58 protein-coding genes and 1 pseudogene (2 of these 59 running past the window's edge) are annotated in these 56,066 nt (G+C 57.5%); 27 read left to right on the top strand and 32 right to left on the bottom strand.

Features of this window, described 5'->3' with window-relative positions; all coding sequences use genetic code 11:
• The 3 genes in view from QPM17_RS11230 to QPM17_RS11240 are tightly spaced (at most 1 nt apart) and all read right to left on the bottom strand, a layout consistent with a single transcriptional unit that may run on beyond the window.
• Positions 1 to 670, bottom strand: the 5' portion of a protein-coding gene (locus QPM17_RS11230; protein ID WP_285390827.1) for a branched-chain amino acid ABC transporter permease. Its footprint begins 374 nt before the window's first position; 670 of the gene's 1,044 nt are visible here — the first part of the coding sequence; it begins with the start codon at positions 668 to 670; its stop codon lies off the left edge, out of view.
• 1 nt (position 671) lies between these two features.
• Positions 672 to 1,550 (bottom strand): branched-chain amino acid ABC transporter permease, encoded by an 879-nt coding sequence (locus tag QPM17_RS11235; RefSeq protein WP_285390828.1) that lies wholly within the window; start codon positions 1,548 to 1,550, stop codon positions 672 to 674.
• Positions 1,550 to 2,365 (bottom strand): ABC transporter ATP-binding protein, encoded by an 816-nt coding sequence (locus tag QPM17_RS11240; RefSeq protein ID WP_285390829.1) that lies wholly within the window; start codon positions 2,363 to 2,365, stop codon positions 1,550 to 1,552. Before QPM17_RS11240 ends, QPM17_RS11235 begins: the two co-directional genes overlap by 1 nt.
• A 248-nt stretch (positions 2,366 to 2,613) precedes the next feature.
• Here QPM17_RS11240 and QPM17_RS11245 point away from each other — a divergent pair, with 248 nt between their 5' ends.
• Positions 2,614 to 3,408 carry an enoyl-CoA hydratase/isomerase family protein gene (locus tag QPM17_RS11245; protein ID WP_285390831.1) on the top strand — a complete coding sequence of 265 codons (795 nt, stop codon included), beginning with the start codon at positions 2,614 to 2,616 and terminating at the stop codon, positions 3,406 to 3,408.
• Between the two features lie 43 nt (positions 3,409 to 3,451).
• Here QPM17_RS11245 and QPM17_RS11250 read toward each other — a convergent pair whose 3' ends face one another.
• The 16 genes from QPM17_RS11250 to QPM17_RS11325 form a co-directional block, all read right to left on the bottom strand.
• Entirely contained in the window at positions 3,452 to 4,675 is a 1,224-nt protein-coding gene (locus tag QPM17_RS11250; protein WP_285390832.1) for a CaiB/BaiF CoA transferase family protein, read from the bottom strand.
• A gap of 24 nt (positions 4,676 to 4,699) precedes the next feature.
• The gene (locus tag QPM17_RS11255; RefSeq protein ID WP_285390833.1) at positions 4,700 to 6,169 is read right to left on the bottom strand and encodes an NAD-dependent succinate-semialdehyde dehydrogenase; all 1,470 of its coding nucleotides are present in this window, start codon (positions 6,167 to 6,169) and stop codon (positions 4,700 to 4,702) included.
• Positions 6,170 to 6,208: 39 nt separating this feature from the next.
• On the bottom strand, positions 6,209 to 6,892 hold the full coding sequence (locus QPM17_RS11260; protein ID WP_285390834.1) for a TetR/AcrR family transcriptional regulator: 684 nt from the start codon (positions 6,890 to 6,892) through the stop codon (positions 6,209 to 6,211).
• 45 nt (positions 6,893 to 6,937) lie between these two features.
• Positions 6,938 to 7,642 carry an ABC transporter ATP-binding protein gene (locus QPM17_RS11265; protein ID WP_285390836.1) on the bottom strand — a complete coding sequence of 235 codons (705 nt, stop codon included), beginning with the start codon at positions 7,640 to 7,642 and terminating at the stop codon, positions 6,938 to 6,940.
• Positions 7,639 to 8,421, bottom strand: coding sequence for an ABC transporter ATP-binding protein (locus tag QPM17_RS11270; RefSeq protein WP_285390837.1), 783 nt, complete (start codon positions 8,419 to 8,421; stop codon positions 7,639 to 7,641). Before QPM17_RS11270 ends, QPM17_RS11265 begins: the two co-directional genes overlap by 4 nt.
• Entirely contained in the window at positions 8,418 to 9,365 is a 948-nt protein-coding gene (locus QPM17_RS11275; RefSeq protein WP_285390838.1) for a branched-chain amino acid ABC transporter permease, read from the bottom strand. Before QPM17_RS11275 ends, QPM17_RS11270 begins: the two co-directional genes overlap by 4 nt.
• The gene (locus QPM17_RS11280; RefSeq protein WP_285390839.1) at positions 9,362 to 10,231 is read right to left on the bottom strand and encodes a branched-chain amino acid ABC transporter permease; all 870 of its coding nucleotides are present in this window, start codon (positions 10,229 to 10,231) and stop codon (positions 9,362 to 9,364) included. Before QPM17_RS11280 ends, QPM17_RS11275 begins: the two co-directional genes overlap by 4 nt.
• Before the next feature lie 77 nt (positions 10,232 to 10,308).
• On the bottom strand, positions 10,309 to 11,547 hold the full coding sequence (locus QPM17_RS11285; protein WP_285390840.1) for an ABC transporter substrate-binding protein: 1,239 nt from the start codon (positions 11,545 to 11,547) through the stop codon (positions 10,309 to 10,311).
• A gap of 149 nt (positions 11,548 to 11,696) precedes the next feature.
• The gene (locus tag QPM17_RS11290; RefSeq protein ID WP_285390841.1) at positions 11,697 to 13,307 is read right to left on the bottom strand and encodes an AMP-binding protein; all 1,611 of its coding nucleotides are present in this window, start codon (positions 13,305 to 13,307) and stop codon (positions 11,697 to 11,699) included.
• A gap of 3 nt (positions 13,308 to 13,310) precedes the next feature.
• The gene (locus QPM17_RS11295; RefSeq protein WP_285390842.1) at positions 13,311 to 13,676 is read right to left on the bottom strand and encodes a DUF6285 domain-containing protein; all 366 of its coding nucleotides are present in this window, start codon (positions 13,674 to 13,676) and stop codon (positions 13,311 to 13,313) included.
• Entirely contained in the window at positions 13,673 to 14,698 is a 1,026-nt protein-coding gene (locus tag QPM17_RS11300) for a phosphotransferase family protein (protein WP_285390843.1), read from the bottom strand. Before QPM17_RS11300 ends, QPM17_RS11295 begins: the two co-directional genes overlap by 4 nt.
• Positions 14,698 to 15,903, bottom strand: coding sequence for an acyl-CoA dehydrogenase family protein (locus tag QPM17_RS11305; protein WP_285390844.1), 1,206 nt, complete (start codon positions 15,901 to 15,903; stop codon positions 14,698 to 14,700). Before QPM17_RS11305 ends, QPM17_RS11300 begins: the two co-directional genes overlap by 1 nt.
• A gap of 10 nt (positions 15,904 to 15,913) precedes the next feature.
• The gene (locus QPM17_RS11310) at positions 15,914 to 16,714 is read right to left on the bottom strand and encodes an SDR family NAD(P)-dependent oxidoreductase (RefSeq protein ID WP_285390845.1); all 801 of its coding nucleotides are present in this window, start codon (positions 16,712 to 16,714) and stop codon (positions 15,914 to 15,916) included.
• A 159-nt stretch (positions 16,715 to 16,873) separates the two neighbouring features.
• Positions 16,874 to 17,512 (bottom strand): hypothetical protein, encoded by a 639-nt coding sequence (locus QPM17_RS11315; protein WP_285390847.1) that lies wholly within the window; start codon positions 17,510 to 17,512, stop codon positions 16,874 to 16,876.
• Positions 17,513 to 17,524: 12 nt separating this feature from the next.
• Positions 17,525 to 18,199, bottom strand: a complete 675-nt coding sequence (locus QPM17_RS11320) for an NAD-dependent epimerase/dehydratase family protein (RefSeq protein ID WP_285390848.1) — start codon at positions 18,197 to 18,199, stop codon at positions 17,525 to 17,527.
• Positions 18,196 to 19,038, bottom strand: a complete 843-nt coding sequence (locus tag QPM17_RS11325) for an Nmad3 family putative nucleotide modification protein (protein ID WP_285390849.1) — start codon at positions 19,036 to 19,038, stop codon at positions 18,196 to 18,198. The genes QPM17_RS11320 and QPM17_RS11325 overlap by 4 nt, the downstream gene beginning before the upstream one ends.
• Positions 19,039 to 19,151: 113 nt before the next feature.
• Between QPM17_RS11325 and QPM17_RS11330 the strand changes: the two genes are divergently transcribed.
• Positions 19,152 to 20,225, top strand: coding sequence for a mechanosensitive ion channel family protein (locus QPM17_RS11330; protein WP_285390850.1), 1,074 nt, complete (start codon positions 19,152 to 19,154; stop codon positions 20,223 to 20,225).
• On the opposite strand, the gene QPM17_RS11335 is transcribed toward QPM17_RS11330, so the two are convergent.
• Positions 20,219 to 23,023, bottom strand: a complete 2,805-nt coding sequence (locus QPM17_RS11335; protein ID WP_285390851.1) for an FAD-binding and (Fe-S)-binding domain-containing protein — start codon at positions 23,021 to 23,023, stop codon at positions 20,219 to 20,221. The genes QPM17_RS11330 and QPM17_RS11335 overlap by 7 nt on opposite strands.
• Positions 23,024 to 23,170: 147 nt before the next feature.
• Between QPM17_RS11335 and QPM17_RS11340 the strand changes: the two genes are divergently transcribed.
• Complete coding sequence (locus QPM17_RS11340; protein ID WP_285390852.1) at positions 23,171 to 23,977, top strand: GntR family transcriptional regulator; 807 nt, start codon at positions 23,171 to 23,173, stop codon at positions 23,975 to 23,977.
• Between the two features lie 3 nt (positions 23,978 to 23,980).
• Here QPM17_RS11340 and QPM17_RS11345 read toward each other — a convergent pair whose 3' ends face one another.
• Positions 23,981 to 24,865, bottom strand: a complete 885-nt coding sequence (locus QPM17_RS11345; protein ID WP_285390853.1) for a chemotaxis protein — start codon at positions 24,863 to 24,865, stop codon at positions 23,981 to 23,983.
• 116 nt (positions 24,866 to 24,981) lie between these two features.
• Between QPM17_RS11345 and QPM17_RS11350 the strand changes: the two genes are divergently transcribed.
• Positions 24,982 to 25,986: an AraC family transcriptional regulator gene (locus tag QPM17_RS11350; protein ID WP_285390854.1), complete on the top strand. Its 1,005-nt coding sequence runs from the start codon at positions 24,982 to 24,984 to the stop codon at positions 25,984 to 25,986.
• Positions 25,987 to 25,998: 12 nt separating this feature from the next.
• Here QPM17_RS11350 and QPM17_RS11355 read toward each other — a convergent pair whose 3' ends face one another.
• From QPM17_RS11355 to QPM17_RS11370, 4 genes are all read right to left on the bottom strand, one after another.
• On the bottom strand, positions 25,999 to 27,180 hold the full coding sequence (locus QPM17_RS11355; RefSeq protein WP_285390855.1) for a thiolase family protein: 1,182 nt from the start codon (positions 27,178 to 27,180) through the stop codon (positions 25,999 to 26,001).
• A gap of 167 nt (positions 27,181 to 27,347) precedes the next feature.
• Positions 27,348 to 28,499: an acyl-CoA dehydrogenase family protein gene (locus QPM17_RS11360; protein ID WP_285390856.1), complete on the bottom strand. Its 1,152-nt coding sequence runs from the start codon at positions 28,497 to 28,499 to the stop codon at positions 27,348 to 27,350.
• Between the two features lie 31 nt (positions 28,500 to 28,530).
• Positions 28,531 to 29,292: an SDR family NAD(P)-dependent oxidoreductase gene (locus tag QPM17_RS11365; protein ID WP_285390858.1), complete on the bottom strand. Its 762-nt coding sequence runs from the start codon at positions 29,290 to 29,292 to the stop codon at positions 28,531 to 28,533.
• A gap of 187 nt (positions 29,293 to 29,479) precedes the next feature.
• Entirely contained in the window at positions 29,480 to 31,108 is a 1,629-nt protein-coding gene (locus QPM17_RS11370; protein WP_285390859.1) for an acyl-CoA synthetase, read from the bottom strand.
• A gap of 185 nt (positions 31,109 to 31,293) precedes the next feature.
• Between QPM17_RS11370 and QPM17_RS11375 the strand changes: the two genes are divergently transcribed.
• The 15 genes and pseudogenes from QPM17_RS11375 to QPM17_RS11445 all read left to right on the top strand — a co-directional run bounded on the left by QPM17_RS11375 (position 31,294) and on the right by QPM17_RS11445 (position 47,056).
• A complete protein-coding gene (locus tag QPM17_RS11375) occupies positions 31,294 to 31,740 on the top strand; it encodes a MerR family transcriptional regulator (protein ID WP_285390860.1) in 447 nt (148 codons plus the stop codon).
• Between the two features lie 164 nt (positions 31,741 to 31,904).
• On the top strand, positions 31,905 to 33,071 hold the full coding sequence (locus QPM17_RS11380; RefSeq protein WP_285390861.1) for an isovaleryl-CoA dehydrogenase: 1,167 nt from the start codon (positions 31,905 to 31,907) through the stop codon (positions 33,069 to 33,071).
• Between the two features lie 177 nt (positions 33,072 to 33,248).
• The gene (locus QPM17_RS11385) at positions 33,249 to 34,856 is read left to right on the top strand and encodes a carboxyl transferase domain-containing protein (RefSeq protein ID WP_285390862.1); all 1,608 of its coding nucleotides are present in this window, start codon (positions 33,249 to 33,251) and stop codon (positions 34,854 to 34,856) included.
• 14 nt (positions 34,857 to 34,870) lie between these two features.
• Positions 34,871 to 35,677 carry an enoyl-CoA hydratase-related protein gene (locus tag QPM17_RS11390; RefSeq protein ID WP_285390863.1) on the top strand — a complete coding sequence of 269 codons (807 nt, stop codon included), beginning with the start codon at positions 34,871 to 34,873 and terminating at the stop codon, positions 35,675 to 35,677.
• Complete coding sequence (locus tag QPM17_RS11395; protein WP_285390864.1) at positions 35,677 to 37,680, top strand: acetyl/propionyl/methylcrotonyl-CoA carboxylase subunit alpha; 2,004 nt, start codon at positions 35,677 to 35,679, stop codon at positions 37,678 to 37,680. The genes QPM17_RS11390 and QPM17_RS11395 overlap by 1 nt, the downstream gene beginning before the upstream one ends.
• On the top strand, positions 37,680 to 38,588 hold the full coding sequence (locus QPM17_RS11400; RefSeq protein ID WP_285390865.1) for a hydroxymethylglutaryl-CoA lyase: 909 nt from the start codon (positions 37,680 to 37,682) through the stop codon (positions 38,586 to 38,588). Before QPM17_RS11395 ends, QPM17_RS11400 begins: the two co-directional genes overlap by 1 nt.
• A gap of 142 nt (positions 38,589 to 38,730) precedes the next feature.
• Positions 38,731 to 39,306, top strand: coding sequence for a peroxidase-related enzyme (locus tag QPM17_RS11405; protein ID WP_285390866.1), 576 nt, complete (start codon positions 38,731 to 38,733; stop codon positions 39,304 to 39,306).
• A 57-nt stretch (positions 39,307 to 39,363) separates the two neighbouring features.
• Complete coding sequence (locus QPM17_RS11410) at positions 39,364 to 41,046, top strand: AMP-binding protein (protein WP_285391119.1); 1,683 nt, start codon at positions 39,364 to 39,366, stop codon at positions 41,044 to 41,046.
• A gap of 286 nt (positions 41,047 to 41,332) precedes the next feature.
• Positions 41,333 to 42,055, top strand: coding sequence for a hypothetical protein (locus QPM17_RS11415; protein ID WP_285390868.1), 723 nt, complete (start codon positions 41,333 to 41,335; stop codon positions 42,053 to 42,055).
• Positions 42,056 to 42,160: 105 nt separating this feature from the next.
• Complete coding sequence (locus tag QPM17_RS11420) at positions 42,161 to 42,580, top strand: hypothetical protein (protein WP_285390869.1); 420 nt, start codon at positions 42,161 to 42,163, stop codon at positions 42,578 to 42,580.
• An 81-nt stretch (positions 42,581 to 42,661) separates the two neighbouring features.
• Positions 42,662 to 43,744, top strand: coding sequence for a hypothetical protein (locus QPM17_RS11425; protein WP_285390870.1), 1,083 nt, complete (start codon positions 42,662 to 42,664; stop codon positions 43,742 to 43,744).
• 78 nt (positions 43,745 to 43,822) lie between these two features.
• Complete coding sequence (locus QPM17_RS11430; RefSeq protein ID WP_285390871.1) at positions 43,823 to 44,170, top strand: hypothetical protein; 348 nt, start codon at positions 43,823 to 43,825, stop codon at positions 44,168 to 44,170.
• 77 nt (positions 44,171 to 44,247) lie between these two features.
• Positions 44,248 to 44,667 (top strand): hypothetical protein, encoded by a 420-nt coding sequence (locus tag QPM17_RS11435; protein ID WP_285390872.1) that lies wholly within the window; start codon positions 44,248 to 44,250, stop codon positions 44,665 to 44,667.
• Positions 44,668 to 44,827: 160 nt separating this feature from the next.
• A pseudogene (locus QPM17_RS11440) lies at positions 44,828 to 46,398 on the top strand (transposase).
• A 349-nt stretch (positions 46,399 to 46,747) separates the two neighbouring features.
• Positions 46,748 to 47,056, top strand: coding sequence for an antibiotic biosynthesis monooxygenase family protein (locus QPM17_RS11445; protein WP_285391120.1), 309 nt, complete (start codon positions 46,748 to 46,750; stop codon positions 47,054 to 47,056).
• A gap of 39 nt (positions 47,057 to 47,095) precedes the next feature.
• On the opposite strand, the gene QPM17_RS11450 is transcribed toward QPM17_RS11445, so the two are convergent.
• Positions 47,096 to 47,938 (bottom strand): DUF2914 domain-containing protein, encoded by an 843-nt coding sequence (locus tag QPM17_RS11450; RefSeq protein ID WP_285391121.1) that lies wholly within the window; start codon positions 47,936 to 47,938, stop codon positions 47,096 to 47,098.
• Positions 47,939 to 48,009: 71 nt separating this feature from the next.
• Between QPM17_RS11450 and QPM17_RS11455 the strand changes: the two genes are divergently transcribed.
• The 6 genes from QPM17_RS11455 (at position 48,010) to QPM17_RS11480 (ending at position 51,303) form a co-directional block, all read left to right on the top strand.
• Positions 48,010 to 48,816: an amidohydrolase family protein gene (locus tag QPM17_RS11455; protein ID WP_285390874.1), complete on the top strand. Its 807-nt coding sequence runs from the start codon at positions 48,010 to 48,012 to the stop codon at positions 48,814 to 48,816.
• Between the two features lie 131 nt (positions 48,817 to 48,947).
• Positions 48,948 to 49,478, top strand: coding sequence for a GNAT family N-acetyltransferase (locus QPM17_RS11460; protein ID WP_285390875.1), 531 nt, complete (start codon positions 48,948 to 48,950; stop codon positions 49,476 to 49,478).
• Positions 49,475 to 49,999: a GNAT family N-acetyltransferase gene (locus tag QPM17_RS11465; RefSeq protein ID WP_285390876.1), complete on the top strand. Its 525-nt coding sequence runs from the start codon at positions 49,475 to 49,477 to the stop codon at positions 49,997 to 49,999. The genes QPM17_RS11460 and QPM17_RS11465 overlap by 4 nt, the downstream gene beginning before the upstream one ends.
• 49 nt (positions 50,000 to 50,048) lie before the next feature.
• The gene (locus QPM17_RS11470; protein ID WP_285390877.1) at positions 50,049 to 50,366 is read left to right on the top strand and encodes an antibiotic biosynthesis monooxygenase family protein; all 318 of its coding nucleotides are present in this window, start codon (positions 50,049 to 50,051) and stop codon (positions 50,364 to 50,366) included.
• Between the two features lie 79 nt (positions 50,367 to 50,445).
• A complete protein-coding gene (locus QPM17_RS11475; protein WP_285390878.1) occupies positions 50,446 to 50,736 on the top strand; it encodes a nucleotidyltransferase family protein in 291 nt (96 codons plus the stop codon).
• Between the two features lie 264 nt (positions 50,737 to 51,000).
• A complete protein-coding gene (locus QPM17_RS11480) occupies positions 51,001 to 51,303 on the top strand; it encodes a CopG family antitoxin (RefSeq protein WP_285390880.1) in 303 nt (100 codons plus the stop codon).
• Between the two features lie 89 nt (positions 51,304 to 51,392).
• Here QPM17_RS11480 and QPM17_RS11485 read toward each other — a convergent pair whose 3' ends face one another.
• From QPM17_RS11485 to QPM17_RS11500, 4 genes are all read right to left on the bottom strand, one after another.
• On the bottom strand, positions 51,393 to 51,647 hold the full coding sequence (locus QPM17_RS11485; RefSeq protein ID WP_189571006.1) for a Txe/YoeB family addiction module toxin: 255 nt from the start codon (positions 51,645 to 51,647) through the stop codon (positions 51,393 to 51,395).
• Complete coding sequence (locus QPM17_RS11490) at positions 51,644 to 51,895, bottom strand: type II toxin-antitoxin system Phd/YefM family antitoxin (RefSeq protein WP_285390881.1); 252 nt, start codon at positions 51,893 to 51,895, stop codon at positions 51,644 to 51,646. Before QPM17_RS11490 ends, QPM17_RS11485 begins: the two co-directional genes overlap by 4 nt.
• A 179-nt stretch (positions 51,896 to 52,074) precedes the next feature.
• Positions 52,075 to 52,881 carry a PEP-CTERM sorting domain-containing protein gene (locus tag QPM17_RS11495; protein ID WP_285390882.1) on the bottom strand — a complete coding sequence of 269 codons (807 nt, stop codon included), beginning with the start codon at positions 52,879 to 52,881 and terminating at the stop codon, positions 52,075 to 52,077.
• A 209-nt stretch (positions 52,882 to 53,090) separates the two neighbouring features.
• Positions 53,091 to 54,029, bottom strand: a complete 939-nt coding sequence (locus QPM17_RS11500) for a carbon-nitrogen hydrolase family protein (RefSeq protein WP_285390883.1) — start codon at positions 54,027 to 54,029, stop codon at positions 53,091 to 53,093.
• Between the two features lie 144 nt (positions 54,030 to 54,173).
• Between QPM17_RS11500 and QPM17_RS11505 the strand changes: the two genes are divergently transcribed.
• Positions 54,174 to 54,857: a winged helix-turn-helix transcriptional regulator gene (locus tag QPM17_RS11505; protein ID WP_285390884.1), complete on the top strand. Its 684-nt coding sequence runs from the start codon at positions 54,174 to 54,176 to the stop codon at positions 54,855 to 54,857.
• Between the two features lie 28 nt (positions 54,858 to 54,885).
• On the opposite strand, the gene QPM17_RS11510 is transcribed toward QPM17_RS11505, so the two are convergent.
• Both QPM17_RS11510 and QPM17_RS11515 read right to left on the bottom strand, forming a co-directional pair.
• On the bottom strand, positions 54,886 to 55,260 hold the full coding sequence (locus tag QPM17_RS11510) for a nuclear transport factor 2-like protein (protein WP_285390885.1): 375 nt from the start codon (positions 55,258 to 55,260) through the stop codon (positions 54,886 to 54,888).
• Between the two features lie 43 nt (positions 55,261 to 55,303).
• The gene (locus QPM17_RS11515) at positions 55,304 to 55,612 is read right to left on the bottom strand and encodes a hypothetical protein (RefSeq protein ID WP_285390886.1); all 309 of its coding nucleotides are present in this window, start codon (positions 55,610 to 55,612) and stop codon (positions 55,304 to 55,306) included.
• Between the two features lie 371 nt (positions 55,613 to 55,983).
• Between QPM17_RS11515 and QPM17_RS11520 the strand changes: the two genes are divergently transcribed.
• Positions 55,984 to 56,066, top strand: the beginning of a protein-coding gene (locus QPM17_RS11520) for a hypothetical protein (protein ID WP_285390887.1). It continues 100 nt past the right edge of the window; only the first 83 of its 183 coding nucleotides appear in the window; it begins with the start codon at positions 55,984 to 55,986; its stop codon lies off the right edge, out of view.

Raw genomic sequence — 56,066 nt, forward strand, 5'->3', positions numbered from 1 at the left:
ACATCAGCTTGTATCGCAGCAGGTCTATACCAAGAATCTCTGCGGAAATGTCCCGGTCCCTAATGGCAATGAAAGCCCGACCGATCCGGGTCCGGAATACATTGGCTGCGGCGAGCACCATCAGCACCGCCAGCGGCACAATGACGAAATACATCATGAAATCACTCTGGAAAGACCACCCGAACAGGTGCGCCGGCTCCAGACTCAGGCCACCCATGCCGCCGGTGACCGATTCCCACTCTGCAAAAATGAAATGCAGGAAAACGCCGGCCGCCAGAGTGGCAATGGCCAGGTACAGGCCCTTGACCCGCAGCGAGGGCAGACCCACCAGAATACCTACAGCGGCGGCCATGAACCCGGCAAGCAACAGGGTTACCGGGAACGGCAGGCCGGTATTGACGGAGAGCCAGGCCACCGTATAGGCGCCAACCCCCATAAAGCCTGCCTGGCCCAGGGAAATCAGTCCGGTAAAGCCGGTAAGAATATTCAGGCCAGTGGTGCTGATAACAGCAATACCCACCAGGCACCCCAGGTACAGAAGGTAGGAATCCGCCATAAACGGAAACACCAGCAGAAACAGCAGGAAAAGACCAAACCAGAACTTCTGGGTAGACGTGGTCCAGATCGCCTCATCGGCCTCGTAAGTCTGTTTTGCGTCACCAATCCGCATCTTACACTCGCTCTATTTCGTGGGTGCCGAAAAGGCCATAGGGTCGAATAACCAGAATCACCGCCAGAACCAGAAAAGTAGCCGGCATGCGGTACTCGCCACCGAAATAGGCACCCGCTACGGTTTCCAGCCAGCCAATGAACACACCGGCAATCAGCGCCCCCAGAATGCTGTCCAGTCCACCGACAATGACCACCACCAGCACACTCAGTCCGATGATCCCGAACTGGGGGCTGAGGCCACCGGTGGCCGCCACCAGCACGCCGGCCAGTGAGGCGGCAAGCGAACCGAACACCCAGGCCATATTGAATACCCGGCGTACGTTGATGCCCATGGAATAGGCGGCGGCCTGGTCCGAGGCAGTCGCCCGCAAGGCTACGCCGCCCCTGGAGAAGCGGAAATAGAGCAGATAGACAATCAACACGGCGGCACCGATCAGGAAGCCGTAGGCAATTTTCGGAGCCAAGTAGAGATCACCGATAAACACCGGCTCCCGGGGCAGAAAACTCGGGAGCAGTTGCGGATCGGCAGTCCAGATAAACTCAACCAGCCCCACCAGAATACTGGCAATACCGATAGTCACCATTACCACCGAAATCGGAGACTCCCCCAGCATCGGTCGGATCATGGTCTTCTCGATCACCCCTCCCAGAATGCTGCCGCCGAGCACCGCCAGCGGCAGCGCGATCCAGGCCGACATTTCCATGCCACCAGCAAAGGCCAGGAACAGGTAGGCGGCAAACATCATGATTTCGCCAATGGCAAAATTGATCACACGGGTGGCTTTGTAGATGATGACAAAGCCCAGGGCGATCAGCGCGTATAGCCCGCCCATGGCGAGGCCCGCCAGGCTTATTTCACCAAAGAACATCCAATCCATCAGGCGGCCTCCCCTTCCGGATTGAGCTTCTTGCGCAAACTGTCGATGTCGCTGTTCCCAAGGTAGGCCTTGATCACCTCTGGATTCTTCTGGACATCCGCCGGCAGGCCCTCGGTAATCACCTGACCAAAATTGAGCACCGCAATGTGGTCAGAAATATCCATAACCATGCCCATGTCGTGCTCTACCATCAGTACGGTAATGCCCCACTCCTCCCGGATATCCAGAATAAAGCGGGCCATGTCTTCCTTTTCTTCCCGGTTCATTCCAGCCACCGGTTCGTCCAGCATCAGCACCTTGGGTTGCATGGCCAGTGCACGCGCCAGCTCCACCCGCTTCTGCAAGCCATAGGAGAGACTCGACACCGGTTGACGGCGGATATGGTCAATCTCCAGAAAATCGATAATCCGTCGTTCGACATTCCTGCGGACCGCGATTTCCTCCCGGCGGGCAGGGCCAAAATAGGCCAGTGCACTGAGCAGGCCGCTTTTCATATGGACGTGGGCGCCAAGTTTGATGTTGTCCAGTACGGTCATACCCCGGAAAAGGGCAATGTTCTGGAAGGTTCGGGCCAGGCCCAGCGCGGCCCGTCGCGGCGGCTTGATGCCGCTTGAAAGCACCTGGCCCTGGTAATGGATGGAGCCCTGCTGGGGTCTGTAGAAACCGGAAATGCAGTTGAACAGAGACGTTTTGCCGGCACCGTTCGGGCCGATAATGGTAGTGATGGTGTTCTCGGGCACGCGGAAGCTGACATCCTGCAGGGCCTTTACACCACCAAAAGACAAAGACAGGTTACTGATTTCAAGGATGCTCACTACACCTCCCTGCATCCCTGGGGCCGGGTATACAGGCATGCAAACAGCCCTTGTTGCTACCCGGATTACGCCCAAAGATGATTGTAATTCTTGTTTTTTCTTGTCGCCGGAGTAAACCCCGACCAGATTCAAAGTAGTCCATCCAGGCAACATTAGCCATACCCCGCTATTCTGTTACCGGACAGATCACACTAACCTTACGCAGGGAAGTGACCAACAGATGCACCGCGGCGAGAGAAAGATCAGATATGACAGATAGATTGGTTACCACCAGCTTCGACTCTGGAACCGGCGTGGCAACGCTCACCTTCAACCGGCCGGAAGCCCTGAACGCCATCAACATCCCCCTGGCCGAAGCCTTTCTGGCCGCTGTCCAGGGGCTGAAATCCATGCCGGGGGTGCGGTGCATCGTTCTGACCGGAGCGGGGAGAGCCTTCATGGCGGGAGGGGATATTGCCAGCATGGCGGGGTCTTCGGAGCAGGCAGGTAATGCCATCAACGCCATACTGGATGCGGTCAACCCGGCTATCCTCCTGTTGCGCAGCATGGACGCCCCGGTCATAGCAGCGGTCAGGGGTGTGGCCGCTGGCGCGGGGCTGAGCCTGGCACTGATGGCAGACCTGATTATTGCCCGGGAAGATGCAAGGTTTCTGGTCGCCTACAATGGCATTGGCGCGGTTCCCGATTGCGGTGGCAGCTGGTTTCTGCCCCACAGGATCGGTGCCGGCCGGGCGGCGGAATTAATGTTGCTGGGCCGGACGCTGAGCGCCACCGAGGCCAAAAGCTGGGGGCTGATCACCGAGTTTGCCCCGGAAGAACGTTTTGAGCAGCTACTCGCCACAACCATCGAGAAAACGGCAAAAGGCCCCACCCGCGCCTTCGGGGCCTTCCGCCGGCTCACCGACAGGGCCAATGGCGGTCAGCTGGCCGCACACCTGGAGGCGGAACGGGAGGCTTTTCTGGAGATGACCCGAACGGAGGATTTTGCAGAGGGCGTTTCTGCGTTTCTGGCCAAGCGGCCGGCGCGGTTTCGCGGCCGGTAACAAGTGTGGGCGCCCGGCCGTGGTAACCCCGCGCAGCTGAGGTTCAGGAGATGATACCCCGTTCCCTGAGCAACTGGATCTCGTCGGAAGAAAGACCGGCAATGTGCTGCAGGACATGCTCCGACTGCTCCCCCAATAAAGGTGGTGCCGTGCGGTAGGTTACCGGTGTCAGTTTCAGCTTGATCGGATTGCCGACCATCGGCACCTCACCCAAGGCAGGGTGGGTGACAGTCTGCCTCATCCCCCGTGCCAGAATCTGAGGGTCGTTAAATACCTGATCCAGGGTATTTACTGGCCCGCAGGGCACCCCGGCGCGCTCCAGGACTTCTACCCACTCCCGGGTGGACCGCATCACCGTAGCCTGCCGCAGCTTCGGGATCAGTTCCTTGCGATTGGCCACCCGGGCGCGATTTGTCGCAAAGCGATCATCGCTTGCCCACTCCGGATGCTCCAGCACATCACACAGCCGGACAAACTGCTGATCATTGCCAATCGTCAGTACCATATTGCCGTCGGCCGTGGGAAAGTCCTGATAAGGCACGATATTGGGATGAGCGTTCCCCATCCTTGTTGGGGCCTTACCCGTTGTCAGATAATTCATGGCCTGGTTGGCCAGGCAGGCCACCTGCACATCCAGCAGCGCGGCCTCCACATATTGGCCTTCCCCGGTCCGGTCCCGGTGGCTGAGAGCGGCGAGTACGCCGATGGTGGCGTACAGCCCGGTCATGATGTCAGTCAGGGCCACCCCCACCTTCGTCGGCCCCGCGCCAGGCTCGCTGTCCGGCTGCCCCGTGATACTCATCAACCCTCCCATGGCCTGAATCAGGAAATCATAGCCGGGCCGATTCGCGTAAGGGCCATCCTGGCCAAATCCGGTGATTGAACAGTAAATAAGTTTGGGATTGACGCGTTTCAGACTGTCGTAATCCAGGCCATAGCGCTTGAGACCGCCGACCTTGAAGTTTTCCAGCACCACATCCGATTCGGCCACCAGCTTGCGGACCAGTGCCTGGCCTTCCGGATGGGCGATATCGACCGCCAGGGACTGCTTGTTCCGGTTGGCGCTCAGAAAGTAGGCGGAGAGTTCGGCGCTGCCATCAGCACCCTTAAGATAGGGCGGTCCCCAGAAGCGGGTATCGTCACCGGTTCCCGGGCGCTCGATCTTGATGACCTCCGCACCCAGATCGCCGAGAAGCTGGCCTGCCCAGGGGCCGGCCAGGACCCTGGAAAGATCAAGGATGCGCAGATGGGACAGGGGGCCTGCCATTCGACTCTCCTTGCCAACAAGGGCTTAGCGCATGCCGCCCAGACACAGATATTTGAGTTCCATAAACTCATCCAGGCCATATCGGGAGCCTTCCCGGCCGAGGCCGCTTTCCTTGACGCCACCAAAGGGGGCGGTCTCGGTGGAAATGATTCCGTCGTTGATACCGATCATGCCCGTTTCAAGGGCCTCAGCGACATGCCAGATGCGTCGGATATCATTGCTGTAGAAGTAGGCGGCCAGACCGAATTCCGAGTCGTTGGCCATGGCGATTGCCTGTTCCTCGGTATCAAACCGGAACAGCGGTGCCACCGGCCCAAACGTCTCCTCACTGGCCACCAGCATATCCTGAGTGACATCAGTGAGGATGGTTGGTTCGAAGAAGGTGCCACCCAGCGTGTGTGCATTGCCCCCCAGGACTACCCTGGCGCCCTTGCCGGTGGCATCAGCGATGTGTCGCTTGACCTTATTCAGGGCCGCCTGGTTGATTAGCGGGCCCTGTTGAGTCTCGCCTTCAAGACCAGCGCCCACCACCAGTTTAGCGACCGCTGCTTTGAGCTTTTCAACAAACTGGTCATACACACCGGACTGAACATAGATGCGGTTGGCGCAGACACAGGTCTGCCCGGTATTCCGATACTTGGAGGCCATCAGTCCGGTTACCGCGGCATCAAGATCGGCATCGTCGAACACGATAAACGGGGCATTACCACCCAGCTCCAGACTCACTTTCTTGACGGTGCCGCTGGCCTGGCGCATCAGCAGTTTACCCACTGGGGTAGAACCGGTGAAAGACACCTTGCGAACAACCGGATTGGTGGTCAACTCCTTGCCCACCTCTGGGGCCCGATCCTTTGAGCATGTAATGATATTGAGGACACCCGGGGGGACACCGGCCTCCTCTGCCAGCACCGCCAGGGCAAGGGCACACAGCGGGGTATCCTCTGCAGGCTTAACCACCACCGGGCAGCCGGCGGCGAGAGCCGGGGCCACCTTGCGGGTGATCATTGCCACCGGAAAATTCCAGGGCGTGATCGCCGCCACTACCCCGATTGGCTGCTTGATCACTACAATTCGCTTATCCCTGCCATGGCCCGGGATCACATCACCATAGGCGCGTTTTGCTTCCTCTGCGAACCACTCGATAAAGCTTGCGCCGTAGCCTACCTCACCGCGTGCTTCCGCCAGCGGCTTGCCCTGCTCCGCCGTCATCAGTCTGGCCAGGTCTTCCTGATGTTGCATCACCAGGTCGAACCAACGGCGCAGAACGCCGGCGCGCTCCTTGGCCGGGCGTGAACGCCATTCCGGCCACGCGGCCTCAGCCGCTCCGATGGCAAGCCGGGTATCCTCTGCGCTCATGTCCGGCACATTTGCCAGGTGTTCGCCATTGGCCGGATTGGTTACCGGCAATTGGTTACCCGAACGCGCCTGGACCCATTCGCCGTTCATGTACGCGCTTTCGCGCAAGAGTTCCGGGTTCGTCAATCCTACAGTCATTACAGTCCTCTCGATCCTCAAAAAAAGGAACTGACGTCTTCAGAGCAGATAGCTTTCAATCACATCTCTGACAAACGCCGCATAGTCATCAACGGCAACATTCTGGTCACGGTATTTTCTGCGCTTCAGGTACCAGTCCTGCAACAGGGCCTTGATCATTGAAGCTACAAGGCGGGCGTTCCTTGGCCGGTACACCCCTGCCTTTATGCCGTCCTCAATGACGCTCAGGAAGATATCCTCGATCTCCAGCTCGATGGCCACCGCATCGCGTTTTTCCGGCGCCGGCAGGCTCTTCGCCTCCATGTAGGAGAAATAGAACCAGGCCCGCATGAGCTCGCTCAGGTACAGGTGCGCCTTGATCGCAGAAAACAGCTTGTCACGGACATCATCCACCTCGCCAGTGTAGTGCAGCAAGGTACGGCGGGTAATGGTGAATCCATGGCTCTGGATCAGGTGGATCAAGTCGTCCTTGTTGCGAATGTAGGCATACAGCCCCCCCATGCTCATGCCCGAGTCCGCACACAGGTCTCTCAGGGTCATCGCATGGAAGCCCTTGGAGTTGGCCAGTCTCAACGTTGATTCGATGACCCGGATCAGGTTCTTGACCGCCGTCGCCTCTTTCTTGATGCTGATCCTGTCCTTGTTCTGGCGGTAGACCTCACGGACCACGTCCTCCTTGGACATGCTCAATTCGTCACGGAATGCCTCATAATTTTCAATCATTGGTACCACGCCTTTCTGCTCCTGCGGCGGGGATTATACGTCAGATCATGCCACCGACAGGAACCGGTCCTGGGTGGCCTGGTCAGCCCGCAGTTCATCACTGCTCGCCTCGTGCACCACTTGGCCCTTTTCCAGTATGTAGGCTCTCTGGGCATGCTTGAGAGCGAAACGCACGCTCTGGTCGGTGAACAGGATAGTTGTGGTCTGACTCAGGTCATCAATCAGCTCACCAATCTGCTGAACGATAACCGGGGCCAGACCTTCATTGGGCTCGTCCAGCAACAACAGCCGTGGCTGGATCATCAGGGAGCGCGCCACCGCCAGCATCTGCTGCTGGCCACCGGAGAGGGTGGCACCGTCCTGGTCCGCCCGTTCGCCAAGCATCTCGTATTTCTTCAGGATGCCATCCACCGTCCAGCGGGCGTTACTGCCCTTGCGTTGATAAGAGGCCACATCCAGGTTATCCCGCACTGTCAGCCCGGGAAAGATCCGGCGGTCTTCTGGTACATAACCGATGCCTGCGCGAGCAATCCGGTGGGCCGGCCAGCCCTGGACGGGCTTGCCGTCATAGATGACCTCACCGGATCGCGGAGGCGTCAGGCCCATGATACTTTTCAGGGTGGTGCTCTTTCCCGCGCCGTTCCTGCCGAGAATGCAAACTGTCTCACCCGCTTCGAGCTGAAGGGTAACACCCTGGAGCGCCTGGCTCTCACCATAAAACGTCTGGATATTGCGAACATCAAGAATCATGGTTTGGCCTCCTCGACCGCTTCGTCGTCTTCCTCTCCCAGGTACGCAACACGAACCTCCGGATCGTTCTTCACTTCCTCGGGTGAACCGGCAAACAGCTTTTCACCACGGTGCATGACCAGAATTCGGTCCGCCAGGTTGAAGACAACGTCCATATCGTGCTCGGTGATCATGAATGTGTAGTCACCGCTGTCTGCAAGCTTCTTGATCAGCCGGGTGGTGCGCCGGGTTTCATCGGGGGTCATGCCGGCTGTGGGTTCATCCAGCAGCACCAGTTTAGGTTGTGTTGCCAGCACCATAGCAATTTCCAGCAATCGTTTGTCGCCGTAACTGATGACTTCCGCGCGCTGCTCCTTCAGGCTGTCGATGCCCAGACGCTTCAGAAAATCGACCGCCTCCTGCTGGATTCCGGTATTACGGGAGGCAATATTGAACAGCTTGCGGCTGTGGCCATGATAGGCCGACAGCACGACTTCCACGTTCTCCTGCACCGTCATCTCCGGGAAGATGTTATTGATCTGGAACGAGCGGGATACTCCCAGGCGGCTGATCTTGTGGGGTGGCAGGCCGGTGATATCTTTGCCGTCCAGCATGATCTTGCCCTCAGTCGGCTGCATCCGGCCGGAAACCATGTTGTAAAAGGTGGTTTTCCCGGCACCGTTGGGACCGATGATAGCGATGGTTTCCTTGGGCATAACTTCCAGGTTGATATCGGAGACTGCAGTGACTCCACCAAAACGCTTGGTCAGGTTGGCAATGGTAAGGACCGGGTTACTCATTTCTTCACCTCCATCCACCAGTCAATGGCGGTGCCCAGCAGACCCTTGCGGAAGAAGATCACCATTAACGCCAGGATGATGCCCAGAACCAGCATCCAGGACTCGGTATAAGTAGTGATCCAGGTTTCCAGCAATACGAACGCCGCGGACCCGATGAATGGCCCCAGGAAAAACCCGGTGCCACCGAGAATGGCCATCAGAATCGGTTCGGCGGACATGGACCAGTGCAGGAGCTCCGGGCTCGCCACACGCAGGAACGGGGCGATCAGACCACCGGCCAGACCTGCGAAAATGCCGGCAATAACGAAAGCCACCAGACGGTAAGTACGCACATTCAGCCCGGCGAACGAGACCCGCTCGGGATTCTGGCGGATGGCCTTGAGGATCATGCCGAAAGAACTGCGGCAGATCACGTAAAGCACTATCGCGGCAATGGCCACTATTCCAAGCACCACATGGTAATAGACCGACGGGTTGGCCAGGGTCAGATCGAGGCCGAGCCCGAAGGAGCCCAGGGTAAACCCGGCAAGGCCGTCACTGCCGTTGGTCACCGAGCGCCACTGGTAGGCGATGGCAAAGACCATCATGCCAAAGGCCAGTGTCAGCATGGCAAAGTACACCTCATTGAGCCGGACGCTCAGGAAGCCGATCATCAGCGCCAGCAGTGCGGACGCCCCCATGGAGACCAACAGGCAGGCCAGGAAAGGCCACTCAAGGTGGATAAGTACCAGGGCTGTGGCGTAGGCGCCAATACCGAAGAATGCCGCATGCCCGAAGCTCAGCATGCCGGTATAACCGAAAATCAGGTTGAAGCTGGCCGCGAACAGGCCGAGGATCAGGATTTCGGTAAAGATAAACACGTAGAAATAGGAAGCAATCCAGGGCACAGCAATCAGCCCGGCAATCACCACAGCCAGAATGGCCATCAGAACCTTGGTCTTCATGCATTTGCCCCCTTGCCCATAATGCCGTTTGGTTTGAACAACAGAACCAGCGCCATGCCCACGAACGGCAATAACAGGTTCACTTCCGGCAGGTAGCGGCCACCGAAGCCGTGAATCAGTCCCAGGATGATGGCTCCGAGCAAGGCGCCCGGGAAGCTGCCCAGCCCCCCGATCACCACCACGATAAATGACTCGATAATGATCTTGTCCCCCATGCCGGGGTCAAGTGCCCGCATGGGTGCTGCCATGACACCACCGACAGCGGCCAGCCAGGCACCAAAGGCAAACACACCGGTCACCACCATCCGGGTGTTGATGCACAGCGCCTCGGCCATGTCCCGGTCCAGGGCGGCCGCCCGCATGATGCGGCCAACGCGGGTGCGGTTGAACAGGTACCAGAGACCGGCCAGCAGCAACAGGCCGATGACGATCACAAACAGGCTGTAGGTGGCAACAGAACTGCCCAACAGGCTCACCGAACCTGACAGCAAATCCGGCGGCTGGACCACATGGATGCCGCTACCCCAGATCATCCTCACACTCTCGTTGATGATCAGCAGGATAGCGAAAGTCAGCAGCAGGCTGTCTGCCACGTCACGGGAATAGATAAAGCGCAGCAGTACCCGGTCGATGATGACTGCAAGGATAGCGACGCCGATTGGCGCCAGGATCAGGGCCGCCCCGAAGGGCATACCCGCTATATTGATCAGTGTGAAGGCCAGATAGGCCCCCAGCATGTAGAGTGCCCCGTGGGCAAAGTTGATGATGTTCAGTACACCGAACACGATATTCAGACCCACTGCGATAATGAACAGCAGCAGCCCGATATCGAGACTGTTCAGCAACGCCGCTCCGATGCCAGACATGGATTACCTCATTACGTTAGGGCCGGATTCGCGGCGCCCCGGAGGGCGCCACGGCAAGCAAAAGAACAACAGTCAATTCAGAGCTTGCAGCCGGTCGCTTCGATAGTGCGGGCTACTTCTTCGCCGTCAAAGATCTGCAGGTTGGTTAGCGTGCGGATGCCATGCTCCGGATGCATAGGGCCGGAAACACCCCAGTTCGGGCTCACCATGGCCTGATTATCGCCTGCACGGAAAGTAACCGTTCCGTTCGGGGCTTCCATACTCATGCCGCTCAGCGCCTTGGCAACGGCAGGACCATCGGTGGTACCGGCCGCTTCCATCGCCTGTTTGTAGGCGTAGATGGCGGCATACGCACCCTCAGCGTTGTAGCTCGGCGGGTTGCCGTAGGCGTCAAGGTAGGCTTTCACAAAGCGGTCATTAGTGTCGTTGTCGTAGGCTTCGTACCAGTAACGGGTAGACAGATGCACTCCCTCAGGCATTTCTTCGCCCAGGGCGGTCAGTACTTCAGTCGCGGCGCCCACTGTGAACATCACCTCCAGGTCCTCTTCGAAGAAACCACGGTTATTGGCCTGGCGGATAAAGTTGACCAGGTCACCACCCCAGACGGAGATCAGAACGCCCTCGGCGTCAGAGTCCATTACCCGGTCAATGAACGGAGTGAAATCCTCGGCACCAAAGCGCGGGAAGTTGGTCTCCGACATCAGGTTCACATCCGGATTGATCTCTTTGAGATAGTTACCGAAGAACTCCCAGGACTGATGACCGAACGCATAGTCCGGACCGATGGTGGTCCAATTAGTGGCATCGGTTTTAGTGGCATCGGTTTCTGCAGCCACCATGGCGGCGGCCTTCATGTTCTGGGCCACGTTTACACTGATGCGGTAGGTAAATGCATTACACAGTTTGCCAGTGACATCCGGCGTGGCGGCGTGGGTTATGATCAGGGGTTTCTGCAGCTCCGGCATGGTCGGAACCATACCCTGGGCAACGCCCGAGCTGTCGAGCCCCACGAGAGCGTCCGCACTCTCCGAGTAGACTAGCTTGCGCGCGGCCTGGATGGCCACCGAAGCCTTTCCCTGGGTGTCCTCATAGATCATTTCTACCTGTCGACCCAGGATGCCACCAGAGTCGTTAATTTCATCCACTGCCAGGTTAATGCCTCTCTGGGCAAACTCGCCGTATGTGGCAGCACTGCCGGAGAGAATGTAGAGCCCCCCGATCCGGATCGGATCCTCGGCATAGCTGGTACCGGCGGTACCAAGCGTCGCGGTTGCGGTCATCGCAACCAGAAGATTTCTGATGCTCATTTTTTTCATGGTATTGCTCCTGTGTTCTTGTCTTTGTTGTCACTGGAACTTGTGAGCCCGCTGAATCAGGGCCGGTTTCGTTTTTCTGAATGCGTTATATGCGTTATCGCAACCTCCTGCTGACCATGGTCAGCCCAGTCATCGGGACAGCCCGGTCATCAAAACAGAGAGTCCCGCAGAATGTTTTTGCGGATCTTGCCGGTGGCAGTCTTGGGAAGCTCGCCAAGCACCACTTTCCTCGGCGCCTTGAAGTGCGCCATGTGATCCCGGCAAAAAGTGATAATCTCCTCGGCCGAGAGTTCCTCACCATCGTCGACCGGATTCACAAAGGCGCAGGGCACTTCGCCCCACACTTCATCGGCCATTGCCACCACCGCCGCCTCGGAGACTTTCGGGTGTCGGTAAAGGACCTCCTCTACTTCAAGGCTTGATATGTTTTCGCCGCCGGAGATAATCACGTCCTTGGCCCGGTCCCGGATTTCAACATAGTGATCCGGGTGCATAACGGCCAGGTCCCCGGTGTGGAACCAGCCGTCGCTGAACGCCTTCTGCGTGGCCTCCGCATTCTTCAGGTAACCCTTCATCACGGTATTGCCACGGATACAGATCTCGCCCATGGTCTTGCCGTCGGCAGGTACCATTTTGCCGCTGACGGTATCCATTACCGCGACCTCGTCCAGGCCGTGGGTGGGGACACCCTGACGGGACATTTTCACTGCCCGTTCTTCCAGCGACAGCTGCTGCCATTCCGGCTGGGGCACGCACAAAGTTGAAGGACCGAAGGTTTCAGTCAGGCCATACAGATGGGTAATCCGGAAACCGATTTCCTCTGCCTTGCGAATCACGCTGCTGGGGGGCGCTGCGCCACCCAGGGCAAAGTGGGCCGGGCGGGAAAGCTTCAGGCCCTTGCGCCCCAGCTCCTGTAGCAGCATGTTCACCACCACCGGCGCGCCGCACATGTGGGTGACTCCGTAATCCTCGATCCGGCGGTAGATTTCCATGGCGTCCACCTCCCGCAGGCAAACGTGGGTGCCGCCTACGGCCGTGATCGCCCAGGTGTAGGCCCAGCCGTTGCAATGGAACATCGGCAGGGTCCACAGGTAGACCGTCTCGGCGGTCATATTGAACACCATGGCGTTAGTCATGGCCGCCAGGTAGGCACCCCGATGATGGTAGACCACGCCTTTCGGATTGCCGGTGGTACCGGAGGTGTAATTCAGTGAAATGGCGGTCCATTCGTCGGAGGGAGCTTGCCAGTCAGCTTCGGGGTCGCCCTCCGCCAGCAGGCTCTCGTAGTCCAGGTCCGCCAGGCCTTCGCTAGCCCCTGCCTTGCGTTCGATGGACACCAGCAGCGGCGGCGCCTCCAGCTCGGCTATGGCAGCCCTGACCTGGTTCTCCCACTGGGTGTCGTAGAACAGAACCCTGGCTTCACCATGGCTCAGAATGAAGGTCAACGTTGCCGCATCGAGGCGGATATTGATTGAATTGAGCACCGCACCGGACATGGGCGCGGAATAATGAGATTCGAGCATTTCATGGCTGTTGGGACACAAGATGGCCACCGTATCGCCGGAGTTAATGCCGCGGCGACGAAGCGCATCGCCCATCTGGCAACAGCGCTGGTAGAGCTGCCGGTAAGACAACGTTCGGTCGTCATCGATAACCGCCGGCTTGTCGGGAAAAACCAGTGCCGAGCGCCGCAGCAAGTTCAGAGGCGTCAGGGCAGAGTGATTGGCGGCTGTCTTGTCGAGGCTGTTGTACTTATTCATGGTTCACCGTTTCAGATAGCCAGGGTTATTGATCAGCAACCGGGACTCGGTGAGGGTACGGAGCACAGAACGCAGAGCCGGATCAGTTCCATCCAGGCGACGCTCGCGAATAGCCCGGGCAAGGTTCGCCTCTGCTTCAGCAGCCGTTTCATCAACGGATTGCTCTGAAAGGTATGCCCGCACGGCCCGGTCGGTCTGCTCTGGCTGGCCCTGCTCGCGCTGCTCAAGCTCCCGGATGGCCATGCCCATGGCATTGGCAATCATGAGTGCCTGGTATTTGTGTTCCCCGGCAAGCTCCGGGGCCACTGATTCCAGCAACACCTGGCGAGCCTCGGCAAGTAGATCCCGGGTTTCTGGTTGATTGATCATTGCCCATCCTCCAGTTCCTGAACCTGGTTCAGCAGGTCCAGCTCCATCTGCGCCACCATGCGACCAGTCAGCGCCAGTTCCAGCGAACGCTGTTCACCAGACATGTGTCTGCGCGCCTGCTGCAACGCAATCATCGCCCAACGCACCAGCGCCATGACTTCCCAGTAGCTGACCGTCGCCGGATCAAGGTCGACGCCGCTTGCTTCCCGGTAGCCGTCCAAAAGATCCTGCCTGTCTCCGATCCCGCCAACTTCCCGGTCATCGACTCCGAACCGCCAGCTGCGACTACAGAGCCAGCCCAGGTCCTCACAAGGATCGCTCCAGGCGGTAAACTCCCAGTCCAGGACAGCGGTCAGCTCATCACCGTCCATCATGTAGTTACCGGTCCGGAAGTCACAGTGGCAAAGCACCGTCGGCCCCGGTTCCGGCGCATGATCCTCTAACCAGTTCAGCGCCCACTCCAATACCGGATGAGGTTCACCGATTTCTTTCAGATAGCGGCGGTACAGCGCTACCCGGCTCAGGGCCGGATTGTTCGGATCGGGCATCACCAGGAACTCCAGCGAAGCCTGCGGTGGCCGCACTGTGTGCAACCTGGCGAGCTCAGCGCCCAGCCGGCGCACAATGTTCCGACGCTGCTCTTCGGAGAAATCCGCCTTGACCAGTTTGCGGGGAGACGCGCTCCCCGCTGCCCGGGTCATGACGTAGAACACCTGCCCGCTGACCTCTGGGTCCTCACACAGCCAGAGCGGCTCCGGTGCGGTTACCCCGGCCCTGAACGCCGCCTGAAGAACCCGGAATTCCTCGGGCCTGGACAGGCTTTCTGCGACACCCGAAGGGGCATCCTGCCGGACCACAAATTCCTGCCGGCCTGGCCGGCTGCCGCCCTCCAGTTCCAGCGTCAATCCGAAGTTATCCTGGATGGCGCCGCCGGAGAGCTTGTCGAACTCGATAACCCGCGCAGCCCGGGCACCGGTTTGCCGGGCAACGAACGTGCTGAAGGTGTCGGCAAGCGCGGCCATTACGCCTTCACTCCCCAATGCCAGAAATCGGTACGCTCCGCCAGCAAGGTCTTCGAGAACACCATCTTGTGTATTTCCGAGGCACCATCCACCAGTCTCGCCTGGCGGGCATAACGGTAGATCCACTCCAGAGGGGTATCCTTGGAATAGCCCCGCGCACCGCAAAGCTGGATGGCCGTATCCACCGCCTTGTGCAGGGTGTCGGCCACAGCAACCTTGGCCATGGAAACTTCCTTGCGGGCAAAGTCACCCTGGTCCAGCTTCCATGCGGCATGCATGGTAAGCAGCCGGCCGACCTGGATCTCCATGGCCGCCTCGCCCAGTAGCCATTGCACACCTTCGCGCTGGGCCAGGGACTGACCGAAGGATTCCCGGTTATTGACATACTCGGTGGCAATCTCCAGGGAACGACGGGCCAGGCCCAGCCAGCGCATGCAGTGGGTAAGACGGGCCGTACCGAGGCGGATCTGGGTGAGCTTGAGGCCATCGCCAACTTCCATCAACCGGTTCTCGTCTGGGATTTCCAGGCCATCGAACCGGAGCTCGCAATGGCCGCCGTGTTCTTCCGGCCCCATGATCGGAATCCGCCGGATGATTTCCCAGCCTGGATCATCCTTGTGGAACAGGAAGGCGCTCAGGCCCTTGCGGGTATCGTCGGAAGTCCGTGCAATCAGAATAAAATGCGACGCTTCGGCGGCGCCGGTAATGTAATGCTTGTGGCCGTGTATAACCCACCCGTCGCCCTTGCGCGTAGCAGTAGTCTGCATCATGCCGGGATCCGAGCCACAGCCGGGAGGTGGTTCGGTCATCACAAACGCTGAACTTACTTTTCCCTCCACGATGGGCTTGAGCCAGCGCTCCTGCTGAGCTTCTGTCGCCACCTTCGCCAGCACGATCATGTTTCCGTCGTCCGGCGCCGCGGAATTGAACACCACCGGCCCGAATATCGACCGGTTCATCTCTTCGTAGCAGGCCGCCATACCGGAAATGTCGAGCCCCTGACCGCCCAGATGCTCAGGAATCTGCAGGCACCACAAGCCCTGCTGTTTTGCCTTGGCACGCATCTGATCGAGGCAGTCGCGCGCAATGTTCTCATGTTCATCATAGGCCTCCGGGTTCTGCTCCAGAGGCAACAACTCCTGTTCCACAAAGTCCTTGATGCGTTTTCGGTACGACTCGTTCCCGGGGCTAAGATTGAAGTCCACAGCTTGCTCCTTAAAGCGAGGATTGAAGATGGCCGCCATCCACCACAAGGGTGCTGCCGGTCATGTAGTCGGAAAGGTCTGAGGCCAATAGCAACAACGGGCCACTCAGATCCCCAGCCTGGCCAAGACGGCGCTGAGGTATACGGCGGATCATTTTTTGGCCGGGTTCACTGGCAAAGAAATCACGGTTCAGATCGGTTTCGATGTACCCCGGCGCTAGCGCGTTGACACGGATACCGAAACGGGCCCATTCCAAGGCAAGGGCGCGGGTCAGCTGCTCGACGCCAGCCTTGGCGGCAGCATAGGGCGCCACGTTACCGGCCACGCGATGACCAAGAATGGAAGAAATCATGATGATACTGCCGCCCTGATTGATCGCGGAGAGGCGGCGGGCGGCTTCATTGCACACTAGCCAGCAGCCCTTGAGATTGGTGTCGACCACCCGGTCCCATTCCAAAACGGTCAGATCCAGGGCCTTCTTGCTGGTTGCCACTCCGGCATTGGAAACCACTACATCCGGGATGGCGATGGCGTCGGCCATGGTATCGAACGCTTCGCAGACACTGGCCTCGTCGGTAACATCCATGGTGACAACATGGATCCGATCAGCATATTCGGGAAGGTCGGTCTTGAGGGATTCCAGTACCTCTCGGCGGCGGCCACTGGCAATGACCGTCGCACCGGCTTCAAGCACGCACCGGGTAAAGCTGCGTCCAAGGCCACCAGCAGCTCCTGTAACCAGTACAGTCTTGCCGGCCAGACTCAGCGACCTGTTTGCGCTGCCAAGGTTCGTGTTATTCGAATTGTTCATGTTTGGACCTCCTTGTTCCAAAATAGAACGAGCGCTCGAATTATTCAAGAACAAATTGCAAACTGCCCAACTGGTGACTGTCACCATCAGCCCAAACATTGGAATGGGTTACTCTCAGACGATAGAAGGGAGCGGCTATTTCATGGCCTGGCAAACAGGCTACTTTGACTGATCCGAACTGTCAGACTCTGACTGTCCCTTTCTCTCCGGGCTGAGTTCTGACTCAAGCCAGCGACGGACTTCGTGCCGGTCTTTGCGGCGGGTGAGCTGTTCACTGTGAATGTTCCGGGGATATATTTCCGGCCCTCCTTCGTGCTCCAGCCGGAAACGCCGGCGCACGCCAACCGGATACCGGCTTGGGCCATGAACCACGGCAGCACGGATTTCTACCGCCACGATGTCCTCGAACAGATAGTCGCTGTCGCTCTCCTCGCTTCGACGGCCCAGGATAATATTGCGAAACGAGCCCAGCACCAGGTAGCCGCCGGGCTGCAATGGCCCCTGCCGTAACACCTGGTGGACGTTGCTGTCGTCTGCGCCAACCCGGCGATACTCGGTCACTGTCAGCGTTTTCTCTTCACCAGCCCGTGTATGCAGCACCACCTGAACACACTGCACGTGAACGGTTTCCTTGCCCATATTCACCAGCAGGCACAAGGCGTCGGGATTCTCGTTCTGGGCGTGGTGGATTACCAGATAGGGGCGGTTATTGCGCTGATACTGGATAAAGAACACCTGGAAGTAGACCACCCAGATCAAAGCCATAACCGCACTGCTGACAGGTCCGATGTACTCCATTGTTCCTCCTGATCACGCTTTCGCCAGCGCCACTATGTCCGGGTACTCATAGACCCGAACCACCGGTTTGGGCGGAGTCTCCCGGGCAAGCGCGCTTACCTCATTCACCATTGCCCTTGCCACGGTATCCGCTTCTATGGCCCGGAATCTTTCCAGCGGACCCAGCAGCGCCCGGTTAATAAGGGGCATGGCTTTCATTCCCAGGGCTTCGGCAGTGCGACGTTCCTGCCTGTCACCCAGCAGCAGGCTGGGCTGATATATAGCAAGGTAAGGATAGCCCAACGCCTTTACGCCGTCCTCGAGTTCCCCTTTCACGCGGTTGTAGAACACCGTGGACGACGACGAAGCGGCAATGGCCGACATCAGTAAAAACGCCTTCGCGCCGTTTGCGCGACCGAGCTGCGCCGCTTTCAGTGGATAGCCGTAATCCACTTTGCGGAACTGCTCCCGGGAACCGGCCTTCTTCAGTGTCGTACCCAGGCAACAGATGATGGCATCCACCAGGAACAGTTCGCCGTGTTCATGGATGCGATCAAAATCGATCTCGTGCTGCTCGAGTTTTTCATGGCTCAGCGCAAGTGTACGACGCACAGGCGTAACCACCGACGACACATGGTTACTGTCCAGCAGGCCTTGCAGTACCTTGCCACCGGTCAGGCCGGTAGCACCCAGAAGCATCACTCTCATAAAATCCCCCTCAACCAGGAAACCACTCCAGGATAAGTTATAGTATCCAGTACGAATTCCTGCCCCCGGGACGCGCTCCGAAGCAGGCAATGATCCCCATCCAGGGACCAGCGGGCAAGGTTACTGTGAAAACTCATCGCTGTTTCCGCCGACTCGGGGAAAAAACACGCCGGCAAACGCCATTGCGTTGTGGAGGCGGCATCCGCAGACGTCAGCCGAAGATGATCCTGCATGCTGGCAAACACACCCGCGCCTGGAAGACCCAATGGCTGTCCGTCGAGACGCAGCTGCTCAGAGGCCACATACAGGGTATTACTGCCATCCTCGTGCCCATGAAAATGCGGATGGTAGCGAGCCCAGGGCAAGTCCTCTTCCGAGAGGTCATCGATCCGGTGTACCTCGCCCACCTGAAGCCAGCCCCAAAGCGCATGAAACGGGCGGGCCTGCTGTACAAATCGCCAGGCTCTGCCCCGCTTTTCCACATCACGGAACAGGCCAAAGAAAAGGAACAGGTCACCGACACCAACCCGCTGCTTGCGGAGATGTCCCTGGGCGGCACCGGCCTGACCCAGACAGGGCCGCCAGCCATCATCCCGGGGATATACGTCGGCTATCAGGTCGGGGTCCAGATGGGCTTTTCGGGTTCCACCACGCCGGTTTCCGGTCAGGCTGGCGACCAGGCTGCCAACGTTCAGGCCCTGATAATGGAGATCCCTGTAGGCAATCCGGGAACGGGGATCCGGAATCGGGAGAGTGTAGAACGACCGGTCGGGAAACACCGGGCTTGGGCAGCCGCCGGCGGATGAGTCGAAGCCTTTCCGGCTCAGGATCAGTTTCATAAACGAATGTCGGTGTCATTGAACAGGCGGCAACCATATCACGCTCTTGAAAAGCAGTTTAAACTGACCGCACTCACAGACTGACTCACCCGCTGACCCAATGCCGATCTCCCATGACTGACTTTGACACTCTGAACGCACTACGGGCAGGCCTTGAAGGCTGGTTTCGGCCTGGTGTTACGGCCCTGCTCTCCGCCGTCTTCACCTTCATCCTTTACCAGGGTGTGCTGAAATTCATTCAACACATCACCCGCAGCAAAACCGTTCCCCGGCTGTTTCTCGATGCTTCCGCCACCGCACTGGGATTTGTCATTGCGCTTCTGGTCCTCAACGGAGTTCTGGAAACAGCGCCTCCTGACCTGCCGTTCCTGAGCCATATTCAGCACGGCGCAACCCTGGCGTTGATTGTTGCAGTCACCTGGGCTCTGGTCCGGTGCACATCCGCCATCGGCAATGTCATTGTCGCATTGAACCCGGTGCTGGAAGGACAGTGGAAACGTGCCCGCAAGGTGGAAACCCAGACACGTTTTCTGGTGAGGGTGCTGAACGTCCTCATTGTCATTGTCGGGTTGGGGGCAGCGCTGGTGACCTTTGAACCGGTTCGTCACCTGGGCAGCAGCCTGCTGGCCTCGGCCGGTATTGGTGGCATCATCCTGGGCTTTGCCGCCAAACCGGTACTCGGTAACCTGCTGGCCGGCATGCAGATCGCGCTAACCCAGCCTTTCCGCATAGACGACGTACTTTACGTCCAGGGCGAGTGGTGCTGGGTGGAGGAAGTCACGGCCACCTACGTAGTGCTGAGGGTCTGGGACCTGCGGCGACTGGTTGTGCCATTGCAATGGTTTATCGAGAACCCTTTCCAGAACTGGTCTAGAAACGACACTGAGCTGGCGGGGACGGTATTCATCAACGTCGACTACTCCATGCCCATTGAACCCCTGCGGAAGGAATTCCACAGATTGCTGGAGCAATCACCCGAATGGAACGGGAACATCAGCACGGTACAGGTCACGGATTCCGGAGAAACCACCATTCAGATCCGCCTGTTGATGAGTGGCGCTGATTCCACGGCACTCTGGAACCTCCGGTGCGCCATCCGCGAAGGCATCATCACCTTCATTCAGGAACGGTTCCCGGAACATCTGCCCCGCGTCCGTGCAAGGCTGGTTGAAAAACCGGATCAGTGAGCGGCCGCTTCGGTTACACGGTCTACCAGGTAAACCAGCCCGTGGTAGTCAATTCCGCCGTGGCGACTCAGGCCGATCTCGCAGGTACGGCTGGTTGAGATTCCCTCGGTGCAGCCGTCCACCTGACGGGGCAGCGTTCGCAGGGCGTGGCTGTTCAGTTCAGGAACATTGAACCCCTTGTCACCGGCGAAGGCGCAGCAGTGAATGTCCTCGGGAACAACCACATTGGTGCTGCACCGGCGCGCAATATCAATCAGGCCCTGAGACTCCCCCAGATGCTGGGTGCTGCAGGTAACGTGCACCGCAATTGCCGTGTCTTCAGGCTTGAACACCAGGCGATCAACCAGCTTCTCGCGGATGAATTTCACCGGGTCATACAGGTCCAGCCCCAGCTCGCGGGCCGCTTGCTGAATCTGCAGGGTGCAGGGGCTGGTATCGCAGTACACCGGATCCCTGCCGTTACGGGTGGCGGTGAGTAATGCCTGTAACAGCTCAGACTTCTTGCGATCAGCCTGCTCCGGGTACCCTTTCGAGGCAAAGGGCTGGCCACAACAAAGGGCATCCAGCCCCTGGGGATGAACCACCTGGTAGCCACCCTTTTCCAGTAGCTGACGGGTTTTGTCCTGCAGCGTCGTCTGCTCCGCATCGCCACTGGCAGGCCCCATGACCCGTGACACACAGGCCGGCAGGTACACCACTCTTGGTGCGCCACTATCGGGCGCCTCGGCTGGCGACACAAAACGGATGGGTTGCGGCATGGACGGATCCCACTGCGGCAGCCGCTGCCCGGACACCTTGCTCAGGCCCGCGCTCAGCTTTGCCAGCCTCGGCGCGCCCAGCAGTTTTTCCACCCCGGAAGCCATGGTCAGCACCAAGCGTGTCCCACGCAGCACTGCCTGAAAGTGGTCCGCCACCCAATTGGCTGTGCCGGGGTGGCCGGTTTTCTCCGCACGCAGCTTGCGCACCAGATCGCCCGTGTTGATATCCACCGGGCAGCGCTGGGCACACAGACCCGTGGCCGCGCAGGTATCGATGCCCTGATACTGGTAGGCGGCTTCCAGTTCCGATGTGTCCTTTCCTGCCCGTTTTTTCGCCTGGATATCACGCCAGATCACAATACGCTGGCGCGGCGACAGGGTCAGCCCTTCTGACGGGCATACCGGCTCGCAGAAACCGCACTCGATGCACTTGTCGATCAAAGGATCGGCGGCGGGCAGGGGCTTCAGGTTTTTCAGGTGGATATCCGGGTCATGGGACAGGACCACGTCGGGGTTTAGCAGGTTTTCCGGGTCCAGCAGATGTTTGATTTTCCACATCAGCTGCCAGGCATCGTGCCCCCACTCCAGCTCCACAAAGGGCGCCATGTTGCGGCCGGTACCATGCTCCGCCTTCAGGGAACCGCCGAACTCAACGGCCACCAGTTGCGAGACATCTTTCATGAAGGCGTCGTAGCGGGCCACCTCGTCGGGGTCATCAAACCCCTGGGGGAATACAAAGTGAAGATTTCCTTCCAGAGCATGGCCGAAGATGATGGCGTTGTTATAGCCGTGCTTTACGAACAGCGCCTGAAGCCGTTTTACCCCCTCAGCGAGCTGGTCAAGCGGGAAGGTGACGTCTTCGATAATGACCGTGGTGCCGGTCGGACGCACCGCCCCCACGGCGGGGAAGGTACCCTTGCGGATCGCCCACAGCTGGTCGGAAACCCTGGCATCCGTGGTGAAATCCACTTTTTCTTCCACTGCAAAATCAGCCAGGGCAGCCCTGATCTTCTCCAGTTGCTGCTGAAGCGTTGCCTGGTCAGCAGCTCGCGTTTCAATCAACAGGGCGCAAGCATCTTCCGACAGCCCGTGTATCCATTCAGGGAGTCCGGGCTTGTCCTGGACCGACCGCAGGCTTCGGCGGTCGAGCAGCTCTACCGCGTCAACCGGTTGAGAACGCAGTATCGCCGCGGCACGACAACAGCTGTCGACACCGGTGAACACCAGCAATGCCGTGGCTTTGTTGGGATAATCAGGCACTGTGTCATAGGTGACCGAGCTTACAAAGCCCAGGGTGCCCTCGGACCCCACCATCAGGTGGGTGAGGATGTCCAGCGGGTCGCTGTAGTCCACCAGCGCATTGAGCGACAGACCGGTGGTGTTCTTCAGTCGATACTTATGTCGGATACGGTCCGCCAGTTCAGTGTTGGCCCGGGTCTCGGCGGCCAACTGCTCCAGCTCCTTCAGCAGCCTGGCATGGCTGGCCTGGAAGACCTTCACACTGGCGTGGTCTTCCGTGTCCAGCACTGCCCCGTCTGCCAGCACAAGCCGCATGCTGGCGAGGGTATTGTAGGTATTCTGCGCGGTACCGCAGCACATGCCACTGGCGTTATTGGCAACAATCCCACCAATCTTGCAGGCATTGATGGACGCCGGGTCAGGGCCGATCTTGTAGCCATAAGGCGCCAGCCAGGCGTTGGCCTGAGCCCCGATAATGCCCGGCTGCAGTCGGATCTGGCGGCCGCCGTTACGGATCTCATGATCTTTCCAGTGATCACCCAGCACCAGCAGGATCGAGTCGCTGATGGCCTGTCCGGACAGGCTGGTGCCTGCGGCCCGGAAGGTGACCGGTGCCGAGAAGCGCCTGGCGATCTTCAGCACCCCGACCACTTCATCCTCGCTTTCCACCTTCACCACCACAGCCGGTATCAACCGGTAGAAGCTGGCGTCCGTGCCATAGGCCAGGGTCGACAGTGGGTCATCATAAACCCGTGTGGCCGGGACCAGCGCTTTTATCGCTGCGAGGACGTCAGGTGACATCAGTAACTCCTGGATTATACCAGAGGAACATTTGGATAATTGGTAATACCAATTTATACTGTTTCGGATATTAAGATAGGGAACTTTGGCGACAACTTCAAAGGAAAATGCCTAGACAATGGTCGAGGCAGCCGGAGCAGGACCGCAATGAACATGGGTAAGATTGCACCAAAACGCCTCGCAGACAGCATTGTCGAGGAACTGGAGAACATGATTCTGGAAGGCACCCTGCAGCCCGGGGAGCGGCTGCCCGCCGAACGCACGCTGGCTGAGCGGTTTGGCGTATCCCGCCCGTCATTGCGGGAAGCTGTACAAAGGCTGGCCACCAAAGGCCTGCTGGTCAGCCGCCAGGGCGGCGGCCACTTTGTGGCGGAATCACTGGGGTCAAGCTTTACTGACCCGCTGATTGCCCTGCTGGAGGGGCGCCCGGATGCCCAGCGGGACCTGCTGGAATACCGACGAACCCTGGAAGCAGACTGCGCCTATTACGCCGCGCTCCGAGCAACCGCAGTGGATAAGACGCACCTGAAAGCCGCATACGAAACCCTGCATGCCTGCTATGCATCGGGGAACAGCAGTGACCTGGGCGAGGAAGGATCAGCCGACGCGCGGTTTCATCTGGCCATTGCCGAAGCCAGCCACAATGTGGTTCTGCTGCACACCATCCGGGGGTTGTTCAGCCTGCTGAAAACCAACGTGGTCGCCAACATCGGAGACATGTACGCCAGGGACAGGAAGACACGAAGCGAACTTATGGAACAGCATCGTTTGCTGTTTGAGGCTATTATCGAAGGCCGCGCGGATGATGCCAGACATTTCGCCGGGCATCATATCCAGTACGCCCTGCAGGCGCTATCCGAACAGAACGAAAGTGACCGCAGACTGGAACGCTCACTTCGCAGGAACAGCCAGGGCACAACGGCAATCCCGGGAAAGCCTGCCAGAGAACACTGACACTCAGTCCCGGTCGGCCCCGCGCAGCATGGCGTGCAGCAGTTCTTCCGCGTCGAACTTGGTCAGGGCTTCGTCTGCCCCCACCTGCTTGGCGTAGCTCACACTCATTTCGCTGTTGAGCGAGGTGTGAAGAATGATGTAAGGCTGCCGGAGGGAGCTGCTGTCCCTGACGTTGAAGGTGAGTTCGTAGCCGTCCAGCCCTGGCATTTCGATATCACTCACCAGGATATCTATGGGCCTGCCATCGCTATTGGCATTGATCATCAGATCCAGTGCATCCTGGCCGTTGGTGGTTACAAAGTAGGTGACGTCCTTGCTGTCCAGAGCATCGGACAGCTGCTTGCGTGCCACCTGGGAGTCGTCCACCAGCAGGATATTCAGGCCCTTCAGTGTCTCTCGCTGCACGTCTGTCAACACAACGTCGTGGGGATTGACGGACTCGGGATACACCCGGGCCAGAAGCAGTTCCACATCCAGCAACTGCACAATCTGGTCCTCGATAGTCACCAAACCGGTGATGAAAGCCCGGTCTCCAAGGCTCCTTGGCGGCGGCATCACATCCTTCCAGTCCGTCTCGACGATTTTCCGCACGCTGCGCACCAGGAAACCAATCTCCCTGCGCTGGATGTCGGTCACAATAATGGACGCGGTCTTGCGCTCTTCTGGCGTCAGTGGCTGATAACCAACCGCAGCAGCCATGTCGATGACCGGTACCGCCGAGCCCCGGAAACTCATGGTGCCTACAACCGCTGAATGGCTGTGGGGCAGCTTGGTCAGCGGAACAAACGGCATGATCTCGCGGATCTTGAGGGTGCCCAGGCCAAAAGGCCTATGGCTCGTCAGATAGAACAACAACAGTTTCTGCGGGTGCTTGGTGCCCTCGGCCATAACCTTGTAACCTGTCTGGAACTTTGCGAAAAGTTTAACAGGCCGACAATAACATGCCGGCCCCTCTGAAATTGTAAGATTTTGCAGCCGGCCGCCCTACCCGAGATGAACGCCCGATGAAGAACCTGACCTTCTCTTCCCACTACGCCAGGTCCGTCCTTTACGGCCTTGAGAAGGCGGGCGGCTATTCCGACGAACTACTACGTAATAACGGCATTGACCCGGAATTCATTAACTCACCACGGGCGAGGGTACCTACCGAGCAGTTTATACGTCTGTTCCGCCTGGTCTGGGGCAAACTCGATGACGAATTCATGGGCCGCACCAGGCAGCCCTGTCGCGTCGGGCACTTTCATCTGATGGGTTCGCTGGTGGTGCACAGCGCCAATCTGGAGGAGGTGATCCGCCAGAGCATTCGCTGTTACCGGCTGTTCTCGGACGACATCGTGATTGAGCTGGATACCAGCGGCGAAGAGGTGGAACTGAGCATTACCCACCGCCACCCGGAGCTGGACCCGGACAACTTCCTGGTGGAGTGGCTGCTGATGGTGTGGCATCGCCTGGTCGGCTGGCTGATTGGCCGCAAGATCGTGCTCAGCCATGCCACCTTTCAGCACGGTCTGCCGCACCACTTTGATGAATATCGCTTTGTGTTTCCCTGCCAGTGTTTCTTCAATCGCGACCGCAACAGCCTGTTTTTCAGCCACAACTATCTGGACATGCCGGTGACGCGAACGCCGGAGGAGCTGGACGAATTTATCGCGCAGTCGCCCCGTAACCTGCTGATCTGGACAGATGAGGACGACAGCCTCACCACCCGGGTGCGGCAGATTCTGGAGAGTGTCGAGGACGAGCGGTTACCCACCCAGGAGCAGATGGCCGAACAACTGCACATGACGGCCTATACCCTGTCGCGGAAACTGAAAGCGGAGGGCAGTTCCTACCAGAAGATCAAGGATAACCTGCGGCGGGATCAGGCGGTGATCATGCTCACGCGGCAGAACCTGACGGTGTCCGAGATTTCGTCACAGCTGGGATTTGCCGAGCCCGGCGCTTTTTCCCGTGCCTTCAAGCACTGGACCGGGCTCAGCCCACTGGCCTACCGCAAGCAGGACCAGTAGTTCACTCTGCGATTACAGCAGTTCGATCGCTACCGCAGTTCCTTCTCCGCCACCAATGCACAGGGATGCCACACCGCGCTTGAGGCCACGCTGTTTCAGGGCATTGATCAGGGTGACCATGATGCGCGAGCCGGAGGAGCCGATGGGGTGGCCCAGGGCACAGGCGCCGCCGTGGACGTTGACTTTGTCGGCGTCCAGACCAAGCTCGTTGATGGCCGCCAGGGTGACCACTGCAAAGGCTTCGTTGATTTCGAACAGGTCCACGTCGTCGCGGCTCCAGCCAGCCTTTTTCAGTACCTTTTCGATGGCACCGATGGGCGCGAGGGTGAACTCGGACGGCAGGCGGGCATGGGTGGCGTGAGCCACTATGCGTGCCTGGGGTGTGAGGCCACGCTTTTCGGCTTCTTCACGTGTGGCCAGCACCATGGCGGAGGCGCCGTCACTGATGGAACTGGAGTTGGCGGCGGTCACGGAGCCGTCTTTGGCGAAGGCCGGTTTCAGCTGGGGGATCTTTTCCGGTTTGGCTTTGCCCGGTTGTTCGTCGGTGTCGACCACGGTGTCGCCGCCACGCCCGGAGACGGTCACCGGGGTGATTTCGTCAGTGAAGCCGCCGTTCTTGATGGCCGCCAGCGAGCGCTTGAGGGAGGCAATGGCAAAGTTGTCCATGGCTTCGCGGCTGATATCGTATTTGTCCGCGGTGCGCTGGGCGAATACGCCCATGAGGCCGCCTTCGTAGGCGTCTTCAAGGCCGTCGAGGAACATGGAGTCCATGACCTGGCCGTGGCCCATGCGGTAACCGCCGCGGGCTTTGGGCAGCAGGTAGGGTGCCTGGCTCATGTTTTCCATGCCGCCGGCGATCATGATGCTGTTGGTGCCGGCCTTGATCTGGTCGTGGGCCATGATGACGGCCTGCATGCCGGAGCCGCACATTTTGTTGATGGTGGTGCAGCCGGTTGAATCAGGGATGCCGGAGGCGCGGGAGGCCTGGCGTGCAGGCGCCTGGCCGAGGGCGGCGGGCAGTACGCAGCCCATGATGACTTCCTGGATGTCTGCCGGTTGCAGGCCGGCTCTTTCGATGGCTGCCTTGATGGAGGTGGCGCCCAGGTCCGGCGAACGCACGGTGCTGAGGTCGCCCATCATTCCGCCCATGGGGGTTCTGGCGGAGCCTGCGATTACTACGTCGTTGCTGTTCATTTCTTTAATCCTCTGGTTTCGGTGCAAGACCGTGTGGGTGACCTTCCTCCGGGACACGCTGTAAATACGTCCCTGTACGCTCGACAAAAGCCATCCATGGCTTTTGACGGTCCCGGAGGAAGGTCACCCACCCGGCGCCCAAATTGTGAGACGGATGATCGTCTTGGCTATGCTTTACCCAAGACAGACCGGGCAATAATTTCTTTCATCACCTCGGATGTACCGCCGTAGATTCTTTGTACCCTCGCGTCGATAAACGCACGCGAAATCGGGTACTCGCTGGTATAGCCGTAACCGCCGAACAACTGCAGACAACCATCCGCTACCCGGCACTGCATTTCCGTGGCGCTGTATTTCGCCATGGAAGCTGTCGGGGCGTCGAGTTCGCCTTTCTCATACAGATCGATGCATTCGTCGACGAAAGCGCGATTCACACGGCAGTCGGTTTCCATGCGTGCGATTTCGAAGCGGGTGTTTTGCAGTTGGGCCAGTTTCTGGCCGAACAGTTCCCGTTCCTGGGAATAGGCGATAGTCAGGTCCAGGGCGCCGCGTGCGGCGGCGACGCCGAGAGCGCCGATGACCAGGCGTTCGCGGGGGAGTTCGCGCATCAGGTACATGAAGCCCTGGCCTTCTTCACCCAGCAATGCCGACGCAGGGATACGCATGTCGGAGAAGAACAATTCCGAGGTGTCGCCGGAGTGCTGGCCGATTTTGTCGAGGTTGCGGCCTTTGCTGTAGCCGGGCAACGAGGTGTCTACCAGGAACAGGCTGATGCCACGGGCACCCGCCTTGGGGTCGGTTTTAGCGGCGACGATGACCATGTCGGCGTGCTGGCCGTTGGTGATGAAGGTCTTCGAGCCGTTGAGGATGTAGTCGTCCCCGTCTTTCACCGCGCTGGTGCGGATGGCCTGGAGGTCGCTGCCGGCGCCGGGTTCGGTCATGGCGATGGCGCCGACGGCTTCGCCGGAGACCATTTTCGGCAGCCAGTACTGGCGCTGTTCTTCGTTGCCGATGTGGCTGAGGTACGGCGCGACGATGTCGGAGTGGACCATCACGTTGGTGGAGAGGGCGCCGAAGCCCATGCGGGCCATTTCTTCGCCTACCACCACGGAGTACAGGAAGGGCGCGCCGCAGCCGCCCCAGTCTTCGGGTACGTCGACGCACAGCATGCCGGCGTTGCCCAGGGTGTTCCAGAGTTCCCGGGGTACGATGCCGGATTTTTCCCAGGCTTCGTAGTGAGGTGTTACCTCGGTTTCCAGGGCCTTGATGACGGATTCCCGGAACATCTCGAGTTCTTCTTTATCAACAACGCTGGTCATGGTTGTCTCCTTCATTTGCTCGGGCGCCAGGTTACTTGGGCGCCATTCGCAGGGCGTTGTCGAGGCGGATTACCTCGCCGTTGAGGATCGGGTTGCGCACCATCTGGTCCACCAGCATGCCGAATTCCTCGGCCTTGCCCAGGCGCTTGGGGAACGGCAGGGTGGCGGCCAGGCTGTCCTGCACTTCCTGGGGCATGCCGGCCATCATCGGGGTCATGAAGATTCCCGGGGCGATGGTGTTCACGCGGATGCCTTCCCGCGCCAGTTCCCGCGCGGACTGAAGGGTCATGGCGACAACGCCGCCCTTGGAAGCGCTATAGGCGGCCTGGCCGATCTGGCCTTCGAAGGCCGCCACGGATGCGGTGGAGATCACCACGCCCCGTTCGCCATCGGCGTTGGGCTCGCGCTGGGCCATGTCGGCGGCAGCCAGGCGCATGATGTTGAAGGTGCCAATCAGGTTGACCTGGATAACCTTGTTAAAGTTCTCCAGCGGCATGGGGCCTTCCTTGCCGAGGATCTTGGCGGCAGGCGCAATGCCGGCACAGTTGACGGCGATACCGCACAAACCGTGTGCGTCGCGGGCCGCTTTTACGGCAGCTTCGGCGCTTTCCGCGGAGGACACGTCACACTCGATGAATACGCCACCAATATCTTTTGCCACTGCTTCGCCCTGCTCTTTCTGCAGATCGAAAATGGCAACCTTGCAGCCTGCAGCTGCCAGAGCGCGGGCTGCGCCTTCGCCAAGGCCTGAAGCACCGCCGGTCACAATGGCTGGTACACCCTTAAATTCCATGTTTACCTCCTGATAGCAACGTCACCGGCAAAGCCCAGGGCTCGCCGGCGAACAGTTCGAATTCTGGTATGGGGTCAGTCTGTCTCAGTCACCTCCTGGGCGCCATGACATAACCGGGCAGGAAATTTGATAAAAATTGACACTCCGGAGCCACTTTCCTGTGGGCCCCGGAATCTACCGCTTGCGGTCAGAGCTTTTTGGCGTCGTCCCGCAACACAAACTTCTGGATCTTGCCGGTGGAGGTTTTTGGCAAGTCAGTGAACACAATGGTCTTGGGTGCCTTGAACTTTGCCATCCGCTCCCGACAGAAAGCGATGATATCTTCTTCGCTGACGTCCCCTGCCTCAGGCTTCAGAGTGACGAAGGCGCAGGGTGTCTCACCCCACTTTTCATCAGGCCTGGCCACCACAGCAGCTTCGAGAATATCCGGGTGACGGTAGAGCACATCCTCCACTTCAATGGTGGAAATGTTCTCGCCACCGGAGATGATGATGTCCTTCAGGCGGTCTTTGATTTCTGCGTAGCCATCCGGATGCCATACCGCCAGGTCACCGGTATGGAACCAGCCGCCCCGCAGAGCTTCTTCGGTAGCCTTGGGATTTTTCAGGTAGCCCTTCATCACCGTGTTGCCACGCAGGAAGATCTCGCCGATGGTTTTACCGTCTTTCGGCACGGCCTCCATGCTGTCCGGATCCCCCACCATCATACCGGCGAGGGTATGGTAACGAACCCCCTGCCGCGCCTTGATGCGGGCACGGTCTTCCACCGGAAGTTCGTCCCATTCGGATTTCCAGGCGCACACGGTCACCGGGCCATATACCTCAGTAAGGCCATAGACATGGGTCACCTGGATACCCATACCCTCAATCGCTTCAATAACCTTGGCCGGCGGCGCAGCCCCAGCGGTCATCGCCTGAACCGTATGGCTGAAGCTGGATTTGGAAGCCTCGGAAGCGCCCAGCAGGGTATTCAGCACAATCGGCGCGCCACACATATGGCTGACTTTGTGTTCACTGATTAACTGAAGGATCTTCTCCGGGTCTACCTTGCGCAGGCACACGTGGGTGCCGGCAAAGGCGGTAATGGTCCAGGGGAAACACCAGCCGTTGCAGTGAAACATCGGTAGCGTCCACAGATACACCGGATGCATGCCCATGGACCACACCGCCTGGTTGCCCATGGCGTTTTCATAGGCCCCGCGATGGTGATACACCACCCCTTTCGGATTACCGGTGGTACCGGAGGTATAACACAGCGAAATGGCATCCCACTCATCCGCCGGCATCTGCCAGTCAAACTGCGGATCGCCACCGGCCAGGAAGTCCTCGTAGTCCAGGTCACTCACCTGAGTGCCGCCACCAGCAAACTCAGGATCATTAACATCAACCACCTGGGGCGGGTTATCCAACAGGCCAAGCGCCTCATTAATGACCTCGCCAAACTCCCGGTCTGCAATCAGCACCTTGGCCTCGCCGTGCTCCAGCATGAAGGCGATGGTCTTCGCGTCCAGGCGTGTGTTCAGTGCATTCAGCACCGCGCCCAGCATGGGAACACCAAAATGACATTCCAGCATTTCCGGGATATTCGGCAGCATCGCCGCCACCGTATCCCCCTTGCCCACGCCCTTCGAGGCCAGGGCAGACGAGAGGCGCCGGCAGCGTTCATAGGTTTCCTGCCAGTTACGGCGGGTTTTGCCGTGAATCACGGCCGGATATTCCGGGTACACACTGGCGGTACGCACCAGGAAATCCAGCGGTGTCAGGGCAGCGTGGTTTGCATCGGTGGGCTCGAGGCCCTGATCAAAGATCGAAGCCATACAGGTCTCCTGATGTTGTTGTTCTGGATTGGTATCCTGTCCACATGACTATAGGGCAACGGACTGGTTTTGACACTTCCACCTTACGCTGAACAATTTTTCTGCTCACCACCCTAATTCAAGCCTGAAAATACTTTACGTTTACGTAAACTTTATCTAACCTAAGTCTAAAAAAGGAAACCGCCATGGACATCAAGAAAACTTACAGCATCAGTGAGCTCGCGAAGGAGTTCGATGTCACGACGCGAAGCGTACGTTTTTACGAAGATCAGGGCCTGCTCCACCCCACCCGGCGCGGACAGACCCGCATCTTCAGCTCCAAAGACCGGGTGCGCCTGAAGCTGATCCTGCGCGGCAAGCGCATGGGCTTTTCCCTGGCGGAAACCAAGGAGCTGTTCGACCTGTGGGACGAAACCCTCAGCGGTAACGAAAAACAGCTCCTGCTGATGCTGGACACCCTGGCCCGCAAACGGGCGCAGCTGGAACAGCAGAAAAACGACATTGCCCAGGCGGAAATGGAAATGGATACGGCAGAGGCAAGATGCCGCGAAGCGCTTGCTGATCTACAGAAGAAAAAGCGTCAACAGAACAAGGCACAGGCAGTAGAACCAGAATCACTTGAACAGAAGTAACGGGAATGACAAGGCAAGCGGGCAGGGCTTCCGAAACACGCTGTAGATACATCCCTGTACGCTCGGCTCCGCCATCCATGGCTCCGCACGGTTTCGGAAGCCCTGCCCGCTCACCTTGTCAGCCAACTCTCTGCGAAGATCACAAGATCAAAAGGTAGCCAACAATGAAATCACAATACTCAGAGTTCAACTTCGGCCTCGGTGAAACGATCGACATGCTCCGCGAGCAGGTCAACGGCTTTGCCGCAAAAGACATCGCACCGCGCGCAGAAGACATTGACCGTGAAAACCTCTTTCCCAACGACCTGTGGAAAAAGTTCGGTGACATGGGTCTGCTGGGTATTACCGCCGACGAAGCCTACGGCGGCTCCGGCATGGGCTACCTGGCACACGTGATCGCCATGGAAGAAATCAGCCGTGCATCGGCCTCTGTTGGCCTGTCCTACGGCGCGCATTCCAACCTGTGCGTCAACCAGATCAACCGCAACGGCACCGACGAGCAGAAAGAAAAGTACCTGCCCAAGCTCATCAGCGGTGAGCACATCGGCGCCCTGGCCATGTCCGAACCCAACGCCGGTTCCGACGTAGTCTCCATGAAACTCAGCGCCAAAGACGCCGGCGACCACTACGTGCTCAACGGCAGCAAAATGTGGATCACCAACGGCCCCGACGCTAACGTCTACGTTATCTACGCCAAAACCGACCCGGCCGCCGGCCCCCGTGGCATCACCGCCTTTATCGTGGAACGTGACACCCCGGGATTCAGCCAGGCCCAGAAGCTGGACAAACTCGGCATGCGCGGCTCCAACACCTGTGAGCTGGTGTTCGAAGACGCCAAAGTGCCCAAGGAAAACGTCATGGGTGGCCTCGGCAACGGCGCCAAGGTCCTCATGAGCGGCCTCGACTACGAACGCCTCGTGCTCTCCGGCGGCCCGCTGGGCATCATGCAGGCGGCCATGGACGTGGTGGTTCCCTACATCCGCGAACGCAAACAGTTCGGCCAGGCCATCGGCGAATTCGAACTGGTCCAGGGCAAAGTGGCTGACATGTACACCTGGATGAACACCGCCAAGTCTTACGTCTATATGGTCGCCATGTCCGCCGACCGCGGCAACACCACCCGTAAAGACGCCGCCGGCGCCATTCTGTATTCCGCAGAAATGGCCACCAAACTGGCCCTGGACGCCATCCAGTTGCTGGGCGGTAACGGTTACATCAACGAATACCCGACAGGCCGTCTGTTGCGTGACGCCAAACTGTACGAAATCGGAGCCGGCACGTCCGAAATCCGGCGGATGCTGATCGGCCGCGAGCTGTACCTGAACAATTAAGGGCCAGTATCGGGAGGCCAGCACCCAAGAACGACGAGGGTCTGGTGCCGGGGCTGTCCGGGAATGTCTCCGGCCAAGGATGGCCGGAGTCAAGCGCACATGGATGTGCTCGTAGCGTTTCCCGGACAGCCCCGGCACCAGGCCCGACGCACGGACTAATAAACGGACTAACAAGCCATGACGATACTCCAAAGCAAAGTTAACCCACGGTCCGAAGAATTCCAGGCCAACCAGGAATCCATGGCCAAAGCCGTGGCCGACCTGCGGGACAAAGTAGCTACGATTCAACAGGGCGGCGGCCCCTCATACCAGGAACGCCACATCGCCCGCGGCAAACTGCTCCCCCGCGAACGCATCAACCGCCTCCTGGACGACGGCTCCCCCTTCCTGGAAGTGGGCCAGTTCGCCGCCTACAACGTCTACGACGAAGAAGTCCCCGCTGCGGGTGTTGTCGCCGGCGTAGGCCGGGTCTCCGGCACCGAGTGCATGATCATCGCCAACGACGCCACCGTAAAAGGCGGCAGCTACTACCCGCTGACGGTGAAAAAACACCTCCGTGCCCAGGAAATCGCCCTGCAGAACCGCCTGCCCTGTATCTACCTGGTGGATTCCGGCGGCGCCAACCTGCCGAGACAGGACGAAGTCTTCCCGGACCGCGACCACTTCGGCCGCATCTTCTACAACCAGGCCCGTATGTCTGCCGACGACATCCCCCAGATCGCCGTCGTCATGGGCCTGTGCACCGCCGGTGGCGCCTACGTACCCGCCATGGCGGATGAGTCCATCATCGTGCGCAACCAGGGCACCATCTTCCTGGCCGGCCCGCCGCTGGTAAAAGCCGCCACCGGTGAAGTGGTCAGCGCCGAGGATCTTGGCGGCGCCGACGTACACTGCAAGATCTCCGGCGTGGCCGACCATTACGCCGAAAACGACGCCCACGCCCTGGAAATCGCCCGGCGCTGCATCTCCAACCTCAACCGCCGCAAACCGGCGGACGTGGAGATCCGCAAGCCCAAGGCACCGCTGTACAACGCCGAAGAAATCTACGGCATTGTCGGCACCGACCTGCGCAAACAGTTCGACGTACGCGACGTTATCGCCCGCATCGTCGACGGCTCCGAATTCGATGAATTCAAACGCTACTACGGCCAGACACTGGTTACCGGTTTCGCCCATATCCACGGCTACCCGGTGGGCATCATCGCCAACAACGGCATCCTGTTCAGCGAATCCGCCCAGAAAGGCGCGCACTTCATTGAACTCTGCTGCCAGCGCAACATCCCGCTGCTGTTCCTGCAGAACATCACCGGCTTCATGGTGGGCCAGAAACACGAGGCCGAAGGCATCGCCAAACACGGCGCCAAGATGGTCATGGCCGTGGCCTGTGCCGAAGTGCCCAAGATCACCGTACTGATCGGCGGCAGCTTTGGCGCCGGCAACTACGGCATGTGCGGCCGCGCCTACAGCCCCGACTTCCTGTGGATGTGGCCCAACGCCCGCATCTCGGTCATGGGCGGCGAGCAGGCTGCCGGCGTTATGGCCACCGTCAGGCGCGAAGGCATGGAGCGCAAGGGCCAGGAATGGAGCAGCGAGGAAGAGGCGGAATTCAAGAAGCCCATCGTCGACTCCTACGAACACCAGGGGCACCCGTACTACGCCAGCGCCCGCCTGTGGGACGACGGCGTCATCGACCCGGCCCAGACCCGCGAAGTGGTTGCCCTGAGCCTGTCCGCCACCCTTAACCGCCCGGCCAAGCCAACACGCTTCGGCGTGTTCCGCATGTAACGGAGGAGAACGTCATGACCGATCAGGAATCAGCGGTTCTGCTCAAACAACGCAGCGACGGCGTCACCGAAGTGGTATTGAACCGCCCGGACAAACGCAACGCCTTCGACGACGTGATTATCCAGCAACTGATCAACGCGCTGGAACAGGTCAACGCCGACGACAATACCAATATCGTGATCCTGCGCTCCGAGGGTAAGCACTTCTCCGCCGGGGCGGACCTGGGCTGGATGCGCCGCATGGCGGACAACACCCGCCAGGAAAACCTGGACGACTCGCGGGAACTGGCGCGGCTGATGGACACCCTGAACCACCTTGGCAAACCGGTCATTGGCCTGGTGCAGGGTGCCGCCTTCGGCGGCGCCGTAGGCCTGGCTGCCTGCTGCGACATCGTATTGGCCACGGAAAAAGCCAGCTTCTGCCTGAGCGAAGTGAAGCTCGGCCTGATACCGGCGGTAATCAGCCCCTACGTGGTACGGGCCATTGGTGAACGCCAGGCCCGCCGCTATTTCATCACAGCCGAAATCTTCACTGCCCGGCAAGCCGAACATTTCGGCCTGGTGCACGAAGTGTGTGATGACGTGGCCGCCATGGAACGCCGCTGCAACGAACTGCTTCTGCAGCTTGCGCTCAACGGCCCCGAGGCCATGCAAGCTGCCAAGAACCTGGTGTTCGCCGTCAGCCACAAAGTCATCGACAAAGATGTTATCGATGACACCGCACAACGCATCGCGGACATCCGGGTGGGTGCCGAAGGGCAGGAAGGGCTTACGGCTTTCCTGAACAAGCGCAAAGCCAACTGGGTTCCGGAGGAAGAATAATGTTTAGTAAAATCCTGATCGCCAACCGCGGCGAAATCGCCTGCCGGATCATCCAGACCGCCCATCGCATGGGCATTCGTGTCGTCGCGGTGTATTCCGATGCCGACGCCGACGCACGCCACGTGGCCATGGCCGACGAAGCCTTCAACATCGGCCCGGCCCCCAGCTCCGAGAGCTACCTGAAAGCCGACAAGATCATCGAGGTGGCGAAAGAAAGCGGCGCCCAGGCCGTTCACCCGGGCTACGGTTTCCTTTCCGAGAACACCCAGTTCGCCGAAGCCTGCGAAGCCAACAACATCGTGTTCATCGGCCCGCCCTCCTCGGCCATCGCAGCCATGGGCTCCAAATCCGCCGCCAAGGCCATCATGGAGAAAGCCGGCGTGCCCCTGGTGCCGGGTTACCACGGTGACGACCAGTCCCCGGACACCCTGCGCAAAGAAGCCGAAAAGTGCGGCTTTCCGCTGCTGCTGAAAGCCGTCGCCGGCGGTGGTGGCAAGGGCATGCGGGTCGTGGAACGCATGGAGGACTTTGACGACGCCCTGGCCGCCGCCAAACGGGAATCGAAGAACGCCTTCGGCAACCCGGACATGCTCATCGAACGCTACCTGACCCAGCCACGCCACGTGGAAATCCAGGTGTTCTGCGACAAAAGCGGCAAAGGCGTGTACCTGGCCGAGCGCGACTGTTCCGTACAACGCCGCCACCAGAAAGTACTGGAAGAAGCCCCGGCCCCGGGCCTGAGCGAAGACACCCGCAAAGCCATGGGTGAAGCGGCTGTCAAAGCCGCCCAGGCCATCGATTACGTGGGCGCCGGCACCGTGGAATTCCTCTACGACGTGGACGGCTCCTTCTTCTTCATGGAAATGAACACCCGCCTGCAGGTAGAGCACCCGGTTACCGAAATGGTCACCGGTCAGGACCTGGTGGAATGGCAATTGAAAGTGGCCTGGGGTGACCCGCTGCCGCTGGAACAGTCCCAGGTAAAAACCCGGGGCCACGCCCTGGAAGCGCGCATCTACGCCGAAGACCCGGACCAGGACTTCCTGCCCGCCACCGGCAACCTGCGCTACCTGAGCACGCCTGATGAAAGCGCCCATGTGCGGGTGGATACCGGCGTGACCGAAGGCGACGACATCAGCATCCACTACGACCCGATGATCGCCAAGCTCATCGTCTGGGACGAAACCCGCGACCAGGCCATCAACCGCATGGTCCAGGCCCTGGAGCACTACCGTATCGCCGGCGTGAAAACCAACATCCGCTTCCTCCACGCCCTGGCCGACGCCCAGCCGTTCCGGGAAGCGGAGCTGACCACCGGCTTCATCGACGACCACCGGGAGCTGCTGTTCCCCAAATCCCGCCTGGACACCCACAAGGCCCTGGTATTGGCCGCCGGCTTCGTGCTGGAGCAGCGCAAGTCCCGGGAAGTGATCAGTACCGACCCCTGGTCGCCCTTCGGCCGCCAGAACAGCTGGCGCATGAACTCTGAATACGCCCAGCCCCTGCAACTGCAGGTGGGTGACGAGATTCACGAGCTCAAAGTGCTGGAACGGGACGACCGCTACCAGGTATTCGTCGGCGACAGCGTGTACAACCTCACCGCCCGCCTGGACGACGACTACCTGCAGGCGGTCATCAACGGCCATCGCATCAGCATCCATGGCAACCTGCACAACGACCAGCTGGTGCTCTTCTACGAAGGCGACACCTTCCAGTGCATCCTGTACCGGGAAACCTACGGCTTCGAAGAAATGGCCGGCGAAGGCAGCCTCGCCGCACCCATGAACGGTGCCATCGTGGCGGTTCAGGCGAAAGTGGGTGACAAGGTCACCGCCGGCCAGAGCCTGGTGATCATGGAAGCCATGAAAATGGAACACGCCATCAAGGCCCCGGCCGACGGCGTGGTCACGGACATCTTCTTCGCCGAAGGCGACCAGGTCTCCGAAGGTGCCGAACTGATTGCGATTGAAGTCACCGCAGACGCGGAGAAGGAGGAAGGATAATGGCCTTTCCCGACAAGGTAAGACTGGTGGAAATGAGCCCCCGGGACGGCCTCCAGAACGAGCCCGGCCCGATCATCGCCACCCACATCAAAACCGAACTGATCGACCGGTTGGCCGACTGCGGCCTCAACCACATCGAATCCGCCAGCTTCGTGTCACCCAAATGGGTGCCACAAATGGGCGACGCCGCCGACGTGATGGCCAACATCAGGCGGTTACCCGGCGTGCGCTACTCCGTGCTCACCCCCAACCTCAAGGGCTTCGAAAATGCCCTGGCGGCGGGGGTGGACGAAGTTGCCGTCTTCGGTGCTGCGTCCGAGACCTTCAGCCAGAAAAACATCAACTGCTCCATCGCCGAAAGCCTCGAACGCTTCATACCGGTGATGGAAGCGGCCAAACAGCACCACATACCGGTACGCGGCTACGTCTCCACGGTACTCGGCTGCCCCTACGAAGGCGAGATCACCCCCGAACAGGTCGCCAGAGTCGCCAAGGCCCTGGCCGAACTGGGTTGCTACGAAATCTCCCTCGGCGACACCATCGGCACAGGCACCCCTCTGAAAGCCAAGCGCATGCTTGAAGCCGTCACCGCAGAGGTTCCAATCGAAAAACTCGCCGCGCACTTCCACGACACCTACGGCCAGGCCCTGGCCAACCTGTACGCGGTTCTGGAAGAAGGCGTTGCGGTAATCGATTCCTCCGTAGCCGGCCTCGGCGGCTGCCCCTACGCCAAAGGCGCGTCGGGCAACGTCGCCACCGAAGACGTGCTATACCTTCTGAACGGACTGGGAATCGAAACCGGTGTCAATCTGGACAAATTAGTAGCAACCGGCGAATGGATCAGCACCCAGTTAAAACGCCACAACGGCTCCAAAGTAGGCCAGGCATTAGGCGGTAACTGCAAATGATCGAGGGGGGAGCGAGCGAGGCTTTTCGGGACCGTAAAAAACAAGGATGTTTTTTACGAGCCTACAGGGACGTATTTACGGCGTGTCCCGAAAAGCCTCGCTCGCTCCCCCATGCACTCAACTCTGAAGGCTAGGTGCAACAATGAGCAATAAAAACGTAGTCGCTTTGGATCTCCCAATCCCGGAGATCAAGGACATGCCAGAAGACACCCAGAAGTACTTCCAGATCTGCCAGGAAAAGCTGGGCATGATCCCGAACGTACTCACCGCCTACAGCCAAAACCTCAAACAGCTCGAAGGCTTCACCCGCCTCTACAACGAACTGATGATGGGTGAAAGCGAACTGAGCAAACTCGAGCGTGAAATGGTCGCTGTGGTGGTGTCCTCCGAAAACAAATGTTTCTACTGCCTGGTGGCCCACGGCGCCGCGGTACGGGTACTGAGTGGCGACCCTGTACTGGGCGAGCACATGGTGATGAACTACCGCACCGCCAACCTCGACCAGCGCCAGCGGGCGATGCTGGACTTTGCATCGCACCTGACCCGCTCGCCGGCCACCGTTACCGAAGAACATATCCAGGCCCTGCGGGATGCCGGCCTCAGTGACAGAGGCATCTGGGACCTGAGCAACCTGATCGGCTTCTACAACATGTCCAATCGCGTGGCCATCGCCAGCGATATGCAACCAAACCCCGAGTATCACAGCCAGAGTCGCTAGCAGGTTCGACACTGCTCGCCCTCGACTAAAACAACAATGGAGGCAGAGATAATGAGCATGACTCTTCCAAGCTATACCAGTGGCACATCAGAAAGCCCACTGCTGGGCATGACCATCGGCGACATGCTCGACCGCACCGCCGAGAAATACCCGGACACCGAAGCCCTGGTGTGCCTGCACCAGGACATTCGCTGGACCTACAAAGAGTTCGTTGAAAAGGTCAACGAAGCCGCCCGCGCCTTCATGGCCATCGGCGTCAAGCGCGGAGACCGCGTGGGCATCTGGTCCCCGAACCGGTACGAGTGGACAGTAACCCAGTTCGCCACCGCCAAAGTCGGCGCCATCCTGGTCAACATCAACCCGGCCTATGGTGAGCACGAACTGGAGTACGCCATGAACCTGGCCGGCATCTCCATACTGGTCACCGCAGACAGCTTCAAGGCCTCCGACTACCGCAAGATGGTCTACGAACTGGCCCCCGAACTGAAAGCCAGCCAGCCCGGCAAGCTCAAGTCCAGGCGCCTGCCAGACCTTAAAGGCGTCATCAATCTCGACAAGCGAGGCCACGAAGGCATGTGGACCTGGCAAGACTTCCTGGGCCAGGCCAGCGGAGTCACCCAGCAACAACTGGACGAACTCCAGAGCGTGTTGCAGTTTGATGACCCCATCAACATCCAGTTCACCTCCGGCACTACCGGCAACCCCAAGGGCGCCACCCTCACCCACCACAACATCCTCAACAACGGATACTTTGTGGCGGAGAGCCAGCGCTTCACCGAGAAAGACCGCCTGGTGATTCCCGTGCCCCTGTACCACTGCTTTGGCATGGTGATGGGCAATCTGGGCTGCATTACCCACGGCTCCACCATGATCTACCCGGGTGAAGGCTTCGAACCCAAAGCCGTACTGCAGGCCGTACACCAGGAAAAGGCCACGGCCCTGTACGGCGTGCCTACCATGTTCATCGCCGAACTGGCCGAGCCGGAGTTTGAAAGCTACGACCTGTCCAGCCTGCGCACCGGCATCATGGCGGGCTCCATCTGCCCGGCGGAGGTGATGAAAAAGGTCAACGGCAAGATGAACATGAAAGAAGTTCAGATCGCCTACGGCATGACCGAAACCAGCCCGGTATCCACGCAGACCAGCTCCCTCGACCCGTTCGAGAAGCAGGTAACCACCGTGGGCCGCACCCAGCCGCATCTGGAAACCAAGATTGTCGACCCGGGCACCGGCAACGTCGTTCCCCGTGGTGAGATCGGCGAACTCTGCACCCGTGGCTACAGCGTAATGCTGAAGTACTGGAACAACGAAGAGAAAACCCGCGAAGCCATCGACGACGCCGGCTGGATGCACACCGGCGACCTGGCCACCATGGACGAAGACGGCTACGTCCAGATCGTTGGCCGCATCAAGGACATGGTCATCCGCGGCGGTGAGAACATCTACCCGAAAGAAATCGAGGAATTCCTCTACACCCACCCCTCCATCGAGGAAGTGCAGGTAACCGGCATTCCCGACGACAAGTACGGCGAAGAGCTCATCGCCTGGGTAAAACTGAACCCGGATGCCGAGCCGGTAACCGGCGACGACCTGCGGGAATTCTGCAAAGGCAAGATCGCCCACTTCAAGATACCCAGGAACTACAAGTTCGTGGATGAATTCCCGATGACCGTCACCGGGAAGATCCAGAAGTTCAAGATGCGGGAGATTTCTATTGAGGAGATGGGGTTGAAGAAGTAAGCCCCACCGCTCTTTCATTCCGTTCCTACCGCAAACCCCGGCTATGTGCCGGGGTTTGTGCTTTGTGTACGCTGCGTATACGCTTCAAGAGAAACTCGAACTGTGAAGCGTGCGCCTTTATTGCCCTGTGATATTACACTATTCTCGACTGCTAGCTTTGCAGGGCTATGATTTAACGACCATTTTAGTGGTTAGCTTACAAACCAAGGCGTGATGATGAAGCTATCAAAGTTTTGTCGCCAGTGTGAACGCTATCTAACTGCGGTTTTATTTCTTGGAGTTTTGTGTGACTTGTAGAGGGTGCGGAGAGGATAAGAAATTAATCAAAGCCCATATTATCCCTGAAGCATTCTTTCGCGGACTGCGTTCTGGTGATACTCCGCCTCGGCTGATTACTGATATAAAGGGTGTTTATCCGAGGAAAGCTCCCATTGGTGTTTATGACACCAAAATTCTCTGTAGAGATTGTGAGGATGTCTTCGGAGACTTAGACAATTATGGTCAGGCAGTATTGCTTCAGAGTTCTGACTCGACGAAAGAGTTAAAACGGGGAGTCGAACTTCTCGGTTATGTGATTCCTGATGTCAATCTCGACTACTTCAGAAAATTCTTGATCAGCGTCCTCTGGCGAGCATCAGTTTCAACACATGACTACTACTCGAAAGTGAAGTTGGGACCTTACGAGAAGCGGGCGAAAGCGATTGTGTGGGCTGATGGAGCGAATATTAATCCCTCGGGCTTTTCGTTCGTTGTCTCGAAGTTTGTAGATGATAGGTTCAGCAAGACAATGCTCGATCCACACCCAGAACGCTGGTATGGAATAAATTACTACCGAATATATATGTTTTGGTACACAGTCCACATTAAGGTCGACAAGAGAGCAACCCCGAGTATGTTCAAATCTTTCGAGCAAAGTGGAAGAGGCAAGCTATTCGTTATCGCAAGAGACATGACTGATTCGCGGGAACTGAGCGCAATTATTTCCATTGCAGGAAAAGCAGTATCATAAAATATGACCATGCTAGTCACGGCGACGGCTAAACATTGCTGCTTCGCCGCCATTCAGTAGCCGCTTGTGCAGGGCTGCGTTATGAATTAAGAAAGGTATCGAACCATGAATAGTACCGGAGATTCGCTTGAGAAACTGGCTCAAGCGCAACGTCGTTATGGAAAGTTCAGGGAGCTCTTTCGAGAGTTTCAACAGAACCTCTCTTTTTTTCATGGAGACAGGTTTCCGCTCAAGGGTATAGGTGTTGACCATAAAGATGGTGAGCTCAGCAATCTAAGCTTTCTGAACCGGGATTATTGTATTGAATTCAGTATGGTGTGCATGGACGGTGTGCTGAAAGGGAGCATAACGTTTTATAGACTTATTGATGAGCAGACCAAGAATCTCTTACAGAGAGCAACATTTAATGGTCAGGGCGAATTAGATGTCAAGCCAACTCCAGAAGGAGATCCGATGTCCATTGATGAAGATTCATCCTGTATGGGTCTAGTGCTCGATTGGTTAAGGTCCGAAGTCTATTCATAAGCAGGCCATGCACCGGATGCCAAAATCTACACGTCGCTCCGGTTTTGTCACCGGTGATGGCGAGCGTTAGTCAGAAGGGGCATGATGGGTAATTCAATGTATTTGAATATCATTCCAGAAGAACGTTTAGCTCTTATTCCTGAAGAATACTGGCAAAAGCATGAATTCTGCTTTCATCTTCATGATCAACTTTTGCACCTTCTTAAACAGTATGAGGAAAGTGGCGCTCACAGCATTGTAGAAAACGCATTTCACGAAGCTGCAAGAGGGAAAGAAAAAGAGCTTGAAGATCTAGACATTCTCCAATTTATGAAGACCAATAATTTAATATGGCCTTACAAACATCACATTCTAAGTCATACTATCCTTGGATTGACTTCCGACTTGCTCAACTTTCTATATGAGTCTTTGAGATGTTTTGAAAAAAGAAAATTTTCTGTAGCGTTCTCATTACTTAGAAAGCCTTTAAAAGAGCATTTGCTATTTCTGTCATGGATAATAGCCTACGAAGATGATTTCATATCAAGATTTGAAGAAAATAATCATATTAGTTTTAATGGCATCTTCAAAAAAGAAAAAATCGATATATTTGACAAAGCAATAAAAAAACTTCATTTAAAGGAAGCCTTTGATGCAGAAACCATTTGGAGCATAATTTATTCTAAGACTCATTCAAACGGTTTCGAGCCAACCTGGCAAAGAGCTACGCACCTTACGACCTCTCGAGGCGATCTACTAAAAACAGAAGACTATTCGTTCAACTTCATTTTTGAGAGTCCCTGGGACGACCAATATTACGATTTTGTTTATTGGAAGTTGCCGCTAGTTCTGCTCTTTTTGACCCAGATTTTGTTCGAGTGTTTCAACAGAATCCATCCAACGAACAAGAAAACCATAAGCTACAACATAATAACTGCTATGGGTGCATATGAGGCTATTTTTTTGGATGGCCGCGCCAATGCAATCCGAAAATCACTTCAGAATCAGCTCGGCGACTTGTTATCCTGCGTTCAATGTGATGAAAAATTCAAAATAAATAAAGCGAATGCTGCAGATTTTTTTCTCACAGAGCGAGTGAACTGTAGGAACTGCGGTATAACTTCTCAATTTCCTTTGTACTGGATACTGGCAAAGGCTAATATCTCATTCATAGAAACTGAATAAACCAAAATTTAGAAATCACTAAAAAGTAAATACAGGTGACACCTAAGGCGAACCTGATTTTTACGTTAGAGGTGAGCCATGGATGCCGTAATAGTCGGTCTTTTTACAGCCGTACTGGGATTTCTGGGAGGCTTGCTCACTCCTTGGGTTCGGTGGCAAATCGACAAGAAGAGAGCAGTCCGCCAGGAAAAAGCGGAGCATATTTCAAAATGGCGGGAGATGATTGATCAGTTCGATTTTGACAATGAACCATTTGGAGATACAGCCTGGTATTCAGCGCTACGAGCGCACATGCGGCCAGAGATTATCAATAAGGTAGAGGCTGACCGAACGGTCTATGTCGGTGGCGGTAGAGGGGATCATGTCATCAAACATATGCTTTTAGACGAGGTTGCCAGATTGGAAAAGGGTATGTGGAGTAAGTAAAAGATCCAAAAAAAAATGGTAGGTGAGTTTTTATGCGCAAAATAAGGCGATTGTGGCTTCTATTTCTGATGGCACCCATGTCCTACGGTGCACATGGTGGTTGGTTTGGTCCAGATAATTACGAAGAGTGTGTTCTCGAGAAAATGAAGGGGCAAACTAAAGAAATGATGTGGACTGCACAGACAGCCTGCGAGAAAGAGTTTCCATATGAGAAAGAGTTATATGGCTACAAGGAGAACCTAGAGATTAGTTGGGCAACGGGAGGCCTATCCATCTATCTCATGATCAAGGAGAACCGTGGTGATTATATGGTGACACGGTACAAGGCAAAATTCGCTAAAAAACAATGTAGTGAGGTCTCTAGCACTTCCGATTATTTATTAACAGAAGAATTTCGCTTTCCGCAAGGAGCAAAGCGAGCATATATTTCAACACCTGATGCTGAAAAGTATAAATGCATGCGGACCGAAATTATCTGGGGACAATATCGTAAATGATTGGTGCATCTAACCGATACAGTGACGGCAACGGCTACTCCATTGCGGCTTCGCCTCCATTCTGCAGCGGCGCGTTCTGTTGGCGTTGAGGCTGTAGAAAAACCCCGAAATCCCCGCTCCGGTTTGGTAAGATCAGGCAAACGGACAAGGAGTCGTTGGCATGCCTCGCTTCAAGCATTACAACTACGACCAGAGCGCCATGGTCGTGATCAACTACCAGGAACAGCTTCAACCTGGCACCTTTGAGCACGCGGTGCACTACCTAATCGAACACAAGCTGGACCTGTCAGTTTTTCATCCCAAATACCGCAACGAAGACACCGGCCGCTTAGCCTACGATCCGGCCATCCTGCTGAAGATCATTCTGTTTGCTTACTCCAAGGGCATCACCTCGAGCCGTGAGATGCAGTGGTGCTGCGAGACCAACATCATCTTCAAAGCACTGTCCTGCGATACCGTTCCCCACTTCACCACCCTGGCGAAGTTCGTCAGCAGCCATGCCGCCGAGATTGAGGAATTGTTCGAGCAGGTTCTGCTGGTGTGCCATGAACAGGGACTACTGGGCAACGAACTCTTCGCCATCGACGGCTGCAAGATGTCCTCGAATGCCGCCAAGGAATGGTCCGGCACCTTCAAGGAACTGGGCGAAAAACGGGAGAAGTTGCGGCGATTGATCCGCCACCACTTGAAGGAACATTACGAGCGGGACGAGGCAGAAACCGAAGCCGAACTGGATCGGGATATCCGTCGGGCGAACACTATCCTCTCGCTGGATGAAGCCATGAACAAAGTGGACCGCTTCCTAAAGACGAACCGCCCAAGGATGGGCCGGGGAAAGCGGAGCAAGGAAGTGAAGAGCAACCTGACCGATAATGAAAGCGCCAAGATGACCACCAGCAAGGGCACGATCCAGGGCTACAACGGCGTGGCCACGGTGGATAAGAAACACCAGGTCATTATCGATGCCCAGGCCTTTGGCGAAGGCCAGGAACACCATACCCTGCAACCGGTACTGGAAACCGTTGAATCCCGATTCCGGAAACTGGGCATTGCCGAGAGCATCTACCAACAAGGCACGGTCGTCACCGCCGACACCGGTTTCGCCAACGAAGCCAACATGAAGTACCTGCATGAAAGACAGATCAACGGCTACGTGCCAGACAACCGATTCCGCAGCCGGGATCCGAAGTTCCAGAACCAGAAAGACAAGTACGGCAAGCGTCATCAGAACCTGCCGGACAAGGGTTGGAAAGACACTATTCCGGCGAGTGAATTCCAGTTCGATCCGGTGAAGCTGACCTGCATCTGCCCAACCGGCGAAGCACTTACCTACCGGGGCCAACGGGCAGCCGAGAATGGCAAGATCCGGGTGCACTTCGAAGGTCGATTGCTGCAATGTCGGCACTGCCCCAAGAAACACCAATGCATGCAGAACCCTGCCTCAGCAGACCACCGAAATGGCTCTGGCCGCCAGGTCTCGTTCACCATCGAGAACAAGCGCCTGCCCAACTACACGGACTGGATGAAACACCGTGTAGACAGCCGTCAGGGCAAGAGATCTACAGCCACCGCATGTCGGTGGTGGAACCGGTGTTCGGCAACATTGGTACGACGAAACGGCTAAACCGCTTCAGTCTGCGAGGCAAGAAAAAGGTGCAGGGCCAATGGCAGCTATACTGCCTGGTGCACAATATTGAGAAGCTGGCGAATTACGGGCGGTTGGCGGCGTGATACCGAGAGTGGGCGCCCTGAGGAAGAGGTTGCTGGAAGCCTGCAATACCGGCGCTGACAGCGCCAGATCGGCCGAAACTAATGGCTGAACAGCGGAATCGAGATGATCGGTTAGCGGATGGCCGCTACAAAAAATTAAAGAACCAGGGAGTGGGAACGACTCAGAACCGGGTTTTTCTACAGCCTCGTTAGATTGCCGAGTTACCCACGAACAGTGGACACCTTCTATAGTTAGGGTGGACCTACCCCGGTGCAGTAGACACTCTAGCGTATAATTTGAGCATAGGAGGAATTGCCACGAGCAGCCCACAGCATGAAAGCTTTTCCAGACTGCTACCCGGAGCACTTCATGTCAGAAATCGCCAACACCCCCAAGCCCCCCTACTACGCCGGCATCGTCAGCAGCCACCGCACAGACGGCGACGACGAAATGGCCCAACGGATGGCAGAACTGGCAGCCCAGCAACCAGGCTATCTGGGCATGGAATCCGCCCGGGAGTGTCTGGGCATTACGGTGTCCCACTGGGAAAGCCTTGAGGCCATCCGCAACTGGAAGCAGAACGCTGAGCATCAGGAAGCCCAGCGGCTTGGCCATCAGCAATGGTATTCCAGTTTTCGGGTTCGGATAGCGAAGGTCGAGCGTGAATACGGCATCTAACAACCTACTCAGGTAACGGTGCACTGTTTCCAACTTCGGTTACAGAGGCAGAACCGAAAACTCCCCTTTGGCCAAAAGCTCGCCTTCCTCTGTGACCACCTCAACTCGCCAGTCTCCCACCATGTGTCGGTCGATATACTTGGCTGAGGATGCGCGCATGGGGTCAACGGACGGCCTAATTTCCACCCGCGCAACCCGTTCATCCTCCAGGTACCAGTCGTGAAAGTGCAACTGACCTTCCATGCCCTGGATTTCGGTAAACAGGTAAATTCGAATCAGTCCGTCACTGTGCATCGTCAAAACGTTCGGGATCTCGTCAATTGGCTCTTTTTCCTCCAGGCCGGTACTCAGTTGCGCCCGGATCACGTGATCAGAAAGTAGCTTGATGGAGGCGGGGTCTGCACCGGAATCAGGCGATGCTGCTCCCGATGCAGTTTCGGACACGGCGGCAGGCGTCTCGGCCATTTCAGTTTGAACTGAATTTGTCTGGTCCGGCATGTCAGCGTTTGCGCCAGATTCCGATGTTTCTTGTGATGAGGTCTTCGGTAACTGGATAGCTGCAGGCTCGGCGGACTCGGGCTGGTCGACATATACCGACGGGAGAGAAGGCGACTCCACTTCCTGATTCTCTGCCAGCGCTTCCTTTTGCTCCCCGGTGCCAAAGATCTCTAAAGCGCCCCAGATTATGCCCCCCACCACCAGAATTAATACGAAAAGAGCAGCAAAGATGCGCCCCCAAAGATAAACAACAACCTCTTCGGGCTCTTTGGGCTCAGGTAGCCGGGAGGACTTACCTGAAAAACGTTGATCTTGCGGTCTTGCTGTTTTCACCGGTCGTTCTTCCTTGAAGCGGGAAAAACACACTATAGCAAACTCATGCACGTACAAGGTGGCGGTGCCATAATTATCAAAACCGGGACATATTTATTTTCCGTCCTAATGGAGAGATTTTCATGATCATTGACGCATGGGCCCAACATCCCACGCTCAGGCATTCCCAAGACCCCATTTTCGAGTCCTTGCGTCGCTGGACAAAAATCCCACTGCCTACCGCCGAACTCCCGGTGAGAACTACTCTGGAGATGATGGATCAGGCTGGGGTTGATCGTAGCCTGATATGTGCGTGGTTTGCTCCTCGTAATGTGATGATTTCAAACGACGAGGTTGCAGGTTTCGTCGCTGAAGCGCCAGAAAGGCTTATCGGGGTGGGATCGGTAGACATTTCGAAGCCCATGGAGGCGGTTCGGGAGGTTCGGCGCTGCATCAATGAGCTGGGTTTCAAAGCGATCCGGATTTTGCCTTGGCTTTGGGAAGTGCCGCCAACAGATCGACGGTTTTATCCCGTTTATGCCGCGTGTTGTGATTTAGGTGTTCCGTTCTGTACACAAATTGGTCACACCGGGCCGCTCATGCCGTCAGAGGTTGGGAGACCGATCTATCTGGATCAGGTGGCTTTGGATTTTCCCGAGCTGGTCATAGTCGGCGGGCACATCGGCTACCCTTGGACAGATGAAGCCATTGCTGTGGCTACCAAACATGAAAATGTCTATATCGACACCTCTGCATACACCACCAAGAGGTATCCACAGGCCTTGATCGAATTCATGCGCGGCCACGGTCGTAGCAAGGTTTTGTTTGGGACAAATTATCCGATGATCACGCCGGCAAAGGCACTGGAAAATCTCGACGAACTTTCGCTTGATGACGAGGCACGCCAACTATTCTTGAGCGGAAACGCATGTCGCATATTCAATCTATAATGCGTTGGCAGAGGAATCCCCTGGTTTTGTCTGGCGCCTGCAAACGGAAGTTAGCAATATGCCAACCGATACGTGGGATGGTGAAGGTTGAGCGTGAATACGGCATCCAACACCCTACTCAGGTAACGGCCATGACCTCACAGAACATCATGATCAGGGATGAGAGCGAGACGGACATCCCGGCTATCTCGGCCATTACCCTCGCCGCTTTCCAGCCGCTGGAAATCAGCAACCACACGGAACACTTCATCATTGAAGCCCTGAGAGCCGCCGGCGCGCTATCGGTGTCACTGGTGGCTGAGGTGGACGGGCGTGTTGTAGGGCATATTGCGTTTTCGCCGGTCACCATGTCGGATGGCTCTGAAGGCTGGTATGGCCTGGGGCCGGTGTCGGTGCTTCCGGACTTTCAGCGCCAGGGCATTGGCAAGGCTCTGATCAACGAGGGCCTGGAACGGTTGAAGGGGATGAACGCGAACGGCTGCTGCCTGGTGGGGCATCCCGAGTATTACCGCCAATTCGGGTTTGTGAATACAGACGCCCTGGCCCACGAAGGTGTTCCAGCAGAGTATTTCTTTGTTTTACCGTTCGGCGATTCAGTGCCGCAAGGGAGGGTGGTGTTTCATGAGGGGTTCAACGCCGCTGACTCACGGACAGACGCATGATCATAGCTGAAGCACCCAGATTGTTACTTCGTGAGTTTTCATCGGATGATGTTGGCCCCCTTGCGGAGATTCTTGGTGACCCGAGGGTAATGGAGTTTTCGACGAATGGGCCATGCACCGAGGATGACACCCGGCAGTTTATCGACTGGTGCCAGGGCTCTTACCGAGATCATGGATTTGGTCAGTGGGCAGTTGTCGAGCGTCTTTCCCGAGCAGTGATTGGTTTTTGCGGATTGAGCCACGTCGAGCTAGATGGCGCTCAGGAAATTGAGATTGGTTATCGCCTTGCGCCAAGTGTATGGGGGCAAGGCTTGGCGTCAGAGGCTGCGGAGGCGGCGTTGGAGTATGGCTTCTCGCACTGTCACATTGACTCGATCATAGCGATCATCGCTACCCGCCACGTCGTTTCTGCTTGTGTGGCGGAGAAGGTGGGGTTCAAAATTGATACCCATACGAAATACCGTGGCTGGAACGTTCGCATATACCGCAAACACCGTACGGCGAATGCGGGAGCCGCATAGCCTTTGGCAAACGCACCGGCCACATAACGTGACGCGCCTGGAGTGACCAATGCCCGACATCGCTAATACCCCCACACCCCCATACTACGCCGTCATCTTCAGCAGCCACCGCACAGACGGCGACAACGGCTACGCCGAAATGGCCGCTCGAATGGCAGAATTAGCAGCCCAGCAACCAGGCTACCTGGGCATGGAATCCGCCCGGGAGGGTCTGGGCATTACAGTGTCCTACTGGGAAAGCCTTGAGGCCATCCGCAACTGGAAGAAGAACGCAGAGCATCAGGAAGCTCAGCGGCTTGGCCATCAGCAATGGTATTCCAGTTTTCGGGTGCGGATTGCGAAGGTGGAGCGAGAATACGGTATTTAACCCGACCGTACCGTAGGAACGGCTTTTTGATAGACTGGCAAACACGACACCGTTGAAAATGCGCACCAGAGGTTGAAAGATGGACAGAAAGCGAGCTCTTGAATTGCTGACTCGCAGTAAGCCGGAACTCCAGGCCCGTTTTGGGGTAACCCGACTGGCGCTTTTTGGCTCCACCGCCCGAGATACAGCAACTAGCAGCAGCGATATTGATGTGCTGGTGGCGTTCGACGGCCCGGCAACCTCCAAGCGTTATTTTGGCGTGCAATTTTATCTGGAAGATCTGCTCGGTTGCCCCGTCGACCTGGTTACCGAGAAAGCCTTACGCCCAGAGCTACGTCCGTACGTTGAAAGGGAGCAAGTACGTGTCTGATGACTTCCAGCGTGAATGGCATTTCTACCTGAACGACGTTCCCGAGTTACTTCCAGTGCTTGAGGCATTGAGAACTGAGGCAGGGGAAACCGGTACTGATTTATAGTGTTTAAATGGCCGTCAGGGGTTTAATTCATCTTTTCTGTGGTGGTTAAGCCGAGTCAGATTTATTGTCCTATCAAATCGAAAAGGCTGGGGCATAAAGCTCCGCCCGATGGACTACTGCCCCGCAAGGCCACCAAGAAATTTCTAGGGGGGGGTAGTATGGCCAAGACCAAATTAGATCCTGAAGAACAAGAACTGCTTGAGGCATACGAGTCCGGGGAGTTTGAATCGGACCTGGACGCTGAACGTCGGGAATATCTTACCAAGGCAGCGGAAGATACCTTCCGGAAGGACAAAAGGATCAATATCCGTATCTCCAGTCGGGACCTGGAAGCGCTTCAGCGCCGCGCCCTGGAGGAAGGGCTTCCGTACCAGTCTCTGGTATCCAGTGTTCTGCACAAGTATGTCTCTGGCGGCCTTAAAGATATCACTGCCAACAAATCGGACGAGCAGACTCGATAACGGGCATAGCCGGACAGCCTGCTCTTTGAAGTCGGGACAGGTTTCTTTTCTTACCGCATCAAAAAATTCGCACGATTGTCGAAAATATTTCAGTAGTGGTACCGGAGCTGGGCAATGAGCAAAGCGTCATCCGTGACCTTGTAAACCATGCGGTGTTCTTCGTTAATTCGGCGGGACCAGTAACCGGCGAGGCTGTGTTTGAGGGGCTCCGGCTTGCCGACACCCTCGAACGGCTCTCGTTTGGTTTCCTTGATAAGCTTGTTGATTCGGTTCAGGATCTTCTTGTCGGTTTTCTGCCAGTACAGATAGTCTTCCCAGGCGTTCTCGGAGAAGATGAGTTTCATTCAAGAAGGTCCTTTTCCTGACCACCGCCTTGCTCCAGCTCGGCAACGGATTCCAGCAAACGCCGGGCGTTTTTTGGTGCGCGCAGGAGGTAGGCGGTCTCTTGCAACGCCTCGTAGTCCTCAAGGGAGATCATGACCACGGACTGCGCCTTGCTCCGGGTGATGATCACGGGAGAATGGTCTTCACAGACCTGCTCCATGGTTTTTGCCAGATTGGTTCTGGCAGCTGTGTAGCTAATGGCATCCATAAGGCTGCTCCTGTACAGGATGTTGTTCCTGTGCAGGATATCGTACACATAGATATTTAACAACCAGCTGCACAGCGGCTTGGCCATCAGCAATGGCATTCCAGTTTTCGGGTGCGGATTGCGAAGGTGGAGCGGGAATACGGTATTTAACCCGACCGGAAAACCGGAACAGACCTATTTCAAACTCGATATCGGCGTAGCAACAGGCCGAACAGGCCGAGCATTAACGCTCCCCAACTGGCCGGTTCCGGTACTGAAACCGCCTCGTCAACAATAAAGGCCCCACTGCCAACAATGTTCGCTCCAAACCCGCCCAGGGTGTTGACGCTGGCCCGGTTGGTGTCTGCCAACATGTCGCTCAGGCTATTGTATGTCACGATATCCGCACCAATGCTGGACTCGCCTTCAATGTTGAACACATTCCAGTAGTTTGTGCCGTCGGAACCACTGCCAACAATGTTCGCGCCAAACCCGCTCAGGGTATTGACGCTGGCCCGGTTGGTGTCTGCCAACATGTCCGTCAGGCTGCCGTAGGTCACGATATCCGCACCAATGCTGGACTCGCCTTCAATGTTGAACACATTCCAGTAGTTTGTGCCGTCGGACCCACTCCCGACAATGTTCGCGCCAAACCCGCCCAGGGTATTGACGCTCGACCGGTTGGTGTCTCCCAACATGTCGGTCAGGCTGCTGTAGGTCACAATGTCCGCACCAATGCTGGACTCACCTTCAATGTTGAACACACTCCAATAGTCTGTGCCGTTCGAACCGCCGCCCACCACATTGGCCCCGAATCCGGACAAGGTGTTCACACTGGTCCGGTTGGTGTCCGTCAGCATGTCGGTCAGGGAATCGTATGTGACCAGGTCTGCGCCAATGGAGGATTCACCCTCAATATTAAAAACGTTCCAATAAACGGGGATGGCCTGGCAAGAAAAACTCATCGCAACGCCTGCGATGAATAGCAGATATTTTACGGATTTCATCACTTCTCCCCTCTGCTCCGAGCGATGAATTTATGGAGGCATAGTCCATACCTACCCGAAGAATAACTGCGCCAATCAGGTACTAGGGCCATACAGGCATGAGCGTTGCCCCGGGAAATTCCGGCCCAGGTGCTTTAACTGTAAAATATTCTGACGGCTTGGCGTTAAACCACGATCAGAAGCCTCGAAAACCGGGATCCTTTGCCAACCTATTCATTAAAGCTCACCGGCCTTTGCTGTCGTGTGTTCACCTGCAGTGAGAAGATGTCTGGCCGGGCATAGTGGCCGACGATATCCAGGCTGCGCCTCGCTGCGTTCACGTCGCTTACCTCAATGTCGGCAAGCAGCAGGCCGGTTTCCTTTCGCAGGGGGCCGGCTACGATTTCCCCGGCGGGTGAAATGACGATCGAATCGCCGGAGTTGATCCATTCCTCCTTGTCCGGATACAGGCGGTCGGCCTCCGGGAAGTCCGCAGGCAGGTCGCTCGTGCGCAGCACATTACCCGCGCCGAGAACCCAGCACCCACCTTCCCTGGCAATATGCTGAAGGGTGCGAATCCAGCGGTCGCCGCTGTCGTAGGTGGGGGCGATGTAGATATCGATGCCCTGGGCGAACATCGCGTAGCGGGCCAGCGGCATGTAGTTCTCCCAGCACACCAGTGCCCCGACCCGACCAACGGGGGTGTCGATGACTTTCATCCCGCTGGCATCGCCGAACCCCCATACCATGCGTTCCGGGTTGGTGGGCATGAGTTTGCGGTGGCAGTTTTGCACCGTCCCTTGCGGGCTGATGGTGATTACCGAGTTATAGAGGGTGGCCCGGCTGGTGTCTTCGTCGCGCTCATCGATGCCGCACACAATGGTCACCTGCATTTCTCTGGCAACCTCCAGCAGCGGGCGCAACTGATCAGACCCAAGCTGGACAGCGTTGTCGAGCAGGCGCCCGTGCAACTGCTCCGACAATCCCCAGTCGCCGCCCGGCTTCAGTCGCCATATCCAGGCGGGGTAGCCGGGGATGAAGGCTTCCGAAAAAACAATCAGCCTCGCTCCCTGATTGGCGGCATCCTGAACCAGCTGTACCGCCCTTTCGATGGTCTTTTCCCGGTCCAGAAAGACCGGAGGTTCCTGAACGATGGCGAGCTTGATCATGTTGTTCCCCTTATCAGTGGTTTCCAGAATCACTATCCGCCCGAACGGGTACGGGCGATAGTCCAGAAAATGGAGCGCCATCCGCACTGAAAAGAACTAGGATGAATGAACGGGGCACTAACGCCGCCCAGGGAGCCAAAGCTCATGACCAACTATGGACAGTTCTGCACCGTGGCCCGGGGGTCGGAAATCCTCGGGGAGCGATGGACACCGCTGGTGGTACGGGAGCTACTGTGTGGCAGCACCCATTTCAACGAGATCCGGCGGGGCTTGCCGCGGATGTCGGCAACGCTTCTGGCCCAGCGTCTGAAAAAGCTTGAGGAAGTGGGCGTGCTTCGGCGGGTGCAGGAGGGCAGCCACCAGGAGTATGTACTTACACCGGCGGGTGAGGAGTTGCGCCCGATTATCCTGGCCATTGGTCACTGGGGAGCACGATGGATTGGCAGCCGGTTGCAGGCAAACCAGCTCGATGCTGGCTTCCTGATGTGGGATATCCGCCGCTTCGCGAACATTGATGAATTCCCCCCTGACCGCAAAGTGGTCATCCACTTTTTTCTGAATGATGCCCGGCACCGGGAGCGGCATTGGTGGCTGGTGGTTGCCAACGGGGAGATCGACCTGTGCCGTGAAGACCCGGGCCACGAGCTGACCCTGGTGGTCGAGGCCAGCGTCGCCAGCCTGACCGAAATCTGGACCGGCGACAGTGACCCGGATGCCGAGCAACAGGCGCGTAGGCTGCTTGTGCGTGGCAGTGGGCAGGATTCACGGGATCTGTGGCAGTGGCTGGGGCGAAGTGTGTTTGCTTCCAGCAAAGCCAGCCCCCGGTAGACGCACAGCGGGAAGCCCGCGGCTGAGCCTAGCCGGAAGGCAGATTGCCTCCCAGCATGTTTTCCACCACTGCCGCATTATAGAAGGCTTCAACCGTCTGGATTTTGTCATTCCGGACACGAAACCAGACGGCAAGCCGCACGTCCCCGATCATTTCAAAGTTGGTCCGGTAGTCCAGGATCGCGAACACGTGCTCTCCGTCAGCGCTGAGCTGACGGACGATCAGGTCTTTCTGGATGGCAGCCATACCGAACTGGTAGGACATCATGTCGTCTGGGCGAAGGAAGCGCATGTTCGGCCCCACATATTCAAACCCTTCATCAGCCAGCAAAGCCTTTGCCTCATCAAATCGCTGAGCGTGGATGTCCGCGATGTACTGCGCCACGATGTCTTTTGGCTGCATTATCAGGCTCCGTTTCTGAGATGGGATGGTCAACCCGGTTGCCTCACTGCAGTGGCTGGCAACCACGGACTGCGAGTGCGAGATCGGTAGTCGCCTTGATCTGATCGTAGTACTTGGAGGCGGTATTTACACCCATATCAGCGTAGTTGCCAGCGGTAGGGCTGATCAGCTGGGCCAGCTGGCTCCAGGCCTCCGCAGACTGGCGGTCCTGTTGATAGGCTGTAAAAGCCTGATTGATCTTGCTGCAGGTAAGGCCATCGCCATCAGCAGCAGCTGACGAAACGTGGGACGAGGTCTGACAGCCGGCCAGTGTCGTCGCTGCCAGAAAAAGCATGGCACTTTTCACTTTCACGAATAGGATCTCCCGGGGTTCAATAGTGTGTGTTACAAAGTCAGGACGAGCATGTTGTAACACAACTCGCTTCGAAGCCAGGAAAACGCAGCGATTCCTGCTGACGCCCGGGGGGATTGCCTGCACGAAAGCTCTTCCCACTTTTGAGTTTTACCAGCCTGGCATTCGCGGACGGGCTATGATCATGTCGTTCTGGACTGGAACCCCGCCGGCCACATTCCTGAGGGTGTCTACTCTGTTCCCCATTTTGATGTGCACTTTTATCTGATCAGCCATGGAGAACGTGAGGCAATCACCTTCCAGGGGGAAGGCCGTGACATGGCCAACCCTTCAGCCATAATTTCATTTACGGCTATTACAAGGGTGAGCTGATGTTTGTTGAGCCAATGGTCTCCCTGGCTTTCCTCCAGTCACTTCCGGAGATAACGTCACCGGTCAGGAAGCCGCAGAGGTA

Origin of the sequence: Marinobacter azerbaijanicus, from assembly GCF_030250645.1 — a bacterium.
In the GTDB taxonomy this organism is placed as follows: Bacteria; Pseudomonadota; Gammaproteobacteria; order Pseudomonadales; family Oleiphilaceae; genus Marinobacter; species Marinobacter azerbaijanicus.

Excerpts from the sequence above, each read along its gene's own strand:
- QPM17_RS11265 (WP_285390836.1), bottom strand. The coding sequence starts at position 7,642 with ATGATTCTTGATGTTCGCAATATCCAGACGTTTTATGGTGAGAGCCAG.
- QPM17_RS11350 (WP_285390854.1), top strand. The coding sequence starts at position 24,982 with ATGAAGAACCTGACCTTCTCTTCCCACTACGCCAGGTCCGTCCTTTAC.
- QPM17_RS11285 (WP_285390840.1), bottom strand. The coding sequence starts at position 11,547 with ATGAAAAAAATGAGCATCAGAAATCTTCTGGTTGCGATGACCGCAACC.
- QPM17_RS11310 (WP_285390845.1), bottom strand. The coding sequence starts at position 16,714 with ATGAACAATTCGAATAACACGAACCTTGGCAGCGCAAACAGGTCGCTG.
- QPM17_RS11480 (WP_285390880.1), top strand. The coding sequence starts at position 51,001 with ATGGCCAAGACCAAATTAGATCCTGAAGAACAAGAACTGCTTGAGGCA.
- QPM17_RS11360 (WP_285390856.1), bottom strand. The coding sequence starts at position 28,499 with ATGACCAGCGTTGTTGATAAAGAAGAACTCGAGATGTTCCGGGAATCC.
- QPM17_RS11435 (WP_285390872.1), top strand. The coding sequence starts at position 44,248 with ATGTCCTACGGTGCACATGGTGGTTGGTTTGGTCCAGATAATTACGAA.
- QPM17_RS11385 (WP_285390862.1), top strand. The coding sequence starts at position 33,249 with ATGACGATACTCCAAAGCAAAGTTAACCCACGGTCCGAAGAATTCCAG.
- QPM17_RS11315 (WP_285390847.1), bottom strand. The coding sequence starts at position 17,512 with ATGGAGTACATCGGACCTGTCAGCAGTGCGGTTATGGCTTTGATCTGG.
- QPM17_RS11340 (WP_285390852.1), top strand. The coding sequence starts at position 23,171 with ATGAACATGGGTAAGATTGCACCAAAACGCCTCGCAGACAGCATTGTC.
- QPM17_RS11235 (WP_285390828.1), bottom strand. The coding sequence starts at position 1,550 with ATGGATTGGATGTTCTTTGGTGAAATAAGCCTGGCGGGCCTCGCCATG.
- QPM17_RS11365 (WP_285390858.1), bottom strand. The coding sequence starts at position 29,292 with ATGGAATTTAAGGGTGTACCAGCCATTGTGACCGGCGGTGCTTCAGGC.
- QPM17_RS11490 (WP_285390881.1), bottom strand. The coding sequence starts at position 51,895 with ATGGATGCCATTAGCTACACAGCTGCCAGAACCAATCTGGCAAAAACC.
- QPM17_RS11470 (WP_285390877.1), top strand. The coding sequence starts at position 50,049 with ATGCCCGACATCGCTAATACCCCCACACCCCCATACTACGCCGTCATC.
- QPM17_RS11280 (WP_285390839.1), bottom strand. The coding sequence starts at position 10,231 with ATGTCTGGCATCGGAGCGGCGTTGCTGAACAGTCTCGATATCGGGCTG.
- QPM17_RS11460 (WP_285390875.1), top strand. The coding sequence starts at position 48,948 with ATGACCTCACAGAACATCATGATCAGGGATGAGAGCGAGACGGACATC.
- QPM17_RS11410 (WP_285391119.1), top strand. The coding sequence starts at position 39,364 with ATGACTCTTCCAAGCTATACCAGTGGCACATCAGAAAGCCCACTGCTG.
- QPM17_RS11295 (WP_285390842.1), bottom strand. The coding sequence starts at position 13,676 with ATGATCAATCAACCAGAAACCCGGGATCTACTTGCCGAGGCTCGCCAG.
- QPM17_RS11445 (WP_285391120.1), top strand. The coding sequence starts at position 46,748 with ATGTCAGAAATCGCCAACACCCCCAAGCCCCCCTACTACGCCGGCATC.
- QPM17_RS11245 (WP_285390831.1), top strand. The coding sequence starts at position 2,614 with ATGACAGATAGATTGGTTACCACCAGCTTCGACTCTGGAACCGGCGTG.
- QPM17_RS11505 (WP_285390884.1), top strand. The coding sequence starts at position 54,174 with ATGACCAACTATGGACAGTTCTGCACCGTGGCCCGGGGGTCGGAAATC.
- QPM17_RS11300 (WP_285390843.1), bottom strand. The coding sequence starts at position 14,698 with ATGGCCGCGCTTGCCGACACCTTCAGCACGTTCGTTGCCCGGCAAACC.
- QPM17_RS11425 (WP_285390870.1), top strand. The coding sequence starts at position 42,662 with ATGATGGGTAATTCAATGTATTTGAATATCATTCCAGAAGAACGTTTA.
- QPM17_RS11250 (WP_285390832.1), bottom strand. The coding sequence starts at position 4,675 with ATGGCAGGCCCCCTGTCCCATCTGCGCATCCTTGATCTTTCCAGGGTC.
- QPM17_RS11345 (WP_285390853.1), bottom strand. The coding sequence starts at position 24,865 with ATGGCCGAGGGCACCAAGCACCCGCAGAAACTGTTGTTGTTCTATCTG.
- QPM17_RS11370 (WP_285390859.1), bottom strand. The coding sequence starts at position 31,108 with ATGGCTTCGATCTTTGATCAGGGCCTCGAGCCCACCGATGCAAACCAC.
- QPM17_RS11320 (WP_285390848.1), bottom strand. The coding sequence starts at position 18,199 with ATGAGAGTGATGCTTCTGGGTGCTACCGGCCTGACCGGTGGCAAGGTA.
- QPM17_RS11405 (WP_285390866.1), top strand. The coding sequence starts at position 38,731 with ATGAGCAATAAAAACGTAGTCGCTTTGGATCTCCCAATCCCGGAGATC.
- QPM17_RS11275 (WP_285390838.1), bottom strand. The coding sequence starts at position 9,365 with ATGAAGACCAAGGTTCTGATGGCCATTCTGGCTGTGGTGATTGCCGGG.
- QPM17_RS11390 (WP_285390863.1), top strand. The coding sequence starts at position 34,871 with ATGACCGATCAGGAATCAGCGGTTCTGCTCAAACAACGCAGCGACGGC.
- QPM17_RS11290 (WP_285390841.1), bottom strand. The coding sequence starts at position 13,307 with ATGAATAAGTACAACAGCCTCGACAAGACAGCCGCCAATCACTCTGCC.
- QPM17_RS11375 (WP_285390860.1), top strand. The coding sequence starts at position 31,294 with ATGGACATCAAGAAAACTTACAGCATCAGTGAGCTCGCGAAGGAGTTC.
- QPM17_RS11395 (WP_285390864.1), top strand. The coding sequence starts at position 35,677 with ATGTTTAGTAAAATCCTGATCGCCAACCGCGGCGAAATCGCCTGCCGG.
- QPM17_RS11475 (WP_285390878.1), top strand. The coding sequence starts at position 50,446 with ATGGACAGAAAGCGAGCTCTTGAATTGCTGACTCGCAGTAAGCCGGAA.
- QPM17_RS11510 (WP_285390885.1), bottom strand. The coding sequence starts at position 55,260 with ATGCAGCCAAAAGACATCGTGGCGCAGTACATCGCGGACATCCACGCT.
- QPM17_RS11465 (WP_285390876.1), top strand. The coding sequence starts at position 49,475 with ATGATCATAGCTGAAGCACCCAGATTGTTACTTCGTGAGTTTTCATCG.
- QPM17_RS11255 (WP_285390833.1), bottom strand. The coding sequence starts at position 6,169 with ATGACTGTAGGATTGACGAACCCGGAACTCTTGCGCGAAAGCGCGTAC.
- QPM17_RS11500 (WP_285390883.1), bottom strand. The coding sequence starts at position 54,029 with ATGATCAAGCTCGCCATCGTTCAGGAACCTCCGGTCTTTCTGGACCGG.
- QPM17_RS11430 (WP_285390871.1), top strand. The coding sequence starts at position 43,823 with ATGGATGCCGTAATAGTCGGTCTTTTTACAGCCGTACTGGGATTTCTG.
- QPM17_RS11330 (WP_285390850.1), top strand. The coding sequence starts at position 19,152 with ATGACTGACTTTGACACTCTGAACGCACTACGGGCAGGCCTTGAAGGC.
- QPM17_RS11420 (WP_285390869.1), top strand. The coding sequence starts at position 42,161 with ATGAATAGTACCGGAGATTCGCTTGAGAAACTGGCTCAAGCGCAACGT.
- QPM17_RS11485 (WP_189571006.1), bottom strand. The coding sequence starts at position 51,647 with ATGAAACTCATCTTCTCCGAGAACGCCTGGGAAGACTATCTGTACTGG.
- QPM17_RS11355 (WP_285390855.1), bottom strand. The coding sequence starts at position 27,180 with ATGAACAGCAACGACGTAGTAATCGCAGGCTCCGCCAGAACCCCCATG.
- QPM17_RS11325 (WP_285390849.1), bottom strand. The coding sequence starts at position 19,038 with ATGAAACTGATCCTGAGCCGGAAAGGCTTCGACTCATCCGCCGGCGGC.
- QPM17_RS11260 (WP_285390834.1), bottom strand. The coding sequence starts at position 6,892 with ATGATTGAAAATTATGAGGCATTCCGTGACGAATTGAGCATGTCCAAG.
- QPM17_RS11270 (WP_285390837.1), bottom strand. The coding sequence starts at position 8,421 with ATGAGTAACCCGGTCCTTACCATTGCCAACCTGACCAAGCGTTTTGGT.
- QPM17_RS11495 (WP_285390882.1), bottom strand. The coding sequence starts at position 52,881 with ATGAAATCCGTAAAATATCTGCTATTCATCGCAGGCGTTGCGATGAGT.
- QPM17_RS11400 (WP_285390865.1), top strand. The coding sequence starts at position 37,680 with ATGGCCTTTCCCGACAAGGTAAGACTGGTGGAAATGAGCCCCCGGGAC.
- QPM17_RS11380 (WP_285390861.1), top strand. The coding sequence starts at position 31,905 with ATGAAATCACAATACTCAGAGTTCAACTTCGGCCTCGGTGAAACGATC.
- QPM17_RS11455 (WP_285390874.1), top strand. The coding sequence starts at position 48,010 with ATGATCATTGACGCATGGGCCCAACATCCCACGCTCAGGCATTCCCAA.
- QPM17_RS11335 (WP_285390851.1), bottom strand. The coding sequence starts at position 23,023 with ATGTCACCTGACGTCCTCGCAGCGATAAAAGCGCTGGTCCCGGCCACA.